The sequence below is a fragment of the Methylobacterium oryzae genome (assembly GCF_036441375.1).
In the GTDB taxonomy this organism is placed as follows: Bacteria; Pseudomonadota; Alphaproteobacteria; order Rhizobiales; family Beijerinckiaceae; genus Methylobacterium; species Methylobacterium oryzae_A.
In genome coordinates, this window is record NZ_MLCA01000009.1 from 1 (window position 1) to 57,340 (window position 57,340).

The window sequence follows — 57,340 nt, forward strand, 5'->3', positions numbered from 1 at the left end:
AACGCGGCGCGCCGCCCGCCCCTGACACCGCGCCGCTCCCGGAGCCGGACGCGGGGGTCGCCGAGGCCGCTGCCATCGCGCCGGAGGCCGGACCCGAGGCACGGCCGCCGATACCGGAGCCGGCGGACGATGCGGTGGTGGAGCTACCGTCCCTCGAAGCGCTGACCCCGGAGACCGATCTCGTTCCCTTCCTGCGGGCCGGCGTTCCGGCCGCCCTGCGCAACGCGGCCCTGCGCCGGATGTGGTCGCTCGACCCCGCCATCCGCGACTTCGTCAGCGAGGCGCGGGAATACGCTTACGACTGGAATACCCCGGGCGGCGTCCCCGGTCTCGGTCCGCTCCTGCCCAGCGACGACGTCCAGGCGATGCTCGGGCGGCTCCTGGGCGGGTCCGCCCAGGCGACGCCCGAGGGGGTTGAGACCCGCGATCGCGATGCCGAAGGTTCGCCGGGGCCCGGTCAGACGCCGGATCATCCCGATGCGGCGGATCCCTCCTCTCCCGAGCCCGACCCGCTGGAACACTTGCCGGCCCTGCCCACCCCCGAGGCCACGGTGTCGTTCCAGCAACCCGCTCCGGCCTCACCCGATCCGACACCCGCGCGCGATGCTGTGCGGGCCGTCGACGGAGCGGGGGCGGGTCCGGGACCAGGGCCGGGACCGCGCCTGCGGCGTCACGGCGGCGCGATGCCCCATACGAGTTAGGAGTTTTGGATTGCGGGCGATAAGAGCCTTTCTTATTGTCATTCCAGAGAGCGGGATCGGTCCGATCTCGAGCGAGTAGAAAACTTCGTGGCGTCGGCGTTCGGACCTGTGGAATCGGAGGCGCTGGGCGGCGCCCGCGTGGACGACGTCGACGGGCTTCGCGCGCGGCACTACGACCTCTTGGCCGTCCTGCTCGGACGTCCGCCCGGCCAGGACCTGCTCGGCACGCTCGCCGGCCTCGCGGGCGGCGAGGGGATCCTCGGCCAATCCGTCGCGGATCTGAGCCGCGCGGCGGCGGAGGCGACGGCCGCGGAGGTCGAACGCGAGTTCTTCGCGCTGTTCATCGGCGTGGGCAGGGGCGAGCTCCTTCCTTACGCCTCCTACTACCTGACCGGCTTCCTCAACGAGCGCCCGCTCGCGCTGGTCCGGGAGGATCTCGCGGCCCTCGGTCTGTCGCGGGCCGAGGCCATGAGCGAGCCGGAGGACCACTTGGCCTTCCTGCTGGATGTGATGGCGGGGCTCGCCGGCGGGCGGTTCGCGGCCGGGCCGGACGCGCAGGCGCGCTTCTTCGGGCGGCACCTCGTCCCCTGGGTAGACCGCTTCTTCGGGGATCTCGAGCGGGCGAGGAACGCGCGCTTCTACCGCGCGGTCGGCAGCCTGGGGCGCGTCTTCATGGAGGTGGAGGCGGAAGCCTTCACGATGGATGCGTGACGGGGATGCGGTGCCCGGTGGTCGGAGCGTGACCGGAAGACGTGACGTGAGTTTGCTATCCAGCGGGTGTCGCTGAGGGAGTTGGATGATGCGGCAGGATCCGAAGACGCTCGGTCGTCGCCAGTTCTTTCGGGCGCTCGGCGGAAGCACCGTGGCGGCCGCCGCCGCGGTCGCGTCGCCGATGGCTGCGACGGAGGCCCAGGCCTACGATCCGGGCCAGGACGAGACGCGCAGCCGGTACCGCCTGAGCGATCACGTGAAGGCGTTCTACCGGACCAACGGCTACGAGACGCTCCTGAAGAATCCCGATCCTGCGCCGGGAACGAAGTGAGGCTGCCATGCTGACGAAGCGGAAGAGCGGCGAGGCCAGCCGCAGCAAGCATCAGGCGGTCGCTGCCGGTCTCGCGGCCGGCGTGCTCGACCGGCGTGCGTTCCTGCGCAAATCCGGGCTCACGGCCGGAGCGCTCGCCGCCGCGGGCTCGATCCAGCTCGGCGCCGTCCGCAAGGCCGAGGCCGCCGGCTCGTCGGCGGTCGGACCGGGGACCGTCATCAAGAAGAACATCTGCACGCATTGCTCGGTCGGCTGCACGGTGACCGCCGAGGTCGTGAACGGCGTGTGGGTCGGCCAGGAGCCGTCCTGGGCGAGTCCCATCAACCGCGGCACCCACTGCGCCAAGGGTGCCGCCATTCGCGAGCTGGTCTCGTCGGACCGCCGCCTGAAATACCCGATGAAGCTCGTCGGCGGCCAGTGGCAGCGGATCTCCTGGGATCAGGCGATCGACGAGATCGGCGACAAGCTGCTGCAGATCCGCGAGAAGTGGGGTTCCGATTCCGTCTACTGGCTCGGCTCGGCCAAGTACACGAACGAGGCCGCGTACCTGTTGCGGAAATTCGGGGCCTTCTGGGGCACCAACAACGTCGACCACCAGGCGCGCATCTGCCACTCGACCACAGTGGCGGGCGTGGCGAATACCTGGGGCTACGGCGCCCAGACCAACTCGTACAACGACATCCGCAACGCCAAGACCATGATCATCATGGGCGGCAATCCCGCCGAGGCGCACCCGATCTCGATGCAGCACGTGCTGTCCGGGAAGGAGATCAACCGCGCCAACCTGATCGTCATCGACCCCCGTTTCACCCGCACGGCGGCGCACGCCACCGACTATGTGCGCATCCGCTCGGGGACCGACATCCCGGTGGCCTGGGGCATGCTCTGGCACATCTTCCAGAACGGCTGGGAGGACAAGGACTTCATCCGCCAGCGCGTCTACGCGATGGACGACGTCCGCAAGGAGGTCGCCAAGTGGACGCCTGAGGAAGTGGAGCGCGTGTCCGGCGTGCCGGGCGAGCAGCTCCGCCGCGTGGCGGAGAAGTTCGCCAAGGAGAAGCCCGCCACCATGATCTGGTGCATGGGCAACACGCAGCACACGGTCGGCACCGCCAACGTGCGCGCGCTCTGCATCCTGTGCTTGGCGACGGGCAATGTCGGCAAGCCGGGCACGGGCGCCAACATCTTCCGCGGGCACACGAACGTGCAGGGCGCGACCGACCTCGGCCTCGATGTGACGACCCTGCCGCTCTACTACGGCCTAGTCGAAGGCGGCTGGCGGCACTGGTCCCGCGTTTGGGAGGTGGACTACGCGTGGCTGCAGTCGCGCTTCGATGAGGTCCCCGCGGCCGCCGGCCGCAAGGCGCGGTCCCGCAAGGAGAACATGGAGACCCCGGGCATCACCTCGACCCGCTGGTTCGACTCCGTGAACCTCCCGCCCGATCAGATCGATCAGCGGAGCCCCACGCGGGCGATGATGATCTCGGGCCATGGCGGCAACACCGTCACGCGCCTGCCCGAAGCCCTCGAGGGCCTGAACAAGCTCGACCTGATGGTCGTCGCAGACCCGCATCCGACCACCTTCGCGGCGCTCGATACCCGGCAGGACAACACCTACCTGCTGCCGATCTGCACCTCGCTGGAGATGGACGGGTGCCGCACGGCCTCGAACCGGTCCCTGCAATGGGGCGAGCAGATCGTGAAGCCCGCCTTCGAGTCCAAGAACGACTACGAGTTCCTCTACCTGCTCTCGAAGAAGCTCGGCTTCGCCGACCCGATGTTCAAGAACATCAAGGTCGAGAACAACGTGCCGGTGGCCGAGGACATCCTGCGGGAGATCAACCGCGGCGGCTGGTCGACGGGCTACTCCGGACAGTCGCCCGAGCGCCTGAAGGCGCATATGCGCAACCAGCAGAAGTTCGACCTCGTCACCCTGCGGGCGCCGAAGGACGATCCGGAGGTTGGCGGGGACTATTACGGCCTGCCCTGGCCCTGCTGGGGTAAGCCCGAGATCCGCCATCCCGGCTCGGCCATCCTCTACAACACGGCTTTGCACGTGAAGGAGGGTGGCGGCACGTTCCGCGCGCGCTTCGGCACCGAACGCAACGGCGAGACGTTGCTGGCCGAGGATTCCTACTCGAAGGGCTCCGACCTCACCGACGGCTATCCGGAATTCACCCTCGGCGTGTTCAAGAAGCTCGGGTGGGACAAGGATCTCACGGCGGACGAGCTGGCGACGATCCTGAAGATCGGCGGCGACAAGCCCGACACGGTGAGCTGGGCGACCGACCTCTCGGGCGGCATCCAGCGCGTCTGTCTCGAGCACGGCGTCTCGCCGTTCGGCAACGGCAAGGCGCGCGCGAACGCCTGGAACCTGCCCGACCCGGTGCCGGTCCACCGCGAGCCGATCTACTCACCGCGCCCCGATCTGGTCGCCAAGTACCCGACCCGGCCCGATGAGCGGCAATTCCGCATGCCCAATATCGGCTTCTCGGTGCAGAAGGCGGCGGTCGACCGCAACGTCGCCCGGGATTTCCCGATCATCCTGACCTCGGGCCGCCTCGTCGAGTACGAGGGCGGCGGTGAGGAAACCCGCTCCAACCCGTGGCTCGCCGAGCTGCAGCAGGACATGTTCGTCGAGATCAACACCGGTGACGCGGCCGAGCGCGGCATCAAGGACGGTCAGTGGGTCTGGGTCACGGGCGCGGAGAACAACTCCAAGACGAAGGTGAAGGCCCTCGTGACCGACCGCGTCGGGAAAGGAGTCGCGTTCATGCCGTTCCACTTCTCCGGCTGGTACCAAGGCAAGGACATGCGCGACTACTACCCGAAGGGCACCGACCCGGTCGTGCTCGGCGAGAGCGTCAACACCGTCACGACCTACGGCTTCGACCCCGTCACCGGTATGCAGGAGACGAAAGCCACCCTGTGTCAGATCCGAGCGGCCTGAGAGGAGCGACCTGATCATGGCGCGCATGAAGTTTCTCTGCGACGCGGATCGTTGCATCGAGTGCAACGCCTGCGTCACCGCCTGCAAGAACGAGCACGAAGTGCCGTGGGGCATCAACCGGCGGCGGGTGGTGACGCTCAACGACGGCAAGCCCGGCGAGCGCTCGGTCTCGATGGCCTGCATGCACTGCACCGACGCGCCCTGCGCGGCCGTCTGCCCGGTGAACTGCTTCTACACCACTGCCGACGCGGTGGTGCTGCACTCCAAGGACATCTGCATCGGCTGCGGCTACTGCTTCTACGCCTGCCCGTTCGGCGCGCCGCAGTACCCGCGCGTCGGGAACTTCGGGTCCCGCGGCAAGATGGACAAGTGCACCTACTGCTCGGGTGGCCCCGAGCCCGATCTCTCGACCGCCGAGTACGAGAAGTACGGTTCGAACCGGCTCGCGGAGGGCAAGCTGCCCCTCTGCGCCGAGATGTGCTCGACCAAGGCTCTGCTCGCGGGCGACGGCGAGATGATCGCCGAGATCTACAAGCAGCGTGTGATCAAGCGCGGGTACGGCTCGGGGGCCTGGGGCTGGAAGACGGCCTACCGCGAGACCATCGCGATCTGATGTGGGGCTGCTCCTCGGCTGAGGGGCGCGCAGGAACAGGGACCGCGGCAGCGTCCGCGGACCGCTCGACCGATCTGAAAGGAACGCCGATGCGGCGGGCATGGACGCTTCTCAGCACTCTCGTCCTGGCAACGGCGCTCTGGACGGCGCCGGGTGTCTACGGGACCGCGCAGGCGCAGAACCCGATCCAGGCCGATGGCCGGAACCCGACGGGCGCGAATCCCACGGCGGATTCGATCAATGAGGAGCTTCTGTTCCGGCAGGCCCCCAAGATCAGCGGGCGCATCAGCATCCCGGACAGCAAGGCCGCCAACCTGATCCAGCCGCAAGGCCGCGCGTACCAGATGTTCCGCGAGGGATGGCTGCCCTGGATCGGGGCGCTCGTGATCCTCGGCATGCTCGCAGCCCTGGCGCTCTTCTTCCTGTGGCGCGGCCGCATCATCACGGATCACAGTCAGGAATCCGGCAAGAAGATCCTCCGGTTCAACGCGTTCGAGCGGTTCACGCACTGGATGACGGCCGTGTGCTTCATCATCCTGTCCCTGTCCGGCCTGAACTACATCTTCGGCAAGCGGCTTCTGATGCCGCTGGTCGGGCCGGATGCCTTCGGTGCGCTGGCCCAGTACGCGAAGTACAGCCACGTCTATCTCGCCTGGCCCTTCATGCTGGGCGTCGCCTTCATGGTCGCCGTCTGGATCCGCGACAACATCCCGAACCGGATCGACTGGGAATGGATCAAGGCCGGGGGCGGCTTCATCGGCAGCAAGCACCCGCATGCGGGCCGCTTCAACGCGGGCCAGAAGGGCGTGTTCTGGATGGTGGCCGGCTTCGGCGCCGCCATGGGCGCCACCGGCCTGATGATGCTCTTCCCGTTCGCGCTCTTCGACGTCAACGGGATGCAGATCATGCAGGTGATCCATTCCCTCATCGGTCTCGTCTTCATCGCCGGTATCCTGGCCCATATCTACATCGGCACGCTCGGGATGAAGGGCGCCTACGACGCGATGGGCAGCGGCCAGGTCGATCTGGCCTGGGCACGCGCGCACCACGACCTCTGGGTCGAGCAGGAGCAGGCCCGCACCGCCAGCGGCCCGCAGCTCGGATCCCGCCCGGCGCCGGCCGAGTGACGGGCCGGGCTCCTATCAGGAATCGCTGACATGAAAGCTTTCATCGCCGCCGTCCTCGCCGCCGTTCTCCTGGGCGTCGCGGCCATGCTGGCGCTCACGAGCAATCAGAAGTTCGCCTACCAGGCATTCGCCACCTCCGGTGCGCGGGTCTCCGAGCCGGGCACCAATCTTGTTGGCCCGCGTTGGAACGGCGACCCCGCCCCCGATGAGTTCGCCGGCGAGCCGCACGGGAAAGCCGAGGGCGCCGCCTCGCAGCCGAAGCGCTCCTGAGGCTCGGCATTCGAGCGCCAGCTGCGACGCGACCAAGTCTTCTGGAGGAGCGCATCCGATGAAGCGGCGACTGACCACCTTCGTCCAGGCGATCGGCTTGGCGGGAGCCCTGCTGGCGGCGGGCAGCGCCCGCGCGCAGGAGAGCGGCGCAGCCGCCCCGACCGGGCGTCCGGCCAATCTCTGCCAGGAGCTCCTGGCCTTCGTGAAGCAGCCGGCGCCGGCGAAGGAGGCCGCAGCGACGCCTCCGCAACAGGCGACCGCCGTCTCGAATCCCTCGGGGGCAAGCCAGGGGACGGCCTCCTCCGCGGGCGGCGACGTCCAGCAGAAGTCCGGGCTGAGCGGTCCTACCCCGGGAGGCTCGCCCAATCAGGCGGGCACCGATGCTCAGCGCGGGCCGGCGAGCAAGGCTGCACAGGATGCGCCGACCGCCGCCAAGCCGGCATCGGCACCTCACCCGGACGCCGCCACCGTCGCGAAGATCGAAGCCGCCGCCGCAGCCGACGACCAGCTCGAATGCCGTTCGGCCGCGCGCCTGATGCGGGTGCACGGTGTTGCCCTCCCGCCCCCGTTGCTCGCGCTCGCTGCGCTCGACCCGAAGTTCTACGGCCGATAGCTCTCGGTCTTCAGCCCCTGATGTTGCGTTGAGGGAGCGGCTGACAGAACCCGTGCGCAGCGCGTGCCTTCGGCCAGATGCGGTGCACGCGCCCCGGCCGTTCCGTGGTCGGGCCGATCGCGCGGGTGCTGCCGGGCGAGCCGTGCCGCGCTGGTGAAGTTCGCCCGGAGTCTCCCGCCGGCGCGACTGGAGAATCACGCCGTTCACCGCTGGGCCGACGATCACGCGGCGGCGCGCGCAGGCGCGTCGAGAACCCGTTCCGTCTCAGCCTCGGGTTGCTCCTCCTGCCCCTCGGTCATTGACTGGACCCGGCCACTGCGATTTCGCCTGGTCCAGATCCGTGAGGTCAGGGACGCCTCGGCGCCGCCTACCGGCAGGGAAGTCCGTGCACGCTCCTCGGGGGCTACGTCGTGAGGCTTTTGCACCAGCGGCGCCGGGTCCAGCGGCGCGCCGAGGGCGTAGCGGAAGGCCACCGGCACGAGGTCGGCGGCCGCCCCTCCTGTCGCGGGCCGCGCGCCCGCGATGTGCGTCAGTGGAGGTGAAACTCACTGCCGATCGCCCGCAATTCTGCGGGCTTGATCAGGCGGCTATGGGCCACCTTCACCGAATGGAGCGGTCCATCGAGGGCATCCCGCCAGAACGCCAGGAATCGCCTCAGCTCCGGGAATACGGGGAATAGATCGTGCTGTTGCCAGATGAAGGTCTGCAGCAGATGGGGATGGTCGGGCAGGTGATACAGGATCTCGGCTGTCGTCAGGCTGTAGCCGTCCAGCTGACGGCGGAAGGCGGTCGAAACGCTCATGGCGGCACCTCCTGCACGCATCGTGAGAGTGACTCACGGCGAAGCAAGAAGGTTGCCGGCTGGGTTGTTAATAATCGGCAAATCGCCTGTGTCTTCAATCGGTTAGCACTCATCGATAACGACGGCTGCCAAATCCGCGCGGGGCTGCTAGCACTCTCACGCAGCGAGTGCTAAATTTCGGCCGCGGTTCTGGCGCGTGGCCTCGAGACGGCGCCGCCTCGCCGCGGTCAGGCCGCCCATGAGGGGGTCTGGCGAACTTCTCAACCTGTCGCGTTCAGACTGGAGCCAGCTCATGAAGTTCCGTCCGCTGCACGACCGCGTGGTCGTCCGTCGCATCGAGGGCGAAGAGAAGACCAAGGGCGGCATCATCATCCCGGACACCGCCAAGGAGAAGCCGCAGGAGGGCGAGGTCGTCGCCGTCGGTCCCGGCGCCCGCGACGAGTCCGGCCGCGTCAACGCGCTCGACGTGAAGGCCGGCGACCGCGTCCTGTTCGGCAAGTGGTCCGGCACCGAGGTCAAGATCGACGGTCAGGACCTCCTGATCATGAAGGAATCCGACATCATGGGCGTCGTCGCCGCCTGATCGGCTCCCAGGCGGCGAGCCCGGCCCGGTCCGCGGGCGTCAGCCGGGGCAGCGCCATGGGCAGCGCGCGGGTGGCGAACGGCAGGCGCAGGCGGCCGGAGGCGGACAGCATCGCCTTCGTCCGCAGCTCGGACTGCCCGGATCCGGGGAGGAACCAGGCCGGCGCGGTCGCGTCGACCTGCTCGTCCTCGGGCGACGCCACGTACCGCGCCGTCCGCAACGCGCGGGCGGCGGCCGCCTCCCCGGCGCCGACGGCGACGGCGACGTCGAACCGATCCCGCACGCCGCGGTCGCGGGAAGCCACGAGCGGCAGGGCGACGACGAGGTCGTCGGCCGCGTCGAATGCCGATCGCCGCGCCCGACCTTCGGCGAGGGCGTCGAGACGGGCGGGCAGCGCCACAACCGACACGGCCGCCGGCGCGGCGATCGGCGGCGACGCGGCCACGACGTCGCCCGGCAACGCCAGGGTCGTCGTCCCGTCCAGGGCGGTCAGGCCGAGGCAGGTCAGGCGCGCGCACAGCACCCCCGCCTCGTCGTCGGAGAAGAAAGCGATCCTGGCCATCTGGGCGTCATCCTCGGTCTCGGCGTCCGCTCATCGGGACGATCGAAATATACCCCCACGGGTATTCTGGATCACCGGGTCGAGCTTGGCCACGGCGCAATAGGAATCACGAGGTCGATCCGCAGACGCTATGATTTTAGGGATCGCGTTCCGGCGACCGTTCACCACGTCTTTCCGCGCCGAAGCGGTTTCGAATGTCCGACGCGTGACCGCTGCCGGCGTCGGCTGCCGGCGACCCGGGACATTGATTCGTTTCGAGAAGCGACGCCCGCAAGGATCGGATGACTTTCTCGAAGACTTGCTTCTGCTCGCGCCGCTTCGCATTCGAACGCTCGACGCGCGGCCTTGTCCCGACGTCACGCCGGGGATACTTGCTTACGCTTGGATTGGGCCAGCGCGGCGTTCATCGTGCGCCAGCCTATGCTTCGACGATACCGCAGCAATAAATCGCGTGGATCTCAGTCTATCCACAGGGCAGCCCCAATTTAGAGTGTATCGATTTGGCGTTCGACAGCAATGCGGAAGCCGCATCGTCATCCTGTACGGTCGTTGGCGCCGGTCCGTGCCCTCGACGGCGGAGCACCGGTCGGATCGCGGCATCCTCCGGGGCACCGCGGCGGGTTGGCGCCTCGCCGAGCCTGTCGAGCGCCGCGCATCGGGTAACCAGCAGTTCCGAGGGCGGGCATGGCCGGCCATCGGCCGTCGACGGAACCATGTCGCCGCCCTCGGCGCGCGCAGGAGGTCCGGCATGCCTCGCGGGAGGGCTACCGGGGGCGCGCGCGCCGGGAACCATGAGCGTGTCACCATCGCCGCGGCCAAGCTGGTGGCGGCGGCAAGGCCGGCCGCGGCGCGGGTTGACGCCGCGCCGATCACGAATCCCCGGCCGCCTGGCCAACGAGCAGGATGGCGAGGCGGTCGTCGAGCTGCGATCCGGTCGCCAGGATCGCCGGATCGAGGACACCGGGCCCGTTGATCGCGCCGACGACCACGTCCCCAACCCGGCGGCCCGACCGGGCCAGGCCCTCGTGCGCCGCACTGGCCATGCGGATGCCGTCGCGAAGGTGTTCCGCCGGAAATCGGCCTGTCCCCGAGGAACCCGATTCCGGCGATGGGGGCCACGCACGCGCCCGGTCGGGCGCGTGCGGAGCATCGCCGAGGCGAAGTCGCCGCGGACGGCGACGAGGCAGGGCGCCCTCCCCCCGCACTGGCGGGTTCGGGGTCCGGCGCGTCGGCTGCCTACTGCAGGCCGGCATCCGGCTCGCCGGCCGTCGAGCGCAGGACGTACCAGCGCGACAGCGTCCGGGCGTACGTCCTGCGGTCCGTGAGGTAGACCTCGCTGGTCCGCACGCGGTGTCCCTCGGCGATCCCGGGATGGCCGCTGACGCGACCCTTCAGGATCGGCGCCGCGACGGCGTCGCACGACCAGCCATCGAGGACGGGGGCGTCGGCGAGATCGGACGCCTCCGGCTTGAGCCCCGCCTCCACGGCCTCGACGTCGTCGGCGAGGTCGCGGAGCCGCTCCGGAAAGGAGCGGACGTCGGCGGCGACGGCGATCCTTCCGGCCTCGTCCGGGGCCGCCGCCTCGAGGGGGGCGAAGCGTCCGGCCACGGCGCCGTGCCGCATTGCGGCCATGAGGAGCAGCGCCGTGCGAAGGGTACGCCCGCGCGGCGATCCGTGGTTCAACGCGGTCGCCTCGCCCCGGCCCAACGGGGGCAAGGCGTAAGGCATCACGGCCGCACGTGGGTCCAGCTCCATGATCGCGGCAGCGAACCGCGCCGCAGCCGGTCCCCCACCGGCGCGGCGGCACCCGAGGTACCAGGTCGGGAAAGTCTCGCCTCCGTCGGCGGACCAACCCGCCGCCTCGCGCTCGTCCGCCGCATGGGGACCGACGACCAGGACCGCCGCGTCGAGGTGGGCGCGTAGGGCCCCGTCCCGCAGCCAAGCCGACGGCAGGTCCGCGACGGCGGTGCCGCCGCCGTCGCGGCACGCGTCCGCGACCCGCCAGATCCGGTCCGCGGCCTCGGCCGCCGAGACACGGACGACGTGCAGCCCGGCGCCGGCCTGGGGACCTGGGGCGTCGTCCGGCAGCACAAGCGTGGCGCGGCCATCGACGACGAGGGCCGCGTGCGCGGCCAGGAGGGACGCGTGCGAGGCGTCCGTGCGCCCGGAGGCACCGGTGAAGGCGATCAGCATGTTCGGGCTCCGCACGCGCGCGGCCGGCCCTCGACGCGGGCTCCGGTCACGCATGGCTGCAGGGGGGCGCGGTCCGTCCGCGGGACGATGCTTCGACGGCCGTCCGGCGACGTCGGGATCCGCGATATGAGAGACAGCCGCGGCGCGCCTGTCGGCCGCCGAGGAATCCGTAATCTTAAGGCAAAACTCGCGAAAGGTCGACCCTATCCAGAACGGCGGATGCTGTTGATTGCGGGGATTTCGGACGGCTCATCTTCGGATGGCCGTCCGAGTACGCGGCCGCTCCGAGCCTTGTCCTTGGTTCCACCGCCCCTGCTCGCGGAAGGCGGTTCGCCGGCACGGGCGCGGAACGCCGTCCCGCACGCGGGGCCTGGCGGCGGCGGGACCACCGACGGGAAGCACGTCCGACGGGCCATGGGAATGCCCGGGGGACGGCGGGCGGCATCATCCCTCGACACGATCCAGCCCCGCCGCCCGACTCCGGGAAGTCGATCCGACGCAATCGGTGCCGAACGCTGAACCGGTCGACCGGGACGCCAGGAAGGGCGTGGCGATCGAAGCCCGGCTTCCGCCGCGGCCGGCGTGGCCCCGTCGATGTCGCCCGCGCCTCGGCCGGCGCGTCGTACCGGGGCCGATCCACAGCGACGCACCGACCGAACCCGCCGGGTAAGGGTCGGAACGTATCCCGGCCGACTGCCGGCATGCTAGGCTCCGCCCCATGGATTCGCTTTCGATCGACCAGGATCCGAGCAGGATGGCGGGCGACATCGTCGCCCCGCCGTCCCGCAAGGCGGACGGGGCATACTTCACGCCCGAGGCGGTCGCCGCGACGTTGGTCGCCTGGGCGGTGCGCGGACGCGAGGACCGGCTGCTCGACCCGTCGTGCGGCGACGGGATCTTCGTCGCGGCACACGCCCGCAGCGTCGGCGTCGAGCGCGACGCCGCGAGCGCTTGCCTCGCCCGGGAGCGGGCGCCGTCGGGGGAGATCCACGTCGGCGACTTCTTCGCGTGGGCGGAGCGCACGGCCGAGCGGTTCGACTGCGCGGCGGGCAACCCTCCGTTCATCCGTTACCAACGCTTCGCCGGAGAGACCCGCGCGCGCGCTCTCAGGGTCTGCCGGGAACTCGGCGCCGATTTCTCGGGCCTGACATCCTCGTGGGCCCCGTTCCTCGTCGCGACGGCCTCGCTGCTCCGGCCGGGCGGCCGCATGGCGTTCGTGGTGCCGGCGGAGATCGGCCACGCCCCGTACGCGGTCCCGTTCCTGGAGTTCGCGCTCGCCCGCTTCTCGACCGTCCACCTCGTCGCGATCCGGGAGAAGCTGTTTCCCGGGCTATCGGAGGATTGCTGGCTCCTGTTCGCGGACGGCTTCGGCGGCGCGACCGACGAGATCCGGCTGAGCGCGGTCGACCGGTTCGTACCGTCCCGGGACCCGCCCGACGCGTTCGAGAGGGTGGACGTGCGCGAGTGGCGGACCGCTTGGAGCAGGCGCCTCCGGCCGTACCTGATGCCGCGCGCCGCCCGACACGCCTACAGGCAGGTCGCGGATTCGGATGCGGCGCGTCGCCTCGGCGAGGTCGCGGCGGTCGGCATCGGCTACGTCACCGGGGCGAACGACTTCTTCCACCTGCGGCCATCGCAGGCCGCCCGGCTCGGCATCCCGGCAACGTTCCTCCACCCGGCGGTCCGCAACGGGCGATCCCTGGCCGGCCCGGTCCTCACCGACGCCGACGTGGCGCGGTGGCGGGCGGCGGACGAGCCGTACCTCCTGCTGCGCCTGCCCAGGGTCGGCGCCCTGCCGCGATCGGTCGCCGCCTATCTCGACGGCGAGGCCGGGCGGCTCGCCCGGACGGCCTACAAATGCCGCGTTCGGTCCCCCTGGCACGTGGTCCCGGACGTGGCCGTGCCCGACTACCTGCTGTCGTACATGTCCGGCGAGAGGCCGAGCCTCGCACGCAACGACGCCCGGTGCGTCGCCACCAACTCCGTCCACTGCGTGCGCCTGCGCGACCCGGGGGCCCGCGAGCGCCTGGAGGCATGGGGCAGCCCTTTCATCGACCTGAGCTGCGAGCTGCAGGGCCATCCCCTGGGAGGGGGCATGCTCAAGCTGGAGCCGCGCGAGGCCGCGCAGGTCGTGCTGCCGGCGCACGGACAGGTGCACGACCTCGACCGCGCGGCCGTCCGCGAGGGTTTGTCGGCCATGCGCGCGTGGCGTCATCGTGCCGGCTGAGCGCGGCGCGGCCGCCCCGTCCGTATGCCGCTGGATGGACGAACGCGACGCGTTCCGCGCCTTCGCGACGTCGGAGGACGCGACCCAGAGCCAGCGCCACATCAAGCCGATCCATTGGTACGTCGCATGCCGGCTGGTGGTCGAGGGCGGCTTCCTGCCCGAGGACATCACCCCGCGGCCGCCCCTCGCCGTCGACCCGCGCAGCGGTCGCCTCCGATACGAGCCCGACGCGGCGACGGGCGGCGAGCGGACGATCCTCGGCGGCCTCAAGACGAAGGACATCGACGTCACGGTCCTGAAGCCGGGGCTCGGCCCCGTCCTGGCCGTGTCGTGCAAGGGCGCGATCAAGGCGTTCAGGAACCTGACCAACCGCCTGGAGGAGGCGGTCGGCGACTGCACCAACATCCACATCACGTACCCGGCCCTGGTTGCGGGCTACCTGTTCGCGTTCCGGGCCAACCGGCAGGCCGCCGCGGTCGCGGAGGAGGGCGCGGTCGCCGGGGCCTCCCCGAGGCGGCAGCTGGCCGCCAACGACATCGCGGTCGGTCGCGGCGGCGCCCCGGTCGAGGCCGTCCTCCGGTTCCACCACGCGTTGAGCGAGCTCTCCGGACGCAGGAGCATCCGCGATGATGTGAGCCGCTACGAGAGCGTCGCGCTGACCCTGGTCGAGCCGGAGGGGCACGAAGCCGGCGGGGTCCTGGAGGGGTTCCCGCCGCCCGACAGCCGGATCCTGCTGCGGGACTTCTTCTCGACGCTCTACCTCCGCTACGACGAGCGGTTCGTCTACGGCGCGCCGGACCTGAAGTCCGTGACCCGACGACGGTTCTGGACGGAGGATTCCCCGGCCTGGACGGCCGGCCCGGGAGGCCTGCCGGACCGTCCGGCCGGCTACGACCCGCGGATCGCCGAGCCGATGGACGACGAGGCCCCGTCGCCGCCGTAGGTCGATCGCCGCGGGCTTCCCGCCAATCCCCGCGACCGCATGTCCGAGCCTTCGGCGACGGGACCGTCCCCACGGACGCGCGGCATCGCCCAGAGGATGCCGAGGAACGACGGAATCGGGGTTCTGCCGGGTTTGGTGGACTGGTTACGGCCATTCGTCATTTGGGGTCGAAGATCCCCACGCGATGTTGGCGGAGAGCCAACCCTGTTCGACATTCCACGCGCGAAACACCTTGGCCACGAGCCGAGTGAATCACCCTCTGGATTCGGACAGGCCCCTAGCTGTTCATGACGATCTCCCAGGCTGCGGCGCCGGGAGATCGTTCAGGGCTCACGGATCCGTCGGGTTCCACGCCATCGAAGCCGTCGGCCGTCATGAGGAGCAGGCCATGGCACTCTCCGTCCAAGGTAAAGACTTCCCAGGCCCTGAGCGCATCGCCTTCGCCGTGCCGTCGGGCCAGGTAGGTCGGATGGTTCGACCAATCGGCCAAGGGGTCGAGCAAGACGGTGACTGCCGACCCGGCGCGCGTATCCTCGTCGTAGCTCCCGGGTGCGACGGCCCGCAGATGGCCGCGGCCCGCCTGCGCGGCGAGGTCGACGTCCGTGAACCATTCGACGGGCCGCTCGACGACCCGCACGGCGGAGTGCGAGGGAAACAAGGCCAACCCGCCGGCGTCGCGCTGCATGGCCCTGCGGCGCCCCGCGAACGTGACCCGTGCCGTGACCCTCCCCGGACCGGGTCCTGGCTCCGCAGCCGCGATGCCGTCGAGCTCGAACGCGCGGAGGATGCATGCGAAGCGCGCCATGGACCGCCTGTCATCCCCATGTTCGACGACGACGGTGCCGGCCCCCGCCTTCACGGCGCGCTCGACGCGCCGAAAGGCTTCAACGCGGTCACCATGCAGGGGTGCGTGCGGATCGTACGGTTGAATGTCCGGCATTTGGAAAAGTCCTGGAATTTCGGACGCTATCGGCGGGCCCGGGCCAGGCCGGGCGAATTTGAACCGATTCCCAGATCGGCGTCATCCCGTCCGCGCCAATTGAAGCGATGGCGCATCGAGCGGAGGCCGACGATATGGGTTTGCATTCGATGTGAACCCCGGCAATGGCCGCGCCCGGTCGGCCATCGCATACTGGATTGACGTGCGCGAACCGGTCCGGGTCCGGCGATCGATCGCACCAGGGCCTGCCGGTCCGCCCACCTCAGCCCACGGCCGGACGTCCGGCATCAAGGCGCGAACGCGGAGGCGATCCCCGTGTCGGGCGGTGCCCCCGGGCGGCGTCACCGCATACAAGTGGATGCCCCCGGGCATCGGCATCGTCGAACGCGACTGCACGCAGCGGCGAGCTTGCGGGGGCATGCCGGACTACCGCAGTGTCACCGCATGCAACGCAACCCATCGGCGCCCTGCGAGCAAGATTCCATTCGCGCGACGTGGCGGGTCTGGGAGCGCGCTCGAAGGCTTCTGCACGACGGGCCAGCCCACGTCGTGCCCCGTCGGCACCGCTTGCCGCCAAGGCCCGGCGCCGACCGCTCCTCAATCCGCGTGCCAACCTGATCCCCGCACGTGGGGAAGGCGTGCCCGTGCCCCTCCGCGGGTCGGATGGCCCGGCATCCGACCCGGGCCTCGCGGGGTTGCGCCTCGGCTTCAGTTCCACGAGCGCATCAGACACGAAGGCGACGCGCGCTCGGCAGGAGCCCGGCAGCGGGCATGTCGGCGCGAGCGAGTCTTCCCAGATGCGGGACGACCAGCTCCACCCCGGCCGCCGCGAATTCCCGCATCAACGCATCCAGGACGATGACATCGCCGGACAGGCTCTCGATCCGATCGACGACCACGACCTCGACATCGCCGGCGCGGACCATGGCTCGCAGCTCCGCGATCGTACGCCGATGGTCCAGCGCATCGACGAGGACGCGACACATGCCGGGGATGACGCCGATCGCCGACACCGCGGCAAGGGCGGTGCCCACCCGCGCGCCGATGTCCGGGCCGGACCGGTCGCTTCGGTGCCGGACGTAGACGACCACCCGCGTGAATGGCAACCGTCTCGGAAGCATGCCGCAATCCGGCGTCCGGGCATCGGGAGAAGCGCTGCCGACGGTGTCACCCCCGCGCCCGATGCCCTGGCCTGACCGGCCGGCCATGTCGTCCGACGGCAGGTGCGTCGTCCGTTCTCCCGCGCGCGACGTCGCGTCGGCCCTTGGCCGCCCTGGCCCGGACGGCAGGTACCGCGCCACGGCCGCCCGTGCGATGGCCGGCCCTTTTTGGTGCCCGGGCATGTCGCCGACATCGGTCCCCACCGCGCCCGGCTTGCGCTCGGCGGAAGCGACGCGATCGTCGGGACGATCGCCCTCCGCGCCGGCACGGCGGACGCCCCGCCTCTCGCGCGGGGGCACGTCGCCCGGGTCTCCGCCCTTCCCCGGAGCACCCTTCGACCTACCCCCGCCCCTGCCCGAACCCGCGCTCGTCATCCCTGGCCTCCGGAACGTACGTCTCCAACGACGGCCTTATATTGCGTGTTCCGACTGCGTAACAAGGGGGGCGAGCGAACTGAGGCGACATGCACGTGCAGCTTGACCGTCGATCAGGAAGGTTTGGGCAGCAGCGCGACCACCGTGCCCAACACATCGCCCGAGCTATCGGCGGTGGAGCGGAAAAGCCGGACGCCCCCTCCGGGCGCCGCCCGCGCCATGAGTCCGAGACCCTTGGTACGGCCCGTGTCGACCAGCACGCGGTCCCCGGCCCGAAGGTACTCGCCATGGACGGGGCCAACGACCTCGGCCACGATGAGCGGGCGCACGGATCCCTCGGTGAGCGAGCCGAGAAGCGCCGCCAGATCGACCGGTGAGACGGGCGTCGCCGGGTGGGGCGGGATCACGCTCGAGGGACGCCTTGCCGCGCGGTACTGCGAGACCAGTTCCGCGACGCGGTCGGCGTCGGCCCGCTCCCCCCGGGTCGGACCTGCGCGTCCGGCGGCCGAGCCCGTGAAGCGGCCGGTCATCAGCCAGTCCACGTCCGCACCATAGGCGGCGCCATACATCCGCGCCGCCGCCACGCCGACACGGGTACGGCCGATCTCGTGGGACTGCAGCGTGCTGATCGACAGGCGGAGACGGCGCGCGGCGCCCTGCAGCGTACGGAAGCCGGCGTCCAGCCGGGCCTGCGCCAGGCGACCTCCCGCTCCGGCGACGGCCACCGCCGCGACGTCGGGCGAGGCGAACTCCAGCGGCACCTCGGCGACGGCGACGGCGTCGAGGCGAACGGCCCGGCATGCGGCGTCGGTGCCCGCGTCGTTCGGCTCACGGCCGAGCAGCCACTCCGCGGGGACCGAGAACGCCTCGCCGTAACGGGCGGCCCGCTCCGGGGTGAGCGGTCGGCGTCCTCCCTCGACGGCGACGTAGGTGCCGACGGGCCAGCCGTGGGCCTCCGCGGCCAGATGGCCGGTGCGAAAGCCGGCAGCGAGCCTGGCCTTCGTCAGGCGGTCGGTCGCCCGGCCCTCTCGATGAGGTGGGTTGAAGTCGCGCACGGCTGCGCTTCTAGCACCGGTCCCGACCTCGTCCAGGGGGGCGTCCCGACAAGGATCGCTTCCCTTTACTTTACGTTTCGTCGGTCGGCGCCCGGGCCCGTTCCGCGGCGTCGGAAGTTCGACGGCTTGCGATGTCGGGCCAGGACGAGCCTTTCCGTCCTTGCCGGGGCTCGTGTCGGTCATGCGTGCCTCTCGGCGGGTTGTCCTGCGAGAATGGGGGCCTGCCGTCCAACCGGGATGTGCCCGGACCTCGCGCTGGTCCTCGTGCGGAAGCCGGACGGCGGTGCTCCGATACCCGGCGACGCGCCGCCGCCCCCCGCGATCGCCCCGCCGCGGTTGACTGAGCATTGATGCGCGTGGCGGCGGACCGAGCTGCGCGCGGACGGTCCAGGCCACGTCGCGTTCCCGGGATGCGTGGAGTGCTTGGGTGGCTTACGTCGCGATCGGGACCGGCCGGAAGAGGCCGGCTGCGAGCGGGCGGGGACGCGGCGTGGCCTCGTAGGGCGAACCCGATCAAGCGAGGCTCGACCATGCGCGGGAGGGTCGCCGTCGTCGTCCCGCCGGGTCCCTTGGCTCTCAAAACCCTTGGCCGCGTAATGCCTTAACGGCATTCCTGCACGGACCAAGGGTGGGATACGTGTAACATCTCCAAAGCCGGAACGCCTATTGAGGCGTTCCAGGGTCGCATATGTTACACTTCCAAGAAATTAGGACGCTGACGCGTTAGCTGAGACCGACGATGGACCGAGCCAATCGGTTCCGCCATGGCGATCCAAGCTACAGTCCTTTGCCGCATCGTCAACAGAACTCGGCCCGCAGTGAAGGAATGCTTGTGCAGGACGGCACTCGCCATCACGCCCGCTGCCCGCATCGTGCCGTGACGGTCCCACCAAGCCCAGATCCCCATTCCCGCCCACGGAATGCCCCTCGCCCGAACCGACGCGGGTTGTAAGTATTGACCGGGCATTTCATCCCCGTCCGACCGCCGACCCGCTGAACAAGGCTAACCCACGGGCCCACGGCTTGCGGCTTGCGGCTCGCGGCTCGCGGCTCGCGGAAAGCATTCCATTCCAGGGACGCATGCGCGATCCGTGCGAAAGCATTCCACGGATCGAAGCGGGCGTCGAGCATCGACTAAGCATTCCCGTGATCGCCCCCCTCGATCGGGAAGCCTTCCGTGGATCCGCGGGGCGATCGCCATCGTCGGGTCCAACCGACAAACCGTGCCCAGGACGACCTTGCAATTTCCAGGGCCGAACTGCTCCGAGCAGCCTGGGGAGATCACCCATTGGACTGACCGTTCTCTGGCTGACGCGGTCGGGATCTCACCGCGCTCTGCTTAGCGCACCGGGGATGCGCACCGCCTACAGCCGCACCGGACGCGCAGCTTCAAGAGCTCCGCCGACCCCGCCTTCGCGGCGCAGGTGGGGGATATCGCGGGTCTGTACGTGGACCCGCCGCGCCATGCGGTCGTGCTGTTTCCCGACGAGAAGACCCATATCCGGGCACTGGAGCGCACGCGCCCGAGCCGGCGCGTCAAGCCAGGCGGTCCCGGGACCCAGACGCACGACTCCGTCCGGCATGGAACGACGACGCTGTTTGCCGCCGTCAACGTTCTGGAGGGGACCGCGCTCGACCGATGCATGCGGCGGCGTCGCCACGGCGAGTCCCTGCGCTTACTCAATCCCGTCGAGGCCGCGGTGCCGGCCGGCAACGCGATCCACGTGATCCTGGACGACTATGCCACTCACGAGCACCCGAAAGTCCGCGCTTGGCTGGCCAGGCATCCGCGCTGGACCGTCCACCCCATCCTGACGTCGGTCTGATGGATGAACACAGTCGAAGGCTTCTCCCGGTCCTCGCACGACTGCGACTGCGGCGTGGAAACTTCAGCGAGATCGTGGATCTCCAGGTCGCGATCAACCGCTATATCGCCGCGCGCACTATCAGGCCAAAGCCCTTCGTCTGGACCAAACAGGCAGCCACCCTCGATGCCGTCAACGGCAAAGCCGCACCATTCGTCTGGGCCGGTGAACTGGCGGCACCTTGGAGGCGCCCAGCCGAAGGCGGAACCGTGGCGTCCGTCACGCCCGGTTCGGTGCGATGGACGCGTCGTCGGCAAGAACCACCGACGAGTGCCTGCCCAGGGTCCAAGCGCTGCATGGATCGCCCGGGAGCGCCACGGCGCGCCGAGGCCCGTCCGCGCCGACGGCGTGGCGCTTCGATCGACGGCCGGGCCGCGCTGGATCGCCATCGAGCAGCCAGAGCAGAACGATCGGCACGGCGACGAAGGAGGGGCGCATGTCGATCGATCCGGACGCCTTCGCGGCCTGGTATGCGGGGCTTGGTATATCTAGAGCTGCCGCGGTTCGATCCCGTCAGGCTGCTGTCATGCTGTCTTACTGTCTTGTTGGTGGCGGGATCCATCGAAGGCCGCCGCCCTCCCCTGGGAGCGGATCTTAACCGCAAGCTGGCATGACAGCTTGCTGTCCCAAGGATCGAGCCGCTGTCGTGTCCCCATCAAAGCGTGCCTCCGAGATCGACAAGGATCCATCCCCTGCGAAGCGAAAGGTCATGCTGTACGTGCCGCCCGAGCTTCACCGGGCGATGAGACAGGTCGCCCTCGACGACGGCCGATCTGCCAGCGACGTCTATGTAGAGGCCGCGCAAGCCTTGGTGGCCGGCCGAGGCCTGAAGGTTGAGGCTCCCGAAATCCGTGCCGTCGCGGCGCCACAGGGATCGGGCTTGGCCGAACTCGCAGAGGCGATCGAACGGCAGGGACGCCGGATCGAGGAGATCCTCGGCCGGATCGCGCCTTCGTCCGGTGGGGCTCGGCCCGACGACGGTCCTTCGCCGGCCGGTACGACGGCGGCAGCGGCGGTGGCGGCCCTCGTCGGGATTTTGACCGAGGCCGGCCCCGCCGGGTTGACAGCGACGCAGTACAGGGAGGCGGTACAGGCCGCCGGAGTTCGGTCGGGGACCGCGGAGGTCGCCAAGGCGGTTCTCCGAGCCGCCGGGGTCGTCCGGTGCGAAGGACGTCGCTGGTACATCTGCCATTCGTGACAGGCCGCCGCGGCATGCCCTCCGCAGGATGCCGCAATCCCCGAACCATCGCGCGAGAAAAGTCGCCGCCCGTGTCCGTGGGGCGGGGCGCCCGAATCGGTTAGGGTGGTCTCATGGCGACGATCATCCTTCTAGACGAGACTCGATGCCGGCGCATGATCGCGAAGCCGCGCGAGGGTCAACCCTGCACCGGCTGTGGATATTGTTGTGCCGAGAGCGCCTGCGGCCTCGCACGCGAGTACGTCGCCGGCGTAGGGGCCAAGCATGATGGGCCCTGCCCGGCGCTCGAGTTCGAGGACGGACGGTTCTGGTGCGGGCTGGTGCGTCACGCGGGCCGGTACATGGACTTTCCCGAGGACTGGGCGGACACGATGCTTGGCGGCCTGTTCGCGCAGGTGCTGGGGGCCGGACAGGGGTGCGACGCGAGCGATCCCTGATCCGGCAACGCCGACTCTCCCGCCGACCGAGCGATCGGTGCCGCGGGGGGATTAGCGGCTCCGTGCGATCGGTGCTTCACTGCCAGCAATCCCGCCGCCCCGGCGGCGCGCGCCCCCGCGGAGCGTCGGGCCAGGGGCGGGCTGGAGAGCTCGGTCGGCATGGACCGGAGCACGCGGACGGCCGGGGCACCGCCTGAGCGGAGGCCCGGAGCCCCAGGATGGAATGCCTGGTCGAGATCGATGGCGTGCCGCACCGGGGCGCGGCGACGCCGATGTAATCGGTCGATCCCCGGCGTGGAGCCAAGCCGTCATCGCGACGAGGACATCGCCCCTCAGACGAGGTTCCCTCGATGCCTTTCCAGGGCTTCGGCCTTCGACCCATCGGACCTCGTCCAGGCGGCCCTCATCCTGTGATAGAAGAACGGCCGGGTATCGAACGACGAGGGCAGGCCGCGATAGGTCCACCGATCTTCGTCGGGGTGGCTCCCGCCGTTTCCGACGATCAACAGGCACGGGACGCGGTCGAACAGGATGACCCTCGCCCCGAAATGGGGCCCAAGGCGCTTTACCCAGAGTATCTCCTCGATCGGCGACGGCACCCATCGCGGGAATCTCGCCCGGATGAATTCCTCGACCAGCGCCAGATCGTCCGCGTCGACGGGACGGCGGCGCATATACGGTTTGACCTGCCTGCGCATTGAACTGACCTTGATTTGGTTTGAAACGACGATCATCGTGTGCCTGTGTCGACGCCTGGCTCCGTCACAGAGCTTCGACCGCAGCCGGTCGCGTTTCCCCGCCGGGCTCTCACGAGCGCGCCGGGGATGGCGAGGTGTCGGCCGCCCGTGGCCGCCGAGTGCCGGACTCGTCCGATCCCCGTTGGACTCATTTGCGGGGACCCGACCCGGGCATTGCGAGGACCACGTCGACGACGTCCCCCGGGATGCGTGCCGGAGCCGGGGTTCGCCCCGCGATGGCTCGGCCCCGGTCGATCCCGGCAGCAGTGAGTTCGGCGCCGAACACCCGGCCCTCGACCCTGACGACATTCGCCAGGCCGGCCTTTTCCAAGGCCAGGAGACCGCGCACGATCCGCCGCCTCAGCGCACGACCGCCGTCGTTCGTCGCGGCGATGCCGTAGGTGTCGCGTGCGACGGCCTTTCCCAGCATCTCGAGCCCGTAATCCAAATCGCTCGAACCCATGACTTCCTCCTCGCAACGCCTTTCCATGGCGTGACGGGACCATCAGGAGCCATCGTCCGAGGGAGTGAAAGGACGCATATGGTCCGTGGTTAACACCGGCGCGGATGCCACGGGGTTGCCCACGTCTTTCGAACGGTGTCGAGATGGCGATGTCCCGTCGGTGATCACGTCGCGGGAGGGGCGTCCCTGTCCCACCGTCGGCCCGGACGTGGATCGGAGCGTCGGGCCGACCGCCCGATCCGGTCGAACGCGATGAGGTTCAGGCCAGGTCGGTGACGATGTCGCCGTCCCGATGCTCCTCGAACGCTCGGATCTGCGCATCGACGATCGCGCCGCATGGCGATGCGCAAACGTAGGACCATGCGGCCCCTTCGGCGGCCTCGTGGAGCGGGTGGCGTCCATCGGTGGGGCGTACGGTTGCGCCCCGCCGGGCAGGGGTAAGTCGCGGGCGCGGCGGGCCCGGCCTTTCGAGGACCGGATCTTCTTCGCGGGCGAGGCGACGCACCCCTTCGACCTCACGACCGCCCACTGAGCTCACGACGGCGGGCAGAGGGCCGCAGACGAGGCCGTGAGGGCGCTCCGGAGTAGGCGCCGCCTCGGACCGCGAGACACGCTCGCGGCAGCGGACGCGCGGGCCGCCGGATGGCGACTTCAGCCATGGTGACACGGCTTCGCGGCCGAGGACGGCCAGCATCGGTCGCGGCTGCCGCCTCCTCGCATGGTGAGGGTGGCGCCCGGGTGACGGTTCGCACCGATCCCCCGACGCGCGAGCGAGCGTCCGGTCTCCAAATGGACCGCATCCCACAGTGGATAGGGGGCGATACCGAACCGTCCGGCAGGCCTTGGATGAGCGGGCCTCGGTGTCGCACGCCAGATGTCTCTCGACCCGAACCCGCGACCCACGTCCGTCCCTATACACCCCCCCCCCGCCGCGACGCGAGAATGAACGTTCATTGACATGAGAATGAGCGCTCATTATCAGGCTGTGTAGGAATGATGGTGTCGAGCATGGCCTACGCATCCGCTGCCCACGTCGAAGCCCCCGCCGTTACGGCGGCGTTGCGCACCCTCGTGCGTCCGGCAAACCTGATCCTCGGCGCCATGGTGCTGCTGGGATGGGCGTGCCTGCTGTCCTGGACCGGCACCGGTCCGGGTGGCTGGCAGGCCCGGGCCTGCGCCGGCCTCGACCGCGCGCCTCGCGCCTGCACTGACCTCGTCCCGGCCAAAGACCAGTCCAGGGTCGCCCCGCGCGGGCCGGGCTTCGCGTCGTGAGCGCCGGGACGGCAATCGTCGTCGAGGCCACCGACGCCCAGACCGCGCGGCGCGAGCGCATCCTCGACGCGGCCGAGGCGTGCTTCGTCCGGGACGGCTTCCACCGCACCACGATGGCGGACCTCGCCCGCGAGGCCGCGATGAGCCAGGGCAACTTCTACCGCTACTTCGCCTCCAAGGAGGACATCGTCCTGGCGATGGCCGAGCGCGACCGCGCCCGCGGCGCCGCCCTCGTCGCCGAGATGGAGCGCGAGGGTGACCGCCTCGCGTCCCTGAACGGGATCCTCGAACGGTTCTTCACCGGCATCACCCGCGAGACCGCCGTCCTGCGCCTCGACCTTTGGGCGGAGACCACGCGCAACCCCGCCATCGCCGCGTTGGTCGACCGCAGCGAGGCCGAGGCCCGGGAGTGGCTGTGCGGGATGTTCGCGGTGCTCGCGATCTCGCCCGATTGCGACCCCGCTTCCATGTTCGAGGCGGTGAACCCGCTGATGAAGGGCATCGTCGTCGGTCGCGCCATCCTGCCGGGCTACGACCCGGCCCCCGCCGTCGCCCACCTCCAAGCGCTGATCGAAGCGGGCCTGAAGGGTGCGCTACCGCGGGTCACCACTGCCATTCCGGAGACCGGTCGATGACCCGCGCCGCCTTCCTCACCGCGCCCGTGCTGATGGCGATCGGCCTGTCGGCCGCCTCCGCCCGCGACGAGGCCCTCGCCAAGGCCAAGCCCGTCCTCGCACCCACCGTCAGCGTGGTCGAGGCGACCCGGCGCGAGACCGTGGAGACCGTGACGGTGACCGGAACCCTGGTGCCCCGCGACGAGATCCTGGTGACGCCCGAGATCGACGGCTACCGGGTGACCGAGGTGCTGGTCGAGGAAGGCGCGCGGGTCGCCAGGGGGCAGGTGCTGGCGCGCCTCGCCCGCGACCTGATCGACCGCCAGATCGCGCAGCAGGACGCGTTGGTGGCCAAGTCCGAGGCCGCCGTGCCCCAGTCCCAAAGCAACATCGAACAGGCCGAGGCCGCCGAGACCGAGGCCCGGCTCGGGCTCGAGCGGGCGCGCTCGCTCATGACGACCGGCAACACCACGGCGGTGGTGATGGAGACCCGGACCTCAGCCCTGCGCCAGGCCGAGGGCCGGCTCGCCTTCGCCCGCAACGGGCTGGCCATGGCCAAGGCCGACCTCGCCCAGGCCCGCGCCGTGCGTGACGAGCTGTCCCTTCGGCTCGCCCGCACCGAGATCCGCGCGCCGGAGGACGGCATCGTCAGCCGCCGGACGGCACGGGTCGGCCTCGCCGCCTCGGCCTCGTCCGAGCCGCTGTTCCGCCTGATCGCCCGCGGCGAGATCGAGTTGGAGGGCGAGGTCGTCGAGACCAAGCTGCCGCAGCTGCGCGAGGGCGCCCCGGCCTGGATCGAGCTCGGCGACGGCGGCCGCGTCGCGGGCCGCGTGCGGGCCGTCTACCCCGAGGTCGACAAGGCCACCCGCCTCGGCAAGGTTCGCGTGCGCCTCGACCCCGACCCGCGCCTGCGCATCGGGACCTTCGCCCGGGGTGGGGTCGAACTCGCCCGCAGCCGCGGCGTGAGCGTCCCGCAGGCCTCGGTGCTGTACGGCGGCGGACGCCGCAGCGTGCTCGTGGTCGCGGGCGACCGGGTCGAGGACCGCACCGTGCGCACCGGCATCGCCGACGAGGACGCCATCGAGGTCCGCGCGGGCCTGAACGAGGGCGAGCGGGTCGTGGCCCGGGCCGGCTCGTTCCTGCGCGACGGCGACCGGGTCAGGCCGGTGCTCGAAGCCGCGGCCCCCACGCCCGCGGTCGCCGCGTTGCCCGCCCCGCAGGACACCGCCGATGCCGGCGTGCCGTAAGCCGGCGCGTCCCCACCCCCATCCCGACGTCATGAGAGCCAGGGCCGCCCGATGCGCCTGAACGTCTCCGCCTGGGCGATCCGCAACCCCATCGCGCCGCTCGTCCTGTTCCTGGTGCTGGTCGTGCTCGGCCTCGTCAGCTTCCGCGGGCTCGCGGTGACGAAAATGCCCAACGTCGACGTTCCGATCGTCTCGGTGGCCATCACGCAGTCCGGGGCGGCGCCGTCCGAGCTGCAGACCCAGGTCACCAAGTGGGTCGAGGACTCGATCGCCGGCGTGCGCGGCGTCAAGCACATCACCTCGGCCATCACCGAGGGCTCCTCGGTGACCACGGTCGAGTTCCGGCTGGAGGTGAACACCGACCGCGCCGTCAACGACGTGAAGGACGCGGTCTCGAAGATCCGCATCAACCTGCCGCGCACCATCGACGAGCCGGTGATCAGCCGCGTCGAGGTCGCCGGCCTGCCGATCCTCGTCTACGGCGTGAAGGCGCCCGCGATGACGCCCGCCGAACTCTCCTGGCTGGTCGAGGACAAGGTCGCCCGCGCGCTCCAAGGCGTGAAGGGCGTGGGCGGCGTCGAGCGGGTCGGCGGCGTCGCGCGCGAGGTCCGGGCCGTGCTCCAGCCGGACAGGCTGCTGGCGCTGGGCATCACCGCCGCGGACGTGAACCGGCAGTTGCGCCTCACCTCCGCCGACATGGCGGGCGGGCGCGGCGAGGTCGGCGGGCGCGAGCAGTCGATCCGAACCCTCGCCGCCTCCCGCACCCTGCGCGACCTCAAGGCGACCTCCATCGTCCTGCCGGGCGGGCGCAAGGTCCGCCTCGACGACCTCGCCAGGGTGGAGGACGGCATCGAGGAACCCCGCACCTTCGCCCGCTTCAACGGCGAGCCGGTGGTCGCCTTCGCAGTCTCGCGCGGGGCGGGCGCCAGCGACGCCGAGGTCGCGGCCGGGGTGAAGAGGAAGATCGCCGAGTTCGAGGCGAGCTACCCCGACCTGCAGTTCGAGCTGATCGACTCCTCGGTCTCCTCGACCATCGGCTCCTACGATTCGGCCATGCACACCCTGATCGAGGGGGCGCTCCTCGCGGTCATCGTGGTGTTCCTATTCCTGCGCGATTGGCGCGCCACGCTCATCGCGGCGGTGGCGCTGCCGCTCTCGGTCTTCCCGACCTTCTGGGCGATGGACGCGCTGGGCTTCACGCTAAACGGCATCAGCCTGCTCGCGATCACCCTGGTGACCGGCATCCTCGTCGACGACGCCATCGTCGAGATGGAGAACGTCGTCCGGCACATGCGGCTGGGCAAGTCACCCTATCAGGCAGCCATCGAGGGCGCCGACGAGATCGGGCTCGCGGTCATCGCCATCACGGCGACCCTGATCGCGGTGTTCGCCCCGGTCTCGTTCATGCCGGGCATCGCCGGCCGCTACTTCATCCAGTTCGGCCTGACCATCGCGGTCTCGGTGTTCATGTCGCTGCTCGTGGCGCGCCTGATCACGCCGATGCTCGCCGCCTACTTCCTGCGCGATCACGGTCACCACGGCGAGCGCGAGGGACCGATCATGCGAGCCTACTCGCGCCTCGTCGGCTGGTCGGTGCGCCATCGGGTCGTCACGCTGTTAGCCGGCCTCGCGCTGTTCGCCGCCTCCATCGTGTCGACCGGCCTGCTGCCCTCGGGCTTCATCCCGAAGCAGGACAACGCCCGTACCCTGTTCATGGTCGAGCTGGCGCCGGGGGCGAAGCTCGCCGACACGGTGGCGGTGTCCGACCGTGTGGTCTCGCGTATCCGGGCGCTGCCCGAGGTGACCTCGGTCTTCGTCGATGGCGGCCGGCAGGTCGGCGGCAAGAAGGAGACCCGGCTCGCGACGCTGACGGTCAACCTCACGCCCAAGAACGCCCGCGCCAACCGGCAGTGGACGGTGGAGGCCGAGATAGCGGCGCTGCTCGCCGAGGAGCCCGACATCCGGTCCTGGAGCCTGCGGGACAGCGGCCAGCGCGACCTCGCCCTGGTGGTGAGCGGTCCCGACGCCGACGTCGTCACGGACGTCGCCGCCCGGCTGCAGCGCGACATGGCGGCCATCCCGCACCTCGTGGCGGTGATGTCGACGGCGCCGCTGAACCGCACCGAGGTCCGCATCCGGCCTAAGCCCGGCGTGGCGGCCGACCTCGGCGTCTCGACCGACGCCATCGCAGAAACCGTCCGCGTCGGGACCATCGGCGACATCGGCCTGAACCTCGCCAAGTTCAACGCCGCCGACCGCCAGGTGCCGATTCGTGTGCAGCTGCCTGAGAGCGCCCGCGGCGCGGTCTCGCGGCTGGAGAACCTGAAGGTACCGGCCAAGAACGGGGCCGCCGTGCCGCTGGGCGTGGTGGCCGACATCGAGCTCGACCAGGGCCCGGGCGCCATCGACCGCTACGACCGTGCCGTGCGCGTCGCCGTCGAGGCCAACATGGAGGGCTCGGAAGCCCTCGGCTCCCTCATCGCCGAGGCTTTGCAGACCCCCACCGCACGGAACCTGCCGCCGGGGGTGACCATCCGGCAGACGGGCGACGCCGAGATCATGCAGGAGGTGTTCTCGGGCTTCCTGATGGCAATGGGCGCCGGCATCATGATGGTCTACGCGGTGCTCGTCCTGCTGTTCGGCTCGTTCCTGCAGCCGCTGACCATCCTGTTCTCGCTGCCGCTCTCCATCGGCGGTGCCATCCTCGGCCTGCTCCTGTTCCAGATGCCGATCTCGATGCCGGTCGTCATCGGCATCCTGATGCTGATGGGTCTGGTGACGAAGAACGCGATCATGCTGGTCGACTTCGCGGTCGAGGAGATGGGTCGCGGCGTCGACCGGGTCACGGCCATCGTCGACGCCGGCCGCAAGCGGGCGCGCCCCATCGTGATGACGACCATCGCCATGGCCGCCGGCATGGTTCCGTCCGCGATGGCGTTCGGGGTCGGCGGCGAGTTCCGGGCGCCGATGGCGGTGGCGGTCATCGCCGGCCTCATCGTCTCGACCCTGCTCTCACTTGTCTTCGTACCGGCCGTGTTCCTGCTGATGGACAGCCTGAGCAGCCTCCTCGGGCGTCTGCTCGGCCGCTTCGTGGGCCCCCGGGACGACGCGACCGGGCACGCGGCGACCGCGCCGTAGGTCCCATCTTTCAATGATGTTTTTTAGGAATCCGATGACCGCTCCCATCCACCGCCTGGCCACGTTCGCCTTGGTGGCCGCCATCGCAGGTGCCACGTGCGGCAGGCCGAATGCGGCCCGCGCGGCCGAGCCGTTCGGCACCTGGCTCACGGAGGACGGTCGCGCCCGGGTCCGGACCGAGCGGTGCGGCTCCGACGCGACCCGCCTATGCGGGTACGTCGTCTGGGGCCGAGAGCCGAATGGCGAGGACGGCAAGCCGAAGATCGACCGCCACAACCCGGACCCGGCCAGGCAGGCCCGGCCCCAGCTCGGCCACCAACTGCTGCTCGGCCTGAAGCCGAACGCCGAGGGCCGGTTCGAGGGCAAGATCTACAACGCCGACAACGGCAAAACCTACGACGTGACGGTGTGGAGCGAGCAGCCCTCGGCCCTGACCGTGAAGGGCTGCATGCTGGTGTTCTGCGCCTCGCAGTCGTGGAAGCGCGTGGCCGATCTCGTCCCCGGCCAGCTCCAAGGGCCGACGGATGGCCAGGGCGGGCCGCGCTCGGAGCCGGAATGGGCATCGGGCGGCGGCCGCGCAGGCGCCACGCCCGCCGGCAAGCCGTCGGCCTATGGCGTGCCCGCTCATGCGCGGTGAGCGTCCCGTGATGACGCTCGCGTCCGCTTCCCGGACCCGGACGCATCCGGCCTGACGCCGAGGCTGCCGCGGGCGACCTACGGCTTGCCCTTCGGGGCGACGAACGGGTTGGTCTCGGTCGCCGACCCGTTCTTCGCGTAGCACGCCTCCAGCCGGTCCAGGCCCGCGGCGCTCTTATCCAGCGCGACCTTGATGGTCGCACCCTAGCCCTTAACGTCCAGGCCGTCGGCGAGCCTGAGCGACTTCAGGAACCGCTCGTCCTTGACCGGCAGGGACACGGCGTTGCCGGTGGCGGCGACCTCCGCCTGCAGCACGGACGAGCCCGCGGCCAGCTCCACCGGGTAGCTCCTGTCCCGCCCGAGCTTCCACTTCGGCGAGCTCATCGTTAGGTCCAGCCCGTCGCCGTCGCGGGTGAACCGGACGTCGACCCCGTCGTCGGTCGTCCGGGTCATCGTGCACCGCTCGAACTTGTTGCCCTTCGAGACCGCCTCGACCTTCCACGGACCGATGGCCACGGTCCCGTCCTGCGTCTGGGCGAAGGCTGGGGCGGCGAGCACGGTGGTGGCCGTCAGGACGAGGATGGCTGTGGTGGGTCGCATGCGGTTTTCCCGGGTGGTGAACCGGGTTCAGGTCGCGAGCGGGCCCCGGGGTTCCCCGCGCCGCGTCCGGCATCGGCCGTGGCCTGCGTCGCCCATCGGAGCGGGCCGGACGGCTACCCTTCGGCGTCGACCGCCATCCCCTTGTCCGCAAGTTGCCGCCGCGTCTCCACGGCCTTGCCGAAGGCGAGGCCCATGCCGGCCAGCACCCCGGGCGCCCTGGTGAACTGGACGTTGGCGTAGTCGACGATCTCGATGCGGTTGCCCCACGGGTCGAGGAAATCCACGAACGCACCCTCGACGAGCCGCGCGCCGGCGGCCTCGTCGAGAGCCTTGGCCCGGGAGCGGTCATCGACAACCAATCCGAAATGCCCCTCGGGCCGGAAATCGACCGGGCGCGTGGCCGCCGCGGCGGTCTCGGCCAGGGCGAGGAACTGGTCGCCCATGTCGAGGAAGGCCATGTCCGGCGCCCGGCCGCGCTGGGTGAACGCGAAGATCGCCCCGTAGAAAGCGAGCGCCGCGTCGAGGTCGCCGACCTCCAGGGCGACGTGGTTCACGCCGACCAGCCGCGGCTTGCCCACGTCAGCCACGGCCGCCCGATCCCTCGGTCCCGTCCGGTTCCGAGCCGGCGTCGCCGCCGCCGGACCCTGGTGCGGCGGGATCGGGCGCGGGCGGAAGGTCGAGCGGAGGAAGCCGGCCGGGGCTGGGAGGCGTCGGCAGGCCGATGTCCTCGGTGGCCGGCGGCACGCCCTCGGGCAACTCGCGTTCGTCCGGCATCGCATCCTCCTGCAGCACCGCTTCGAAAGTCGGGCGGACGCGGTCGACCGTCAACGCCCCATCACCCGCGGGATCGAGTTCCGCAGCCTCGAGTAGCCTCGCGTCGAGGCGGGCCACGGGATCGCGTTCCGCAGCCTCGAGTAGCCTCGCGTCGAGGCGGGCCACGCCGCATCGTCCCACGGCCGTCGCACCCGGAGGCACCCGTCCGGCAGGGCGTCGGCGGACGGGCCGACGGGCGCCCAGGCCGTCATCACCGGCAGGCCACCCGCCCAACCCTCCGAGGCAGGCTCCGCCGGGCAGCCGAAGTGTGCCGCCGCCCTGGCGAGCGCGTCCCCCATGGCCTCGTCGTCCGCGACCTTTACCGCGTCTGAGGCCCCGTCCGCATGGGTCGTCACGCCACTCACCCGGACCACCCGTGCCGCGCCGAGCGGCAAGCTCTCCGGGTGCAGGTCGTCGAGGTGAAGCAGCAGCGCGACCTCGCCATCCGGGATCGCATCCGCGTCCGGCAGCGGCACCTCGCGCGGGGGCATCTCCTCGTCGAGCGACCGGGCGCCCTCGTCGAAGCCCGCGGGGGCGTGGCGTCCGTCCGTGTGCCGTCGGATGTTGTCCGCCCGCGCGAGGTAGTGCTTGCCGCGGGTGTGCAGGCTGGCGACCCAGCGCCAGGACAGCGTGTTGCTCGCCGGGTCGCCGTCGAGAAGGTGGCGCATGAAGAAGTCCGCGCCGAGCTTCCAGGGCAACCGTAGGGTGAAGATCCAGATCGAGGCGAACCACATCCGGACGCGGTTGTGCAATCGAAGAGCCACGTGGCGGAGTGGAAGGGCGAGAACTTCGACCGCCTGCTCAGCGCCCATGTCGGCTATGCCCGCGCGGCCATCGCCATCGATGAGCGGCGCAAGGACTTCGATCGCGTGAGGTGGGGCCCCACCGAGGCCTGCCCGCCGCGGGCGCCGGGCGTGCCGGACCAGTTCCGGCAGTTCTGGTTCGCCGGCAACCACTCGGACATCGGCGGCGGCTACGAGGAGACCGAGTCCCGCCGGTCCGACATCGCGCTCCGGTGGATGCTGGGGCAGGCCGTCGGCGTCCCGGACGGCCACGAGGTGGACGGGATGCCGGCCGTCGCCGATCCGCGCCACCCGGTCGAGGTGATGCGGATCCCGCGCCTGCGCCTGCACCCGTCCGCCGCCGGAGTGCAGCACTGCGAGGTGTCCGGCATGCGGGACGCCATCGCGGCGCGCGTCTCGGCCTCCTGGGTGCCGGGCTAGGTACGGCGCTGGGCGCCAGGCCGGACCTGGGAGGCCAAGGACCGGGACATCAAGCCCGACGCGACTGTGCACCCGAGCGTGGAGGAGCGCTTCCGCTTAGCCGCGGTGGTACAGTGCGATGGGTCTGCCCCCTATCGGCCGGCGGCACTGGCCCATCATGTGCGGTTCAAGCAATTTTATTGAGTTCCATGGCGGCCGCAGAACAGCAGGAGAGACCTGATGTCCAAGATCAAGGGTAGGAACGATGGCCCTGGAGGCCGCAACGAGCATTACGACGTCGGATCGCGCAAGAACGTCCCACGACGCAACGTGGTCGCGGAGATCAAGCGCGGCGAGCATCCCGACAGCCACGTCGTGAAGATCAACGGAAGGGAATACGCCCGCGACAATCCCGACGACTCCACTCACGACAACGTCAACAGGGACAGATAGTCTGCCTGGTTTCGGGACCCTCACCGAGGGTGGTCCGATGGCAATTCCGGCCGCCGGTCGCCCCGAAGGCCATGCCGCCGTCCGATCGAGGCCGCGACAGACGGCGCGATGGCATCGGCGGGGCATCGGCGGATCCGGCCGGCGGCCTCGTGCCACGCCCTGGACCGCTGCGGCGCTTGGTCGACGAGCCGCATCGGACCTGCCGGTTGCGCTGCATCGAGGCGAGTGGGTAAGGACCATGAAATCCGTCCTGGCCGGCACCTCCCGCGTGCACGGACGCGCCCCCCTTGGCACCGAGGCGCGATCCATCGGGGGGGGCGAACGGAATTTCCGGAACTGGGTTCGATGGATCGGTTGAGGGCCTTCGGAAGGTGGATCGCCGCCACGCGCTTCATGAGATGGGCGCGACGGTACGATTGGCGCGTTTGGACGATCGTCCTCGCGCTCGCCATCTCGGTCGTCGTCACGGCGGCGATCTACTGGCGCTACGGCATTCCGTCCCCGGACACGCACTGGGGATCCGTTTTCGCGTCCTGGGTGGGCGGCGTGGCCCTGTTCCTCGTGGTCGGGGTCGCGAGCGCCATAACGTCGGCCGCGAGACCCGAGATGGAGTCGTTCGACACGCGGGCCCGCATCCTGTTCAGGAAGCAGAGCGGACGTCACATCGATTACATCGTCGGGAGGGTCCACCAGGTCCTGGAGCACTATGCCGACACCACGCACCGGCGGGTCGTCGTGAGCGAGTATCACGAGGGCGAACGCAAGTTCCTCGTATCGGTGGAAACCGCCGTATCGGTGCGGAGCTACATCGACGACGTTCCATCGTCGTACGCATCCAGCATCCGGATCAAGGAGGTGACGGCGGCACCTCCCGGAAGGGCGAACCGGCTGGTGTACCTACGGGCGGACGATCGCTCGCTCGGTGCGGGAACCGAGATAGTGGACCTCGTCGACAAGCCGTTCGAGACGACCATCCAGGCCGGATGCCCTTGCATCGTCAAGAACAAATGGGAGCGTGGGTCTCCGCCGATACGGAGTCGAGCAGGTTCAGGCCGGCCCGGTATTCGCAGGCGGTGTTTCTCGAAATCGAGAACAACCTTCACGATGGCCGCGAGATCGTCGTCAGATTCTACGATGGTCACAACGTCATTAATGAATTGAAAATACCCTCGGGGGAAGTCAGGAAAGCCATCGAAGTCAAGGACGTGCCTCCTGCTCAACAGGTCTACGATTTCCGCATCTCACTCGCTTGACACCATCGAAGCCGCTCCCTAACTTTCCTCTCTAACAGAAGGATCCTGCCATGAAGCGTCCTGACGAAATCGGCATCTGAGCCGTACCGGCCTTCGTGATCATGCACCGTCCCGCTGGGGCGAGCACCATCATGGGCGCGAAGCTATGCAAGGCACGGGTGACCGTGCCTTTTTTTTTGGCCCTTGAGGCTGTCGCGTTCGGCCTCCGGTCGAGCCGGGACGTCGGTCGCACATTAGACGGTTTGGCTCCGGGCATACCGAACCACGCCTGCCAAGTCGTGCTGCGTCCGTCGTCCAAGGCTGACGCTCCCGTGACGAAGCCGGGCGGAGCGGCCTCCCGGTCCCTCCACGGCACCCCGCGCCTCTCATCGGATCGCCGCTTTCCCACGATCCCGATACAGCCGAAGCGGATGTGGTGGCGGGCCCTGTCGACGCGCCGCACACGACCGTCGAAGCCGGGGCGCAGGCCCGTCGGAGGTTCGCCCCCAGGCGGCGCAGGACCGAGCCTCGTCGCCGGGGAGGCGGGGCACCGTGGACGTTTGCTCGAGCTCGACGACGGTCGAGACCACAGGCCCCCGCGCCGCTTCGGCAACGTGCGCCGGCCACACGAGCGGAGCCGTACCCGGCGACGCGCCCTTTCGGCGCATGGGGCGGACACCCGCGGATCCGGGGGGCGCTCGTACCCGACTGCGCCAAACTGGCGGGCCGAGCCGGCAGGGACGGCCAGCGCGTGCATTGGTCCTGGCCGTGCGTCCGCCGCGCATCCGCCGACGGGGCTGAGACCGGGCTTCCTCGTCCGCCTTCAGGAACGCGGTGGGCCGCCTGCCTCATGGACGGGGGCCGATCAACGACGGCCGAGCGGCACGAGCACCTCGCGCAGTCGATCGGGGCGTCCTCGGCGCGGTAAGCGCGCCGGTCGCGGTCCGGCTCTTCGTGTCGGTCCGCCGCCGGGCGCCGGCGAGGCCCTACCCCGTTCCACTCGGCACTCACCCGGCATCGTACGGAGGCATGGACGACCGTGCTTCGACGATGGGGACTGGCCGAGCCTGCCAGCGCGACGCCGGGCGGCGGTACGGTCAGGCCTTGGCGGCTGTCCCACCCGGGATTCGGCGCGGTCCGAGCGGCTTCGCCCGGTCGAGATTGCGCCGTGACGTGGCTGATCGGACAATGCGTCTCGGCGGATTCGCAATCGGGGTCCGTGCCGAGCTTCGCAAGACGGATTGCCGTCCCCATGACCGACATCGACCTCTTCGAGCATCGGCTCGCGACCACGGCCGCGGGTGTCCACCTCTTCATGCTGGCCCATGAGGTCCGGATGGACCCTGGGAACCGGGTCTGGGCGGGGCCTTCGGGGAACGCGAACCACAGGACCGCGCGCGACGAGATGTGGGAGCTGAAGGTCGACCTCCAGCGACTCGAGAGCGGATGGGCCCCGGACGACGACGAACTCGCCGGCACGCCCCGCCTGGAGCTTTGGGGAATCACGTTCCGCGGGGGCGAGCTGCTCTGGCGCCTGATGGGCGCCCCCTACGAGGCCGCGCGCGACCTGCCCGGCGTCGCGGACGGCGAAACCATGTGCACGATGCAGATCCTGGCCATCGACGACGGCTTCACCTGGGCGCGGGACCGCCGGGGCTTCTACCGCTTGGGCGAGCCCCGCGGGTGAACGTCCGCGGCTGACCACGGTCGCCGAACCCTGCCGCACCCCGGAACCGGCGAGACATGCGATCAGGCGTGGAACGATCGCTCGGCCGGATGGCCGGCGGCCTCGCCTGCCTGATCCCGGCCAACACGGCCGTCGACCGGCCGGTCACGCCCGCGGCCTCCATCGCCCGCGGCCTCCATCGTCAAACCGCTCGCGAGATAGTGCGACGGACTCCGTTGTTCCGCCGAGCACCGCCGTCGTCACCCCGCAGGGCAAGCCAACTCCGTGCGCCCGCATCTCGGCAGGGTGCGGCCCCGCCCTCAGCCATGGGGACGGAAGTGAGGTCGCCCGGCATGACGTGGCCGGCGAGGTTGCGGAGGGACGCCGCCCGGAGGCTCGTCGCCTAAGCCACCACGGTTCGGAGCGAAACGAACAGCGCCGTCAACTCGGCCGGGAAGCCCGGGAAGACGAAGCGACCCGTCGAGCCGTTCGGATGCTTCGCGAACAACGCGGCCGCCATCCAGCCGCGCCTGTGCGCTTCGACGCCCGGGGGGCCACGGAAGCTCTTGGCGCCCTCACGGATCGACGCCCACCGCGCCGAGGACAGCGTACGCCCCGACGTCACGTCGCCGGTCCCCCGCCGATGTCCGGAACCAGCGCAGCTTACCCTTCGACGCGTGCGGGTTGGAAGAACGTCACGGCATCGCCATGGACGAAGATCGCGTCCGCGTCGTCGGTGGGCAATCCCGCCGGTCCGAGTCCGCCGCGCACCGTGCCATGCGCGGTGTTGAAAGCCATCTGCTCGCCGATGACGTACCCGTATCGTAGGTATCCCGCCCCGTGGAGGCCATCGGTCCCCCGAGGGTATTTGGCGAACAGCTCCTTGTTGTAGGGCGGTCTCAAAAGGTTCACGAAAGCCTTCTCGGCATCGGCGACGATGCGCTTGCCGTCATAGTTCCCGCTGAAATCCTCCCGGTCGAAATCGTGATCGGGGTCGAACGTCTGGAAGATGAGCGGATCGGCCCTGAACATGATCAGGAACGTCTCGTCGGAGGGGCGCGCGCCGGGATGGCGCTGCGGTTCGCTCGCCAGGATGTTCATTCGGGCGACGTGGCCGCGCTTCAGGAGCCTGTCGAAACTGTCGCCGGCCCTGGCGATCCCCACGTACAACAGATCGTAGGTCGCAAGCTCCCGGGAATTCTCCAAGCCGTAGATGCCGGGTCGGCCACGCGCGGCGTCCCAAAGCAGCTTTTCCGTCGTGAACCACTCGACGATCTCCGACCCGGCCGCATCGGCTGGACCGTCCCAGACCTTGAAGCCGCTGCCAGCCTGGTCGACCTGGATGTGGATCTCCGTGCCTACCATGGCCGCCACACCGGGCAACTCCTCGATATGGATGCGCACCGGCGTCGGATCGCCACCGCCGATCACGAACCCGAAGCTCAGCACGTTGGCCCGGGGATCGACCTCCGGGCCGACCAGTCGCGCCTGCGCGCGGCCAACGATCATGTAGAAGTCGCTCGTCCGAAGGATCTCCTCGACGTCGGGGATGCGTTGCAGCCCGGCGGCGTCTGCATTGGAGATCGGCGGGTAGACCGTACGGAGCGTGGTGAGCTTGGTCTTGGTCGAGGCCATGGCCCGACCATACCAGGGCACCCCGTGCGACGCCATTTGCCTGGCGCCGCCCCCTGCCGGACGCATCAGGCGGCCGCCCCGTCACGGGCATGCATCGCAAGGCTTGGCGGCATGTGGCTCGTCGGCACTTCGGGACGGCCGGCCGTCGCTCGGCGGAGGAATGGCGTCGCGGGTGGCTGGCCATCTGCGGGCTGTCGGGCCGGCCGGAGCGCGTCGGCAGGAGGCAGGGCGGCGTTCCGCGGGCGGCGGTGACGAGGTCACGCCTCGTACCGATCTGGGCGCGATTCGTCGGGCCTCGACCGCTCGCCAAACCCCTTTGCGCCGGATCGGCAGCTCATCACCGATTTCCACAGACGCCGGGCCGGGCCGCAGGTCGACGGCGCCGCGACCCGCCTGTAACATTCGTTCCTAGCCAAGACCTTCCGACGACGTCACACCACGCGCTCGCTGCGCCTTCGGCCCGCGTCCCCGCATGCGTGGCGCAGCCCGCCGTCGTCCATTTGCCGGCCCGTAGTCCCCCGGGACGTGTCCCCCGGCCACATCGGCCCGACGAACGCCATTCGAGAGGATCGACATGAGCCATCGCCCGCAAGGCGCGATGCCGCACGCCCGTGCGGCATCGGACGAGGTCGCCGTCCTGCATCCCGCCGTGGACGAGTTTTTGGACGCGTTGGCGCGGTGGCGCTTTGCGCGGGCCCTGGCCGAGGATGCCCGCCGCGTCGACGACGCCTCCGCCCGGGGGCATCGGCCGGTGCGGGCCCGGACCGCCGGGGACGACGGTCCAGGCTTTCGAACCAGCGACTTCCCGGATGCAATACAGTCGTAAACTTTGCCATGGCGGCGATGACGAAGTTGTTCCAAGGATCGCGTGCGCCGTTCACGCGGACTTGGCTCCGGATCAACTGCCCGGGGCGATCAGGCGCATCCGTAACGGAGACCCCATCCATGCCAAGAACGACCCCCACGCCCGTCGACAGCCCCGTGGACGGGCCGGCGCCCGAGGCACTGCGCACGACCCTGCTTTCGACCGTGCCGGCCGCCATGCGGACCAAGGTGGGCGCCGAATCGTACGTCGCCTTGGTCGACGGGCGCCTGTGCCTCTACTACACGCGCTTCTCGACGGCGCGGCAGACCGACCTCAGCACGGAGCGCCAGATCGAGGACTGCGAGCGGTACCGGGAGGCGGCCGGCCTCACGCTCGCCGAGGACGGGATCTACTCGGACGAGGCCCGGTCGGGCCTCTACATGATCGGGCGGGAGTCCCTCGCCGGGATGCTGGCCCGCGTCGAGAAGGGGGACATCAAGGTCGTCGTCATCGCGGACCCGTCCCGCCTGGCCCGCGACGCGGTCGACCTCGCCTGGCTGCACCGCGAGCTGCACCGGCTCGGGGTCGAGCTGCACGCGGCGAAGGACGGCAAGCTCGACGCCACGAAGATCGCCGTCTACGGCATCGTCAGCCAGTCGACGGTCGACCAGATCCTGCACAACACCAGCCACGCACGCCGTGCGATGGTCCGGATGCTGCTCGTCCCATGGGGCGCCAAGAACTTCGGATTCGAGCGCGACGGCCACGTCCGCGGCATGGTCAAGGTCTGCGAGGCCGAGAGGGCGATCGTCCTGGAGATCTTCCGCCTCGCCAAGCAGGGCGTGCCCTATGCCGAGATCGCGCGCATCCTGAACGCCGAGGGGAAGATCGGCCGCCGCAAGAATCCCTGGACCGGGCAGATGATCGCCCTGGTGCTCCGCAACGTGCTGTATCGCGGCATCATCGCCTACAGCCGCCGCAAGCACGTCAGGGACCACTCCACGCTCAAGTACAAGTGGACGTTCCGCCCGGTGAACGAATGGGTGGTGGGGTTTGCGGAGCACCTGGCCATCGTGGACGACGAGCTCTGGGCGGCGAGCCGGCCGCCGGAGCGTCCGCCCTCGGTCGAGGCGCGTGCGCCGGCCCGCAAGGGCGGTTTCCTCCTGTCGAACCTCGTCAACTGCCCGGAGTGCGGCAAGCACATGAAGGCCATGGGCGACGGTGGCTCCGGATCGGGCAACCGGTTCATCTGCTCGGACTACGAAAACAACAAGGAATGCCAGAACGGCCGCTCGTGGAAGATGCCCTGGATCGAGGCGGCCACCCTGCGTGTCCTGGCCGACACGCTCGACGACCGCTCGCTCCACGAGCCCTACCTACGGAAGCTGGCCGCGGAGGCCGGGCGGGCCGCGGCCGAGGTCGCCGCACGGCGACCGGAGCTGCAGCGGACCGTCGACCGGCTCTTCCAGGAGCTGAGGGACAGCTACGACCCGGGCAACGTCGAGAATCTCCCGAAGGCCATCGTGCTGCAGATCCGGTCGGATCTGTCCGCCCGATACGAGGAGTCGTCGCAGGCCCTGTCGAACCTCGCCTCCCCCCACGCCGCCATCGACGTGGCGGCGCGCGTGGCCGAGCTCGGCGACCTGTCGGACAGCTTGCGGGAGATCTCGTCGGGCGAGGCGATCGACCTCGGCACGCCCGAGGGGCTCCGGCTGAAGGGGGCCATCCGGGGACTGCTTCGGGGCGTCGTCCCGACGCCCGACCCGAACTCCCGGGGCGTCCGGGTCGAGGTCACCCTCGCCGAGATGGGTTTCTACGATGCGTCGCCTGCGGCCAAGGAAGGGCCGTCCCGGGTCGTGAGCGGCACCCACGTGCCGCCGTCCCTGGCGGAGATGCGTCTCGCGACGGCACGGAAGAAGGCCGCGCGCCTGCTGGATTCCGGCGTATGCACCCTCGCGGACGAGACCTGGGAGGCGATACGTCCGCTCGTGCCGGCGGCGGCGGTCCGGGCGCTCGGTCCCGGGGCCGGCGACGGACGTCGCCTCGTCGAGGCGACGCTGCTCCGGCTGCGGCTCGGACGTCCCTGGGCGGCGATCCCGTCGACCTACGGCAGCCCCACCGCCCTGGAGGCGGGCATCGGCAAGCTGGTTGACTCGGACGCGTGGGACGGGATCCTCTCGATCCTCGGAACGCGGGAACCCAGCCTGCTCGACGGCCTCGAACTGGTCCGCGCCGGCCATGTCTCCAAGCCGACCGGCGCCCGACGGAGGCTGTCGACCGGCTCCCTGACGCGCGCGGGGCGCGGCGCCATCGTCAGGCTCGTCTCGCGCCCCCAGGGAGCGACGCTCGAAGAGATCGCCGCCGAGACCGGCCAGGGCAAGCAAGCGATCCGGACCGCCTTGACGCGCCTCCGTAAGCTCGGGCTCCACGCCAACAGGGCCTGGCGTCCCGACGGTAGCGGCGCATGGCACGCCATGCCGATCGAGGCCGGGGCCGTCCCGCGGCCGGGATCGCCGATGGGCACCTCGACGATCCTCCGCCCCGACGGCGGACGAAGCGCCCCCCCGGCAGCTCCCGACAGGCGGCCGGCAGGCGTGGCGGCGCCCCGTGGCCGTCGGGCGGCACGACCGACGAAGGCCCCGGCCGCCAGGCTACCGGCGGCGGCGCGGAGATCCGCATAGGGCCAGGCGGCTCGTGCGCCCGGGAAGGCATGCGCGGGCACCGCCCGTCCGCGTACGCCCTCCCGGGGGGGCGATCCGCGAACGGGCCGAGCCGGGGCGACGGCCGCGACATCACGGGACGACGAAGGAGGACGATCATGGCCCAAGACACCGATGCCGCGCGGACCGCATCGCCCGGGTGCCGGAGAGAGAACACCGGCGCGGCGGCGACGGGGACTGCCGCCGCTCCCCGCGGCCCGGTCAGGCGGGATCGGACGGCCACGCGGCGCCGGCCCCGTGCGGCGATCTACGTCCGCCGGGGGGACCGCGCGGATCCGGAGGCGGGCGCCCGCCAAGTCCGGGCCTGCCGCTCCGCCCTGGCGGACCACGGCCTGGGGTCGCTCATCGTCGACGTGTTCGAGGACTGCGCCCGGGCCCACGCCGCCGCCGCGCGTCCGGGCCTCGACGCCCTGCTGCGCGCCGTTCGCTCCGGCCGCTATCGCGCCAGGCCGTGTCAAAACGCCGAGAATCGGCTTTGTGCTGGGGTGCCGCCCCAATTTTGCGAGAATAGGCGCTCCACCGTTTGGATCGACCCTTTGTGGTCGCGCATCCGTTTGAGTTGAAGGCGCTGCTGGACGGCTTTTCAGCCCCTCGGTGAACGATCAAAGGCCTTCACTCAGGCGGGGATCGCTGCCAAGAGCTTCCGGCTTCCCATGATGTTGAGAACCCGCGTCAGATTGTAGGCCAGGACCTGGAGTGCCATCTCGGTCGAGACGCGCGGCAAGGTCTTGGTCAAGAAGTGCGTCGCCCCCATCCGTGCCTTCAGCGTGCCGAAGGGGTGCTCGACCGTCTCGCGCCGGACCCGCATGGCCAGCGGATCGCCGTCCAACCGGCGCTGCACGGCCTCCAGCACGTCCTCGTGCTCCCACCGGGTCACCCGGCGCTCCTTGCCTGTCGTGCACGCTCCCTTCATCGCGCAGGCCGAGCAGACATTCGTCCAGTACCGATGCAGGGTCAGGCCATTCTCCACCGAGGTGTACCGATGGGACAGCGTCTGACCCGCCGGACACAAGTAGGTGTTGTCCTGACGACGGTAGAGGAAATCATCCTTGCCGAAGCGCCCGACGGCCTTTGCGCCCGAGGTCATCGGTCGGGGCAGCGTCACGGCGATGCCGGCGCGTTCGCAGGCCAGGATCTGTTCACTGGAATAGTAACCCCGGTCAGCCACCGCATCGAGCGTGTCCGCTTCCAGAGCTTCTTTGGCCCGCGCGGCCATGCCGCTGAGCTGCGCCCGGTCCGAGCCGGCATTGGTGACCGCGTGCGCGACGATCAGGTGATGCTCGGTCTCGACCGCCACCTGGACGTTGTAACCCACCACGCCCGATCCACGACCGCTGGTGGCCATGGACCGCGCGTCGGGATCGGTCAGCGAGACCTGCCGGTCGGGCGCGGCCTTCATCTGCTCTTCCAACCCCGCCAGCCGCTCCATCTCCTGTCCGAGGCGGGCGATCTTTTCCTTCAGCCGCTCCACCTTGGTTGCCAGTTCCGGCGTGGGGTCCTGACGATCGGCTGTGTCGAGCTGCGAGAGGTAGCGTGACACGCTCTCCTCGATCTGCTGGCGACGCCGGTCGAGCTTGCCTTGCGTGAAGTTGCGGTCGCGATTGTTGACCGCCTTGAACTTCGAGCCGTCGATCGCGACGCACGTCCCCGTCAGTAGGCCCATCGTGCGGCACAGGGCGACAAAGCGGGCACAGACTCGCCCGATGGCGGGGCCGTTCTGCCGACGGAACTCGGCAATGGTCTTATGATCGGGCGACAGCTGGCCGGTCAGCCACATGACCTCGACGTTGCGGCCCGCCTCGCGCTCCAGGCGTCGGCTCGACGGGACCCGGTTGAGATAGCCGTAGACGTACAGCTTCAGCAGGGCGGCCGGATGGTAGCCCGGTCGACCCGTGCGTGCCGCATCGACACCCGCAAAGCCGAGCGCGCCGAGTTCCAGGGCCTCCACAAAGGCATCGACGACGCGGACAGGATTGTCCTCGGCGATCCAGTCCTCAAGACAAGGCGGAAACAGCGTCGTCTGATCGCGCTCGGCACCGACAACGAACCGTCCCATGCCATCCTCCGGTCGTGCAGAGGAAAGCTACCACCTTCGGGGTTTTGACACAGCCAGGCGCGATGGCCGTCACGGACGCCTCGCGGCTGTCGCGGGATGTCCGCCAGCTCGATTCCCTGCTCGGTGAGTTGGGGCGGACGCGCTTGACGGTCGTGATGGCGGACCTGGGTCGCTCCGTCAGCGCGCGCGACCTTCTCGCCGGGATCCGGCCGGGTCGCCGGCAACGGTCGCGCTCCATCGCTCCGACGACCTAGGTAAATGCTTGAACGTCATCTGGAATGCGATCCGCCGATGGAGCGGACGCCGCCTGGCCTCTGGTTGCAACGATCGAAGGAGGCTCGCGCAGCTTCTCTTTCGTCCCGCGCGAAGGACTTGTCTATAGGGCGTGTAGCCACGCGGGGTCTTGAGCCGATAGGGCGGCTGTAGGCGTCTACGGACAGCCTGAGGTAGGCCCGGAGGGTTTGGTGTGGAAAAATCGAACCCGTCTCTTCAGCGTGAAAGGCTGATGTCCAGTTGTGTCCTTGCGTCAGCCTACCACCGGCTGCCGCCTGACCACGGCACTGCTGGGAGCAATTCGGCACACATCATGGCGGGAGCCGCTCGTGCGGCCTTCACTTCCATCGCCGGAGGCGCTCAGGCCTCCATTCGAACGGGTCCCCGACCCACCCTGTTTCGTTCCGCCGCCTGAACCAGCGCATCAAGGCGGCGACCTCCGCCGCTGAGAAATCCCGAACGTGGTTCCGCAGGACGGTCGTGAACGCTTCGAGGCTGGCGGGCAACGTCGGTGCCTGCTCTCCCCAGTATGTGAATTCCTCGGACAGCAAGACACGGTCGGACATGCCGGTGTCGTTCTTCAGGAACTCCTCGTTCACGACGCCGCCGATCTTGCTGTGCCGGGAATCCGCCTGGATCCAGGGGCGGCTAGGTGAGTCGCGGTGATAGATGTTGTCACCGAACCTCTGCATGAAGCTGCCGTTGACGACGGGCTTTTTCAGCGCGAACCGCGGATCGCGCCAGTAGGCGTCGTAACTCGTGATCTCCGTCACGCGCATGAAGAAGACCGCCCGCCCGCGGTAGCGATACCCTGACGCCCCCATGCCGAGCACCCAGTCACCGACCTGGGCGTTCTTGCGGATGCTTGGCTTGCAAGTGGCGAGGGTCAACACGCCGTAGAACGGGTTCGGCGCGAAGCCGTGGTCCTGCGCGACGGTGTAGCACCAGACGGTCATGGCAACCTCAGCACTTCTTCTTCCGCGGAAGCGTCTGTGCCGGCCTCGGCCTTCCGTTGGGCTCCTCCCACACCGGCTCCTTGCCGAAGACGGCCCTGCGGATCTTCTCGGCCTTGTTCTCCACGGCGCCGCTGCCGACACGGTCGAGAGCCGGCGGGACGGACAATCCCTCGCAACCCGCCAGCCAGACGCCGACGACCCGTTTCCCCGCTCGGACCGCCCCCTGGACCAGATCCGCGACCCTGGGGTCTGCGATGGTTTCCGGGCAGAGCGGGATGACGACGACGTCAGCGGCGGCTACGCACGCCTCGAAGTCGCCCAACCCCCGGCGGTCGGCGCAGACGAGCGCACCGCCCAGGCCCTCGATCAGGTCCCGCAGCGCGGCAACCTCGGCCTCGCGGGCCGGAACCGGGCAGACGAAGACCCTGTCGCCTTCCACATCGATTGGCATTGCTGATCCTTGCCGTGCGCGTACTGCTACCTAAGGTAGGTATGGCTTGGCCGGAGACTCTTCAATGCTGGTGACCTCCCGGAACATAAGTTTTGCGACCGTTGAGAGCATCGGCGCGCTCATGGACACGGGAAAGGAGGTCACGGTCGGAAAAGACAGGACCAAGGAACTGATCCATCAGGTCACGGTCCTGGAACGGCCGCTCGAACGGTTCCTCTTCGTGCCCGAGCGCCGCAACGACGTCTTCGCCCAGATCGCCGAGGCCCTCTGGGTCGCTGCCGGGCGCAACGACATCGAATGGCTTTCCCGCTACCTGCACCGCGCCGCCGAGTTCTCGCAGGACGGGGGACGGACATGGCAGGGTGCGTACGGCCCCCGCCTACGCCGGTGGTCGCACGCCGGCATCGATCAGGTTGCCCACGTCAAGCGCATCCTGAGCGAGGACCCTGCGAGCCGCAGGGCCGTCATGAGCCTGTTCGACCCCGAGACGGACCTGACGGGGACCGCCGACATCCCATGCAACAATTGGTTGAGCTGGATCGTCCGCGACGGTCGCCTCCACCTGGCCGTGGCGGTTCGGAGCAATGATGTGATGTGGGGCTTCTCGGGGGCGAACGCTTTCGAGTGGAGCGTCCTGCATGAGATGCTGGCGCACTGGCTCGGCGTTGCGGTCGGCAGCCAGACTTGGATCGCCTCCTCGTTCCACGTCTACGAGCGGCATTGGAGCCGTGCCGCGCGCATCACCGAGAGCTTCCATCGCCTCACGCCCTACGATTTCGGTGTCACCCGCGCCGAGTTCCGAACCTCGTGGGATGATCTCGACCGGACCCTATCGTCGTGGTTCGAGGCTGAGGCGGCGATGGCCGCCGATCCCGATGCGCCGATACCGCAGGGCGTGGCTGTGACGGATCCATTCCTGAAGGCGTGCCTGCACGCTCTTAGGATCCGGTGTGGATCCGCGTCTTGGGGGGAGGACAGGCTTCGTAAGGAACTGGCGGGACTTCCGCATACGGATGTCGCGGCCGCGGTTTGGGAGCACTTCTCGCGAGATGAGCCGGGTCGGCTGGCCGCCCTGAAACCGGGCGGCCTCGCCGAATTCTTCGCCGCCGGCGCCACGCCGGGCGCCCCGGACCAACGCTTCAGGCAAGGCATCAAACGGTTGCATGCGCGGAAGGACCGCCTCTACGGGGCAGCCTGGAAACGGCGCGGCGAACTCGTCAGCGTGCTTCCGAACGTGGCGAGGAAGGTGGACCGACTGGAGGTGTTCCTGAAGGACGGCATCCGGGCCGGCGACGAAGCCGTCTTAGATACCGCCATCGACCTATACGTCTATGCGACGAAGTACAGGCTCCTCCTGGAAGAGCGCGAGGAGCCTTCCGGACTGCTACCGCCCGATGCGGCGAGCCCGTTCAGCGACCACGACGAGAACTTCGAGGGCCTGGTCGACGGCGACGGCTTCGAGGATGGCGCTGTCGATCCAGGTCCCGGGATACGAAACGGGGTGGACCTCTTCGAGAGGCTTTGGCGCTCGGCGACCGATGGTGCGAGCTTGGTCGTAATACGAGACCTCTCAGACCAGCTACGCGACGCGGCACGCCGCATCGTGGCGGACGCGGCATACGGAAAGCCGGCTGCCGTGAGTGCGTTCTCGGCCACGGAAGCACGCTACCGGGAAGAGGGTGAGCGGTCTTGACCCCCGCGGATCTCACCAAAGTGTTGGACGAGCTGGCGGAAGCGCTGGCGTTGCGGCCGGGCGCGAGGGTCGGCGTGGTCGGGCGTTCGGCCGCGACGTCGAAGGTCATCGGCTTCCTATCGTCGCTTGGCGCCTATAGCCGGATGACCGGGCTATATGCCCCGGATGGCGATGACGCTGCCGGTCCAGCCGAGTCGGGCTACGTCCCCTTCGAACGCCTCGCGGCGGATCGCCCGGACATGGTCGTGGTGGCCGACGACGCCGGGAAGGAGGCGCTCCTCATGGCGATGGTGCCGCATCTCGATCCCGGCACCCGCATATTCCTCGGCGGGTATGGCCACCTGGGGTTTCGCGACGCCGTGTTCGCGCGGATCGTCCGCGACGCGCTGGTCCCCTCGCTCGCGAACGGCTATCCGAACTGTCAGATCCATCTCTACCAATGCCTGCGCTCGGCCGCCCGGCTCGGCCTGAAGGGCGTCGTCGCCGAATTCGGGATGTTCCGCGGGGGGACCACGATGCTGCTGTCCCGCTTCGTCGAGGCCTTGGGCATGGACTGGAAGGTGATCGGCTTCGATACGTTCAATGGGTTCCCCCCTTCTCGCAGCATCCTCGACCTCTACCGGCACCCCGACTGCGTGTTCTTGGACGAATCGGCGGCGCGCAGATACCTTGAGGGCCGCAACGTCGAGATCGTGGCTGGCGACGTCGTGGAAACCGTGGGGCGGCTGGCGACGGAAGAAGTGGTGCTGGCCTTCGTCGACACGGACAACCACGCGTCGGCTTCGGCGATCCTCGACGTGATCGCGGACCGGGTGGCGGTCGGGGGGGCGATCGTGTTCGACCACTGGGCCGGACGCGATCGGTTCCTCTACACGGTAGGCGAACGCATCGCCGCGTCCCGCCTCGTCGACGATCGCCGATATTTTAACCTGCACGACACCGGGGTCTTCCCAAGGGTGGTGTGACGGAGGCCAGTCTCATGCACACGCACGCCCGGTTAGCCCCCCCGGTCCCACGTCGGGGGGTGTATGAGATCTACTGGACGTTCGCGTCCCGTCGCCACGGGGCCTTCGAGCGGCGCGTCGCGGGCGAGCCGGGCCCATGGACGTCCGACCCGATCCTGAATACGTACAAGTTCTGCAACGTCTTCCGGGCTGCGGATCGTGTCTCGCAGTACATGATCCGCGGCGTCGCCTACGCGCACGATGCTGGCTCGTACGCGGACCGCGTGTTCCAGATCGTGGCCTTCCGGACCTTCAGCAACATAGCGACCTGGGAGGGCGTCCGGACCATTCTCGGTGGCGCGCCTCGCCTGGATGACCTCACGTCAGGCCGGTTCGAGCAGACACTGGATCGGGTCAAGGCGTCGAACGGAGGCCTCTACACCGGCGCCTTCATCCTGTGCGCCAACAAGGCGTATGGCTTCGACGAGAAGCACCGCAACCACGTTGCCCTGTTCAAGCACATGTTCGGCGGCGGCCGCCTCCACGATGCCGTGCGGGGGGCGAACTCGCTCGAAGGCGTCGTGCGCGCCCTCGAAGGTTTTCCCTTGATGGGGCCGTTCATGGCCTACCAGACGGCCGTGGACCTGAATTACTCGGACCTCCTGGGCTTCTCCGAGGACGACTATACCCAGGCCGGCCCCGGGGCCCTGCGTGGATTGCGCAAGGCGTTCCATTCGCTCGGTGACTATACGCCGTCCGACGCGATCCAATGGATGGTCGAGCGACAGGAAGCGGAGTTCAAGCGCCTGGGCTTGGAGTTCAGGGGGCTGTTTGGCCGAAGGCTGCATGCCATCGATTGCCAGGGGCTGTTCTGCGAGCTGGATAAATACTGCCGCGAGGCAGTTCCGGAACTTGCGAGCAACCGCTCGCGCATCAAGGCGCGATTCTCGGCGTCATCCCTGGGCATCGACCTGTTTTTCCCGCCGAAATGGCACCTCGACTTGCCGCCGGCGTCGACGTTGCCGGCCGTTGCGCGCGAGCCAGCCGCCCCGCAGATGACCCTTGGGCTCGATGATGTCCATGCCGATCAGCTTGCTCAGACGGACCGCCCGTCCGCTAGGCGCGGGCCACGACGTGAACGTTCCCGGGGAAGGGGGGACGACGGCTCCGGGTCGGCGATGCTGCTCTGAAGCTTAGCCCGGGAAGCCGGATATGGATCGAGCCTCGACCGCGGGACCGCCCAGTCGGTTCTGGCGTTCTTCCTTGCTCGTGGTGTCAGCGGTCGCCTTTCGGACACCTATGCAGGTCATGGACGGGCATCCCCGTTCACGGACTTGCGACCGAGCGGCGTTTCTCGGTTGGCCGGACGTCCAATCCGCCTCGCAGGACCCAACTTAGACGCGGTGGCGACAACTTCTTTACCTCAATCATGTTCGTTCCCAGCACGCCTTGGTTGCGCTGACGGATCTAAGGTCCGTATCTGCCCAAGAGGGGAAACATGACTGAGAACATGGAAACAGCAAATCCGAGCGAGAAAGTTTCCGTCGTCGAGCGCATACTAAGCGCCTTTGTTGCGGCTGTTTCCGCCGAGGAAGGCTTCGAGGAGATTTCGCATCGGCTGCAATTGAAGCTCATTGAGGAGAAAGATCACACTGACGATGCTCTCGAAATGGCCCTGTTTGGGGCTTCTCATTCATGATCAAGGTTGAAGAGCTTCATATCTTCGAATTCCGTGGCATCAAAAAGCTGAATTTGAATTTGAACCGAAGGAACTTTGCTGTCTGCGGCGCGAATGGGACTGGCAAGAGCGGCGTCGTCGACGCCTTGGAGTTCGTGCTGGCCGGGACGATCTCGCGCCTGACCGGGAAGGGCCGCGGTGACATCTCGGTGAAGGTGCACGGGGCCCACGTCGATTGCCAAAGCGATCTGGAGAAGGCGGCCGTCGAGGCCGTCGTATGGATCCCGTCGCTGAACAGGACCGTAAGGGCGCGCCGCACCGTGAAGGCCCCGTCGGTACTGAAACTGACGCCCGACAGCCCCGAGGCGCGGAAGGTATTCCGAAAGCTGGAAGCGCATCCGGAGTTCGCGTTGAGCCGCCGGGAGATTATCCGCTTCGTGCTGGCTGAGCCCGGCCAACGTGCCAAGGATGTCCAGGCGCTTCTCAAACTCGATGAGCTCGAAGCGCTGCGGTTACGTCTTCAACGGATCGCCAATGCGGCGGCGTCGACATCCAAGAAGGCTCTGACCGACCGCAACGCGGCAGGCGCCGTTCTGGCTCGGGCGATGGACATTGCCGAGGTGGCGGACCCGTTGGTCCTTGAAGCCGCTAACATGCGCCGCGCGGTCCTGGGACTGGCACCGCTACCGGAACTGGGCTCGGCGGCATCCCTCCGCGAGGGAATGGCGTCCGTGAATGGCAAGCAGGCTTCGCGCGTCATCAAGGCTGTCGCCAAGGTCGACGTTGCAGCGGCAACGGCGTCCCTTAACTCGCGAGTCGGCGACGATTTCGCGGCGCTGTTGGAGGAGGCGAAGGCGGCGACGTGCGCGCTCCAGGTGGATGAGGCGATGCTCAACGCCGTTGTCCGTGACGACTTCCTCAAGACCGCCCTGGAACTCTACGACGGGGAGGTCTGCCCCGCCTGCGATACCCCGAAATCGCTGGAGGAATTCGGTTCCACCATAGGCCGGAAGCGCGCGAAACTCGAAGAGGTCAGGTCGCTGCGCGAAAGGGCGGAACGGGCAATCGCGCCGTTGAGCGCCGCTATCGAGGTTGACCTTGCCCTAGCCCGGACCGTCTATCCGGATGCCAAGCTTCTGCTTGACGAAGCGGAACTGAAGGTCCTCGCTGACCACGGGTTGGCGCTGAAAGCCGCTGCGGCCCAGCTCCGCGCCTTCCTCCCCCTGAGCCTGACGCTCGGCGTCCTCGAGGAACTGGCGTCGCAAACGGCGGCCATCGAATCCTTCGGGCGGCTCGAAACGCTCATAGACGGGTTGCCCGAGCCGTCCGACCAGGATGCCGCGCAGGAGTACCTGATCGCCGCCCAGCACAGACTGGAAGCCTTTAGGAAGGCGAGCGCCACGGCCGAGGTGGCCGAGGATCGGGCCTTCAAGGCCCGGAGGGTGTTCGACCTGTTCAAGCTGACGTCGGACACCGCGCTGGAGGGGGTGTACGCGGAGGTCCAGCGCGATTTCGCGGATCTCTACAGGCGCATCAACTCGGATGACGAAGGAGCCTTCGAGGCAAAGCTGGATCCGACCCTGGGCCGGCTGGGCTTCGGGGTGGATTTTTACGGCCGCGGCTTCTTCCCCCCTGGGGCGTATCATAGCGAGGGGCACCAGGACAGCATGGGGCTGTGCCTCTACCTCGCGCTGATGCGGCACCTTCTCGGAAGCGGTTTCACCTTCACAGTCCTGGACGACGTGCTGATGTCAGTCGACGCCGGCCACCGGCGGGAGGTGTCCAAGCTCCTTCGCGCCGAGTTCCCAGACACGCAGTTCGTCCTGACGACGCACGACAAGGCGTGGCTCAAGTTCATGGGGACGACCAAGCTCGTCGAACCGAAGGACACGGTGCACTTTCGGAAATGGACTGTCGCCGATGGCCCGACCGTCTGGGCGAAGGGGGATGTCTGGGACGAGATCCGAAGCCTCGCCAGCGGCGACGACGTGTCGGGTGCCGCAGCGCTCCTCAGGCGGTCCCTGGAGCACATGGCGTCCGAGTTCTGCCAGGCGTTGCGGGTCAAGGTCGAGTTCAGCGTCGACGGGCACCACGACCTGGGCGACCTACTCGACCCGGCGATCAACCAGTTGAGGTCCCTCTACAAGGAGGCACGGGTCGCCGCGGATAGCTGGAAGGCCTCGGATCGGATCGAAGCCATCCGACGTCTGGAAAAGGCACTCGAGGAGACGGCGAGCCTGGCGAAGGTCGAGCAGTGGCAGATCAATAGGACGGTCCACTATAACGAATGGGCGAATTTGCACCGGGACGAGTTCCTCGCCGTCGTCAATGCCTTCCATGCGCTATGCGTCCTGTTTGAATGCGACGCGTGCGGCGTTCCCATCGAGGTTAGTCCTCCACGCGGCAGCCGGGAGTACATCCAGTGCCTGTGTGGCGAGGTGAAGTTCTCCTTCATGAAGAAGCCCAAGGAGAGGCCTGCCACGTCATCTCCAGCGGTCTCACGAGCGCTGTCCTGATCCTGCAGGCTGCCCAACCAGCGCGCCGCCGTCCGTCCGTTCAGGGTAGCCTTCAAGAGGCGCGCAGTGAGCCTCGTTCCGTCCACGGATCTTCGCCCTGTCGACTGAGAGGATCGCCGGACGACGGCTCCGTGAGTGACGCAGCCTCGAGGGCATGCTTTGCAAACGCTTCCCTGGATGGTGGATCCCAGCGCCGACAGTGCATGACCAGGAGCCAACGGACGACGATGAGCGGGAGGCCGACGAGGAGGCACAGGGGCAGGCCGAACAGCCCGGCCAGGATCAGGGCCACCTTCGTCGGCGCGAACGGGGACTCCTTCCTGTGGGTGGGATCGCGGATGAGCACCCAGCGGATCGGCGCGACGGGCAGGCCGCCGTGCCGCCACACCGCGGTGTCCGAGGCGATCTCGATCGTGCGCTCGCCCGCCCCGTACCAGCCTGGCACCACGACCGCGTGCCAGCGCGTGTCCTCGGCCGCGAGGGTCGCGGCGAGCGTCGGCCGCCGCGCGCCTTTGGTCCGCAGGCGCCCGATCGTGCCGGGCGGGCGCGGCGGGGCGGGATCGTAGAGTGCTGTGTCGAGCCGCAGGCGGGTGATCGCGGTGATGCGGGCGCGGCGCATCGCGTCGAGGAACAGCAGGGCCGAGAAGCCGCTGTCGCCACCACCACGCGGTCGCGCCCCGGCAGCCACCGGCGGGCCTGGAGGGCCAGTTGGCCACCGATGTCGAGCAACGGCTTGTGCCGGCGGCCCCGTTCGCGACAGGCGCGCTCTGACGGGACCAGCGCGTTTAGGAACGGCAGCGCCCAGACGCGCCCCGCCCGGGGATCGGGGCGAGCAACGTCAGGCTCATCCAGCGCAGCCCACTCGCTTTGGCAAGATGGCTGTCGGAGGAGCGAACCGGATCACGGTAGATCCCCTTGGTCGCGATGCGCTTGCCGCGGCGGCGCTCGATCATGTCCAGTCCCAGGACCACGGGGCCGCGTTGCGCGAACGCATCGACGAGGAGCCCGAGCAGGATACGGCCGCCGGAGCGCGGGCACCACGCCGCCCGGTTGAGGATGCGGTGGACGTTCACGAACCGCCGCTCCTGCGCACGGCCCAGAATGCGCAGGACGCTCGCCACCGTGCGGGGGCCCGGCGCCAGGATCGCGCCGATCAGCAACAGCTGAGCATGGCGCCACGAGCGGTGGACGAACAGCGGCGCGAACGCCAGGATGATCCCGGCGAAGCGGGCAGGCAGGGGCAGCATGGTGGTGTCTCTTGGCGGGGACGCCACCAACCTACCCGCCACGCCCGCTTCGTCACCTCACACCCTAAACGACCCGTCCGATTGGCCAAAGTCGAGCTAGCCCTTACCGCACCTGACACGCTGGCCAGCGCGACCACCGACCGCGGGCCCCGATTGGAGCGGGAACGCGCCGTCCCGACGGGAGCCGAAACCTCGTTGGGACAGCGCCCCGATCGCCAAGCTGCCAACCTCGGTCCGGGCCGACACCCGGCGCCCTGCCCCGCCTACCCGCCGAGCAGCATAGTCCCCTGCTCGGCGGCGGACCCGTCGCACGCTTCGCGCCGGCTTCATCCCATCCGCGGATTCACCGGGCCTTCCCTCGCCCGACGAGGGGGGCCGATGATCGTCGCCTGTGTGCAGACTCACTTGCCCATCGTCGAAAGCCTCGGTTGCAAGGGATACGCCTTATCCGGGGCTTGCCGCTCCGCCCCGGCAAGCGGCCGGTAGGACCGCACGACAGGGACGGCCGGCCCGGAAGCTCGGCCTTCATGCAGACCGGTATCCGCGGCGAGGTCCGGTCCCGTGGCGCCTGTCTGGTGCTGCGGGATCGTCACGAGCCGGCAACGCTCGACCGGTTGGGGATGGATGACGACCGCATCCGCCAGCCCGACAGGATCGTCGTCGGCGATGGATATCCAGGTCCTACCGCTAGTACGCGTGCGGCGGGGCATCAGGGCGTTCCGTATCGGCCGCATTCCCGGGTGTTTCCGCGTCGTCCGGCATCGACACGCGCCCTATGGCGGGCATGGGAATGCGCTGGCCGTCGCGGTACCATTCCTCCACCAAGGTTTGGCCTGAACTCATGACCTTGTATGCCGATTGCCCATCGACTGAGTGAAGTTTGCCGAAGCGCTGGGTGGTGATCACGCCGCGTCCCTCGCCAACCATCCGGTACTTCCTCAGGATACAGCCCTTCTCGGCGAGCCGCCCCTCGAAGCATGAGAACTCGGACGGCGTCAGGATCGCGATCCTGTCCCGGGCCCACAGGGCCAAGGCGGTGAAGGTCCAGTTCGCGGCCTCTCCCTCGAACAAGTCCGCCGGACCGATGACCCATCGCCCGTCGTCGCCGCACCCTGCGCCGACGGCCTCCCAGGCGGCCGCCTCGGAAGCGAAGCGCTTGCCCCGCTTCCGCAGATAGCGCCTACCGATCTCGACGATGGTCGCATGGGTGACGAAGCACGCCGCGAACATCGCCTTCGGCCCTAGGCTTTCCGAGGGATCGAAGTGATTGACGAGGATGTCCGAGGTCGATCCGATGGCTCCGGAAAGCCAACCCACGATGCCGTTGACGGCGAGGACGCCTGCCGCACCCGAAAGGAGGCTTCCCAACCCGACGGTGAACGTGCGCGATGAGGTAGCGTTGGCCGCATCACCGATTTCGAGATTTACGAACGCGCGTTCCGGATCGCTGGGAGGACCGAAGCGGAAGGCCGCCGGCGAACTTGCGGGGCGGACATCCCCGCTCTTGCCGGCAACCGTAAGCTTGAAAAGGTCCATGTCCCGAATCCCTGTGAAATCGCTTGTGACCGGGATGGTACGTGGCCGGCAAGAAAGTCGGAACGGCCCTCCGTCATGCGGGGTCCATGGCGCGATGAACATCATGCGCCGCGGCGGCCGCCCATGAAGGCGGCCCGCGCCCGTCTCCGCTGCGACCGCGCCGAGACGGCGACGACTCGGCAGGCGAGCTCCCGCCGGGATCCGGACCGACGGGTCGCCCGAGCGACCGGCGACGCCAAGCCCCGGAGGACCCGGGGAGTGCGGCTTGCTTCGGCGATGGAAGGCCGAACCGATCGAGGCCGGCACCGACCTGGCGCATGGTCGGGATGCACGGCCGGGCACATCGGGGGGCCAATCGGCCAGTCTCATGTACGACCCGGCACGCATGGCTACCGGCAATGACGCCTTGTCCGGTGTATGGTCAGGGGATGAAGCGGTGCGGGTCGGGCCTGAACCGGTCCGGGTCGTTGGCGGGGCCTGAAAGGTGGCTTGGAACGGGGCCATCCGGCGCGGCGTCTCGACATGCGTGGCGAGGTTGTGGGTTGCGACGAACGCCGGGATATGCGCCTTCCAGCTCGCCGGACGGTCGTGCTCGATGAGCATGGCGATTGCCTTGCCGATCGTCCGGCTTATCCGCTCGGCACGGCCCTCGGTCCAGGGATGGCGAGGCTCGGTCCGACGATGCTCGATGCCGCGCCCGATACAGATACGATCGATGATGTGGAGCCCGGGAAACCGTCGGCACGGCCCTGCTCGTCAGCGCGGCGGCGAACGAGATGCCGTCGTCGGTCACGACCGCGTGGACGTGATAGGGAAGGTCGCCGCGACGTTCCTGTCTCCGCCGCCGTCCTTGTCCCGATCCTCGCCCCCTGCCCAGGGGCAAGGGGATCGACCGGACGAGGCCCGCGGTACCTGCCAGCCTCGACGACGGATCAACTTCGTCTGGGCCATGAAGGCCGGCCCCGCCGCTGCTGCCCACGTCGAGCGTCATTAGCCTCAGCGCGAGTGGATGGGGTACTCACAAGCCCTAGCATCACGATATGTCCTGGGTGAGGCATGCCGATGTGGGCACGGTCTGTTCGCCGTGTGCGTCGCGCGAGCAGCCCTACGCCGATCGGCGCGACCTTGGACAGGTCGGGTCTTATGCCTGACGTGGTTTCTGGTAAGCTCGGTGTTCAGGCTTCAGCGTGAGGGGTGCGCTTGCTAGCGCCTACCGCTCCGGGGACAGGATAACTAGGAATTATGGGTCGGCGCATCCTACGCAACCGCCGTCACGCGGGTTTAAGGGTCTTTCCGGAGGATTTCGACCAAGTTGCCGCACGGTTCAGACACATCATTGATAGCTCCATTCATATCGCTTTGCCGGGCGCCGTGTCCGATACCGTTGTTCCCTCCGAGAGCGACTACGCCCCTCTCGTCCTAACCGCGAGGAGCATGCTCGGCTNGGCCGGTGTCCACCAGCGGGCGAGCGGCACCTCGCCCCGCGCGGACCGGGCGCGGAAATCCGGCAGCGGCCGGGCCTCAGGACGGGCCGAGCGGGAATCCGCGTGGCGTTCCGCGAGGGCGCGGGCCCGCGCCAGCAGCGGCGTGCCGGTCTCCGGCGTGACCATCCGGACGAACTGCGCGAAGCCGATCGCGGCGCGGAGCACGCCCGCCTCGCCGGCCGCGCCCCAGCGGCGCCCGGCCGGACCGTGCCGCTCGAGCCCGTGCAGGAGGGCGCGGAAGCGGCGCAGCGTCTCGCGCGGCACGCCGACCCGCTCGTTCACGGTCAGCCCGGTCACCTCCTGGTGCCGGCCGCGGCGCATCACCCGGGTCTTGTCCGGATGGACGGTGAAGCCCTCCCCGGCGACGATGGCGTGGACGTGTTTGAGCAGCGCGCCGACCTTCCCGGCGGCGGCGCCGGAGGCCGAGAAGGTCAGGTCGTCGGCGTAGCGCGTGTAGGTGAAGCCGAGGCTGCCGGCGAGGCCGGAGAGCCGGGCGTCGAGCCGGGTGCAGACGAGGTTGGTGAGCGCGGGACTCGTCGGCGCGCCCTGCGGCAGCCGGCGGGGCCCCCGGGCGGCGTACAGGCGGGCGCCGTCGATCTCGACCGCGTCCACGTCCGGCTCGGTGCAGAGCAGCGCCAGCACGGTCGCCACCGGCTCGGCGTAGCCCAGGCCCCGGAACTTCCCCTTGATCCGCCGGTAATCGAGGCTCGGGAAGAAGTCCTTGAGGTCGAGATTGACCACGACGTCCCGCCCGACATGGGCGGCGGCGTTGGTGACGATCGAGCGGCCGGGCACGAAGCCGTGGGCCGCCGCGTGCACGGGGGCGTGGGCGAGGAGCGCGTCGAGGATCCAGTACTGCGCCCGCTTCAGGCGCGGCATCGGCGCCGAGATGCGGCGCAGCCCGCCCGCCTTCTTGGGGATGGTGAAGCGCCGGTAGTGGCTCACCGTGCTGAGCGCCCGGTCGTAGGCGAGGAAGCGCAGCTCGCCGAGACCGATCCCCATGGCCTCGGCCAGCGCCTTCGGGCTCGCCAGGGGCGGGAGACCGGGGGCGGGCCCCCGTGCGGGCGCGTCCGCGTTCGCGAGGCCGGCCGAGACGCCGTCGCCGAGATGGAGGATCTCCGCCTCCCGGCGCGCGTGCCACGCCTGCGCCCGGGCGTGGCGGTCGCGAGCGTTACGCAGCCGCGTCTCGCGCCGCCGCTCCAGCGCCGCCTTCTTGCGGCGGCGATGCATCTCCTTGAGGGCGGCCTCCGGGTCGCGCCACGCCGCCTCCCGCCGGTGCAGGTCGGCGAGGGCGCGGGCGATCTCGCCGCGGCGGTGGATCAGGTCGTCCGGCGGGTTGGGTTGCGCTTCCCCGTCCGGCCAGAAGCCGAGCCGGATCATCTCCTCGAGGATGACCTCGTCCTTCGAGCTCTCGCGGATCCGGTCGTAGAGCTGCTGGCGGGTCAGGCTGCCGGGCTGCTGGCTCATCGGCGACCTCCGGCGCAGGCAGGAGGCGTGACGGGGGACGTCGGCCGGGATGCCTTCGTCAAGTCTCGGGACTGGCCCGGTCCACTCGACGCCGGCACGACCACCGGTGCGCGTTTGGGTTCAGCGAACCCAAACCGCGAACGCGCACCG

General features: G+C 69.3%; 50 protein-coding genes and 1 pseudogene. 30 read left to right on the forward strand and 21 right to left on the reverse strand.

The window, feature by feature from the left end; translation table 11 throughout:
- The 8 genes from MOTC310_RS17690 to MOTC310_RS17725 all read left to right on the forward strand — a co-directional run.
- Positions 1-701 (forward strand): DUF3306 domain-containing protein (locus MOTC310_RS17690; protein ID WP_331302740.1); only part of this gene is annotated, 701 nt, incomplete at its 5' end.
- A gap of 87 nt (positions 702-788) precedes the next feature.
- Positions 789-1,412: a TorD/DmsD family molecular chaperone gene (locus tag MOTC310_RS17695; RefSeq protein ID WP_331302741.1), complete on the forward strand. Its 624-nt coding sequence runs from the start codon at positions 789-791 to the stop codon at positions 1,410-1,412.
- Between the two features lie 88 nt (positions 1,413-1,500).
- Positions 1,501-1,743: a formate dehydrogenase gene (locus tag MOTC310_RS17700; protein WP_024829467.1), complete on the forward strand. Its 243-nt coding sequence runs from the start codon at positions 1,501-1,503 to the stop codon at positions 1,741-1,743.
- 7 nt (positions 1,744-1,750) lie between these two features.
- Positions 1,751-4,693, forward strand: a complete 2,943-nt coding sequence (locus MOTC310_RS17705; RefSeq protein ID WP_331302742.1) for a formate dehydrogenase subunit alpha — start codon at positions 1,751-1,753, stop codon at positions 4,691-4,693.
- A 16-nt stretch (positions 4,694-4,709) separates the two neighbouring features.
- Positions 4,710-5,306: a formate dehydrogenase FDH3 subunit beta gene (gene fdh3B / locus MOTC310_RS17710; RefSeq protein WP_012320149.1), complete on the forward strand. Its 597-nt coding sequence runs from the start codon at positions 4,710-4,712 to the stop codon at positions 5,304-5,306.
- Positions 5,307-5,395: 89 nt separating this feature from the next.
- On the forward strand, positions 5,396-6,433 hold the full coding sequence (locus MOTC310_RS17715; RefSeq protein WP_331302743.1) for a formate dehydrogenase subunit gamma: 1,038 nt from the start codon (positions 5,396-5,398) through the stop codon (positions 6,431-6,433).
- Positions 6,434-6,463: 30 nt separating this feature from the next.
- The gene (locus tag MOTC310_RS17720) at positions 6,464-6,703 is read left to right on the forward strand and encodes a hypothetical protein (RefSeq protein ID WP_012320151.1); all 240 of its coding nucleotides are present in this window, start codon (positions 6,464-6,466) and stop codon (positions 6,701-6,703) included.
- 58 nt (positions 6,704-6,761) lie between these two features.
- Positions 6,762-7,316: a hypothetical protein gene (locus tag MOTC310_RS17725; protein ID WP_331289570.1), complete on the forward strand. Its 555-nt coding sequence runs from the start codon at positions 6,762-6,764 to the stop codon at positions 7,314-7,316.
- A 529-nt stretch (positions 7,317-7,845) separates the two neighbouring features.
- Here the strand turns inward: MOTC310_RS17725 and MOTC310_RS17730 are convergent.
- A complete protein-coding gene (locus tag MOTC310_RS17730) occupies positions 7,846-8,118 on the reverse strand; it encodes an usg protein (RefSeq protein ID WP_331289571.1) in 273 nt (90 codons plus the stop codon).
- 292 nt (positions 8,119-8,410) lie between these two features.
- On the opposite strand from MOTC310_RS17730, the gene groES reads away from it, so the two are divergent.
- Positions 8,411-8,701 (forward strand): co-chaperone GroES, encoded by a 291-nt coding sequence (groES, locus tag MOTC310_RS17735; RefSeq protein ID WP_091779337.1) that lies wholly within the window; start codon positions 8,411-8,413, stop codon positions 8,699-8,701.
- On the opposite strand, the gene MOTC310_RS17740 is transcribed toward groES, so the two are convergent.
- The 3 genes from MOTC310_RS17740 to MOTC310_RS17750 form a co-directional block, all read right to left on the reverse strand.
- Positions 8,679-9,263, reverse strand: coding sequence for a hypothetical protein (locus MOTC310_RS17740; RefSeq protein WP_331302744.1), 585 nt, complete (start codon positions 9,261-9,263; stop codon positions 8,679-8,681). The two genes, groES and MOTC310_RS17740, sit on opposite strands and share 23 nt — an antisense overlap.
- A gap of 869 nt (positions 9,264-10,132) precedes the next feature.
- Complete coding sequence (locus tag MOTC310_RS17745; protein ID WP_331302745.1) at positions 10,133-10,306, reverse strand: hypothetical protein; 174 nt, start codon at positions 10,304-10,306, stop codon at positions 10,133-10,135.
- 193 nt (positions 10,307-10,499) lie between these two features.
- Positions 10,500-11,456, reverse strand: coding sequence for a hypothetical protein (locus MOTC310_RS17750; RefSeq protein ID WP_331302746.1), 957 nt, complete (start codon positions 11,454-11,456; stop codon positions 10,500-10,502).
- Positions 11,457-12,174: 718 nt separating this feature from the next.
- Between MOTC310_RS17750 and MOTC310_RS17755 the strand changes: the two genes are divergently transcribed.
- Positions 12,175-13,683 (forward strand): DNA methyltransferase family protein, encoded by a 1,509-nt coding sequence (locus MOTC310_RS17755; protein ID WP_331302747.1) that lies wholly within the window; start codon positions 12,175-12,177, stop codon positions 13,681-13,683.
- A 34-nt stretch (positions 13,684-13,717) separates the two neighbouring features.
- The gene (locus tag MOTC310_RS17760; RefSeq protein WP_331302748.1) at positions 13,718-14,626 is read left to right on the forward strand and encodes a hypothetical protein; all 909 of its coding nucleotides are present in this window, start codon (positions 13,718-13,720) and stop codon (positions 14,624-14,626) included.
- A gap of 277 nt (positions 14,627-14,903) precedes the next feature.
- On the opposite strand, the gene MOTC310_RS17765 is transcribed toward MOTC310_RS17760, so the two are convergent.
- The 3 genes from MOTC310_RS17765 to MOTC310_RS17775 form a co-directional block, all read right to left on the reverse strand.
- Positions 14,904-15,566 (reverse strand): hypothetical protein, encoded by a 663-nt coding sequence (locus tag MOTC310_RS17765; protein ID WP_331302749.1) that lies wholly within the window; start codon positions 15,564-15,566, stop codon positions 14,904-14,906.
- A gap of 725 nt (positions 15,567-16,291) precedes the next feature.
- A complete protein-coding gene (locus MOTC310_RS17770; RefSeq protein WP_331302750.1) occupies positions 16,292-17,026 on the reverse strand; it encodes a recombinase family protein in 735 nt (244 codons plus the stop codon).
- 188 nt (positions 17,027-17,214) lie between these two features.
- On the reverse strand, positions 17,215-18,156 hold the full coding sequence (locus tag MOTC310_RS17775) for a helix-turn-helix transcriptional regulator (RefSeq protein WP_331302751.1): 942 nt from the start codon (positions 18,154-18,156) through the stop codon (positions 17,215-17,217).
- Between the two features lie 1,259 nt (positions 18,157-19,415).
- Here MOTC310_RS17775 and MOTC310_RS17780 point away from each other — a divergent pair.
- The 3 genes and pseudogenes from MOTC310_RS17780 to MOTC310_RS17790 form a co-directional block, all read left to right on the forward strand.
- Positions 19,416-20,179: pseudogene (locus MOTC310_RS17780) on the forward strand (transposase); the annotation flags it as partial.
- A gap of 551 nt (positions 20,180-20,730) precedes the next feature.
- Positions 20,731-21,219 (forward strand): hypothetical protein, encoded by a 489-nt coding sequence (locus MOTC310_RS17785; RefSeq protein ID WP_331302752.1) that lies wholly within the window; start codon positions 20,731-20,733, stop codon positions 21,217-21,219.
- 113 nt (positions 21,220-21,332) lie between these two features.
- Entirely contained in the window at positions 21,333-21,656 is a 324-nt protein-coding gene (locus tag MOTC310_RS17790; protein ID WP_331302753.1) for a hypothetical protein, read from the forward strand.
- Between the two features lie 332 nt (positions 21,657-21,988).
- Here the strand turns inward: MOTC310_RS17790 and MOTC310_RS17795 are convergent, their stop codons facing one another.
- Together MOTC310_RS17795 and MOTC310_RS17800 are read right to left on the reverse strand one after the other, a co-directional pair.
- Entirely contained in the window at positions 21,989-22,390 is a 402-nt protein-coding gene (locus MOTC310_RS17795; protein ID WP_331302754.1) for a hypothetical protein, read from the reverse strand.
- Between the two features lie 151 nt (positions 22,391-22,541).
- The gene (locus tag MOTC310_RS17800; protein WP_331302755.1) at positions 22,542-22,856 is read right to left on the reverse strand and encodes a hypothetical protein; all 315 of its coding nucleotides are present in this window, start codon (positions 22,854-22,856) and stop codon (positions 22,542-22,544) included.
- Between the two features lie 1,008 nt (positions 22,857-23,864).
- On the opposite strand from MOTC310_RS17800, the gene MOTC310_RS17810 reads away from it, so the two are divergent.
- Genes MOTC310_RS17810 through MOTC310_RS17830 form a run of 5 tightly spaced genes read left to right on the forward strand, consistent with a single transcriptional unit; the run spans position 23,865 to position 29,764 of the window.
- Positions 23,865-24,128, forward strand: coding sequence for a hypothetical protein (locus MOTC310_RS17810; protein WP_331302756.1), 264 nt, complete (start codon positions 23,865-23,867; stop codon positions 24,126-24,128).
- Positions 24,125-24,763 (forward strand): TetR/AcrR family transcriptional regulator, encoded by a 639-nt coding sequence (locus MOTC310_RS17815; RefSeq protein WP_331302757.1) that lies wholly within the window; start codon positions 24,125-24,127, stop codon positions 24,761-24,763. The genes MOTC310_RS17810 and MOTC310_RS17815 overlap by 4 nt, the downstream gene beginning before the upstream one ends.
- Positions 24,760-25,989, forward strand: a complete 1,230-nt coding sequence (locus MOTC310_RS17820) for an efflux RND transporter periplasmic adaptor subunit (protein WP_331302758.1) — start codon at positions 24,760-24,762, stop codon at positions 25,987-25,989. The genes MOTC310_RS17815 and MOTC310_RS17820 overlap by 4 nt, the downstream gene beginning before the upstream one ends.
- A 51-nt stretch (positions 25,990-26,040) precedes the next feature.
- The gene (locus MOTC310_RS17825) at positions 26,041-29,127 is read left to right on the forward strand and encodes an efflux RND transporter permease subunit (protein ID WP_331302759.1); all 3,087 of its coding nucleotides are present in this window, start codon (positions 26,041-26,043) and stop codon (positions 29,125-29,127) included.
- Between the two features lie 34 nt (positions 29,128-29,161).
- On the forward strand, positions 29,162-29,764 hold the full coding sequence (locus MOTC310_RS17830; protein ID WP_331302760.1) for a DUF2147 domain-containing protein: 603 nt from the start codon (positions 29,162-29,164) through the stop codon (positions 29,762-29,764).
- A gap of 203 nt (positions 29,765-29,967) precedes the next feature.
- On the opposite strand, the gene MOTC310_RS17835 is transcribed toward MOTC310_RS17830, so the two are convergent.
- The 4 genes from MOTC310_RS17835 to MOTC310_RS17850 all read right to left on the reverse strand — a co-directional run bounded on the left by MOTC310_RS17835 (position 29,968) and on the right by MOTC310_RS17850 (position 31,928).
- Positions 29,968-30,363, reverse strand: a complete 396-nt coding sequence (locus MOTC310_RS17835) for a hypothetical protein (RefSeq protein ID WP_331302761.1) — start codon at positions 30,361-30,363, stop codon at positions 29,968-29,970.
- A 113-nt stretch (positions 30,364-30,476) separates the two neighbouring features.
- Positions 30,477-30,950 (reverse strand): VOC family protein, encoded by a 474-nt coding sequence (locus MOTC310_RS17840; protein ID WP_331302762.1) that lies wholly within the window; start codon positions 30,948-30,950, stop codon positions 30,477-30,479.
- Positions 30,943-31,191, reverse strand: a complete 249-nt coding sequence (locus tag MOTC310_RS17845) for a hypothetical protein (RefSeq protein ID WP_331302763.1) — start codon at positions 31,189-31,191, stop codon at positions 30,943-30,945. Before MOTC310_RS17845 ends, MOTC310_RS17840 begins: the two co-directional genes overlap by 8 nt.
- A complete protein-coding gene (locus MOTC310_RS17850) occupies positions 31,188-31,928 on the reverse strand; it encodes an FAD-binding domain-containing protein (RefSeq protein ID WP_331302764.1) in 741 nt (246 codons plus the stop codon). Before MOTC310_RS17850 ends, MOTC310_RS17845 begins: the two co-directional genes overlap by 4 nt.
- Between MOTC310_RS17850 and MOTC310_RS17855 the strand changes: the two genes are divergently transcribed.
- The 4 genes from MOTC310_RS17855 (at position 31,923) to MOTC310_RS17870 (ending at position 35,750) form a co-directional block, all read left to right on the forward strand.
- Entirely contained in the window at positions 31,923-32,399 is a 477-nt protein-coding gene (locus MOTC310_RS17855; RefSeq protein WP_331302765.1) for a DUF2235 domain-containing protein, read from the forward strand. The two genes, MOTC310_RS17850 and MOTC310_RS17855, sit on opposite strands and share 6 nt — an antisense overlap.
- A 219-nt stretch (positions 32,400-32,618) precedes the next feature.
- Positions 32,619-32,831, forward strand: a complete 213-nt coding sequence (locus tag MOTC310_RS17860; protein WP_331302766.1) for a hypothetical protein — start codon at positions 32,619-32,621, stop codon at positions 32,829-32,831.
- Between the two features lie 345 nt (positions 32,832-33,176).
- The gene (locus tag MOTC310_RS17865) at positions 33,177-33,992 is read left to right on the forward strand and encodes a hypothetical protein (RefSeq protein ID WP_331302768.1); all 816 of its coding nucleotides are present in this window, start codon (positions 33,177-33,179) and stop codon (positions 33,990-33,992) included.
- A gap of 1,323 nt (positions 33,993-35,315) precedes the next feature.
- The gene (locus MOTC310_RS17870) at positions 35,316-35,750 is read left to right on the forward strand and encodes a hypothetical protein (protein ID WP_331302769.1); all 435 of its coding nucleotides are present in this window, start codon (positions 35,316-35,318) and stop codon (positions 35,748-35,750) included.
- Between the two features lie 642 nt (positions 35,751-36,392).
- Here the strand turns inward: MOTC310_RS17870 and MOTC310_RS17875 are convergent.
- Positions 36,393-37,364, reverse strand: a complete 972-nt coding sequence (locus tag MOTC310_RS17875; RefSeq protein ID WP_331302770.1) for a hypothetical protein — start codon at positions 37,362-37,364, stop codon at positions 36,393-36,395.
- A 574-nt stretch (positions 37,365-37,938) separates the two neighbouring features.
- Between MOTC310_RS17875 and MOTC310_RS17880 the strand changes: the two genes are divergently transcribed.
- Together MOTC310_RS17880 and MOTC310_RS17885 are read left to right on the forward strand one after the other, a co-directional pair.
- The gene (locus MOTC310_RS17880; protein ID WP_331302771.1) at positions 37,939-38,190 is read left to right on the forward strand and encodes a hypothetical protein; all 252 of its coding nucleotides are present in this window, start codon (positions 37,939-37,941) and stop codon (positions 38,188-38,190) included.
- A 119-nt stretch (positions 38,191-38,309) separates the two neighbouring features.
- Positions 38,310-40,850 carry a recombinase family protein gene (locus MOTC310_RS17885; protein WP_331302772.1) on the forward strand — a complete coding sequence of 847 codons (2,541 nt, stop codon included), beginning with the start codon at positions 38,310-38,312 and terminating at the stop codon, positions 40,848-40,850.
- A 655-nt stretch (positions 40,851-41,505) separates the two neighbouring features.
- On the opposite strand, the gene MOTC310_RS17890 is transcribed toward MOTC310_RS17885, so the two are convergent.
- The 3 genes from MOTC310_RS17890 to MOTC310_RS17900 all read right to left on the reverse strand — a co-directional run bounded on the left by MOTC310_RS17890 (position 41,506) and on the right by MOTC310_RS17900 (position 44,625).
- Positions 41,506-42,945, reverse strand: a complete 1,440-nt coding sequence (locus MOTC310_RS17890; RefSeq protein WP_149314502.1) for an IS1182 family transposase — start codon at positions 42,943-42,945, stop codon at positions 41,506-41,508.
- Between the two features lie 611 nt (positions 42,946-43,556).
- Positions 43,557-44,174, reverse strand: a complete 618-nt coding sequence (locus MOTC310_RS17895; RefSeq protein ID WP_331302773.1) for an Nmad2 family putative nucleotide modification protein — start codon at positions 44,172-44,174, stop codon at positions 43,557-43,559.
- Positions 44,175-44,181: 7 nt separating this feature from the next.
- Positions 44,182-44,625 carry a hypothetical protein gene (locus tag MOTC310_RS17900; RefSeq protein ID WP_331302774.1) on the reverse strand — a complete coding sequence of 148 codons (444 nt, stop codon included), beginning with the start codon at positions 44,623-44,625 and terminating at the stop codon, positions 44,182-44,184.
- Between the two features lie 64 nt (positions 44,626-44,689).
- On the opposite strand from MOTC310_RS17900, the gene MOTC310_RS17905 reads away from it, so the two are divergent.
- The 5 genes from MOTC310_RS17905 to MOTC310_RS17925 all read left to right on the forward strand — a co-directional run bounded on the left by MOTC310_RS17905 (position 44,690) and on the right by MOTC310_RS17925 (position 51,456).
- Positions 44,690-46,318: a thymidylate synthase gene (locus tag MOTC310_RS17905; RefSeq protein WP_331302775.1), complete on the forward strand. Its 1,629-nt coding sequence runs from the start codon at positions 44,690-44,692 to the stop codon at positions 46,316-46,318.
- A 20-nt stretch (positions 46,319-46,338) separates the two neighbouring features.
- Entirely contained in the window at positions 46,339-47,283 is a 945-nt protein-coding gene (locus MOTC310_RS17910; RefSeq protein ID WP_331302776.1) for a TylF/MycF/NovP-related O-methyltransferase, read from the forward strand.
- Positions 47,284-47,342: 59 nt separating this feature from the next.
- Entirely contained in the window at positions 47,343-48,452 is a 1,110-nt protein-coding gene (locus MOTC310_RS17915) for a nucleotide kinase domain-containing protein (protein WP_331302777.1), read from the forward strand.
- Positions 48,453-48,760: 308 nt separating this feature from the next.
- Positions 48,761-48,961, forward strand: coding sequence for a hypothetical protein (locus MOTC310_RS17920; protein WP_331302778.1), 201 nt, complete (start codon positions 48,761-48,763; stop codon positions 48,959-48,961).
- Positions 48,958-51,456: an ATP-binding protein gene (locus MOTC310_RS17925; protein WP_331302779.1), complete on the forward strand. Its 2,499-nt coding sequence runs from the start codon at positions 48,958-48,960 to the stop codon at positions 51,454-51,456. Before MOTC310_RS17920 ends, MOTC310_RS17925 begins: the two co-directional genes overlap by 4 nt.
- A gap of 52 nt (positions 51,457-51,508) precedes the next feature.
- Here the strand turns inward: MOTC310_RS17925 and MOTC310_RS17930 are convergent, their stop codons facing one another.
- From MOTC310_RS17930 to MOTC310_RS17945, 4 genes are all read right to left on the reverse strand, one after another.
- The gene (locus tag MOTC310_RS17930) at positions 51,509-52,144 is read right to left on the reverse strand and encodes a hypothetical protein (RefSeq protein WP_331302780.1); all 636 of its coding nucleotides are present in this window, start codon (positions 52,142-52,144) and stop codon (positions 51,509-51,511) included.
- 97 nt (positions 52,145-52,241) lie between these two features.
- The gene (locus tag MOTC310_RS17935; RefSeq protein ID WP_331302781.1) at positions 52,242-52,703 is read right to left on the reverse strand and encodes a transposase; all 462 of its coding nucleotides are present in this window, start codon (positions 52,701-52,703) and stop codon (positions 52,242-52,244) included.
- A gap of 687 nt (positions 52,704-53,390) precedes the next feature.
- Positions 53,391-54,239 (reverse strand): hypothetical protein, encoded by an 849-nt coding sequence (locus tag MOTC310_RS17940; RefSeq protein WP_331302782.1) that lies wholly within the window; start codon positions 54,237-54,239, stop codon positions 53,391-53,393.
- Positions 54,240-55,642: 1,403 nt separating this feature from the next.
- Positions 55,643-57,190, reverse strand: a complete 1,548-nt coding sequence (locus tag MOTC310_RS17945; protein ID WP_331302783.1) for a reverse transcriptase family protein — start codon at positions 57,188-57,190, stop codon at positions 55,643-55,645.
- Positions 57,191-57,340: the final 150 nt, after the last annotated feature.

Bases quoted from the DNA above. Each gene is read 5' to 3' on its own strand.
- MOTC310_RS17800 (WP_331302755.1), bottom strand. From the start codon at position 22,856: ATGGGTTCGAGCGATTTGGATTACGGGCTCGAGATGCTGGGAAAGGCC.
- MOTC310_RS17765 (WP_331302749.1), bottom strand. From the start codon at position 15,566: ATGCCGGACATTCAACCGTACGATCCGCACGCACCCCTGCATGGTGAC.
- MOTC310_RS17730 (WP_331289571.1), bottom strand. From the start codon at position 8,118: ATGAGCGTTTCGACCGCCTTCCGCCGTCAGCTGGACGGCTACAGCCTG.
- MOTC310_RS17900 (WP_331302774.1), bottom strand. From the start codon at position 44,625: ATGCCAATCGATGTGGAAGGCGACAGGGTCTTCGTCTGCCCGGTTCCG.
- MOTC310_RS17700 (WP_024829467.1), top strand. From the start codon at position 1,501: ATGCGGCAGGATCCGAAGACGCTCGGTCGTCGCCAGTTCTTTCGGGCG.
- MOTC310_RS17750 (WP_331302746.1), bottom strand. From the start codon at position 11,456: ATGCTGATCGCCTTCACCGGTGCCTCCGGGCGCACGGACGCCTCGCAC.
- MOTC310_RS17715 (WP_331302743.1), top strand. From the start codon at position 5,396: ATGCGGCGGGCATGGACGCTTCTCAGCACTCTCGTCCTGGCAACGGCG.
- MOTC310_RS17785 (WP_331302752.1), top strand. From the start codon at position 20,731: ATGCTGTACGTGCCGCCCGAGCTTCACCGGGCGATGAGACAGGTCGCC.
- MOTC310_RS17725 (WP_331289570.1), top strand. From the start codon at position 6,762: ATGAAGCGGCGACTGACCACCTTCGTCCAGGCGATCGGCTTGGCGGGA.
- MOTC310_RS17745 (WP_331302745.1), bottom strand. From the start codon at position 10,306: ATGGCCAGTGCGGCGCACGAGGGCCTGGCCCGGTCGGGCCGCCGGGTT.
- MOTC310_RS17825 (WP_331302759.1), top strand. From the start codon at position 26,041: ATGCGCCTGAACGTCTCCGCCTGGGCGATCCGCAACCCCATCGCGCCG.
- fdh3B (WP_012320149.1), top strand. From the start codon at position 4,710: ATGGCGCGCATGAAGTTTCTCTGCGACGCGGATCGTTGCATCGAGTGC.
- MOTC310_RS17885 (WP_331302772.1), top strand. From the start codon at position 38,310: ATGCCAAGAACGACCCCCACGCCCGTCGACAGCCCCGTGGACGGGCCG.
- MOTC310_RS17720 (WP_012320151.1), top strand. From the start codon at position 6,464: ATGAAAGCTTTCATCGCCGCCGTCCTCGCCGCCGTTCTCCTGGGCGTC.
- MOTC310_RS17905 (WP_331302775.1), top strand. From the start codon at position 44,690: ATGCTGGTGACCTCCCGGAACATAAGTTTTGCGACCGTTGAGAGCATC.
- MOTC310_RS17865 (WP_331302768.1), top strand. From the start codon at position 33,177: ATGGATCGGTTGAGGGCCTTCGGAAGGTGGATCGCCGCCACGCGCTTC.
- MOTC310_RS17820 (WP_331302758.1), top strand. From the start codon at position 24,760: ATGACCCGCGCCGCCTTCCTCACCGCGCCCGTGCTGATGGCGATCGGC.
- MOTC310_RS17740 (WP_331302744.1), bottom strand. From the start codon at position 9,263: ATGGCCAGGATCGCTTTCTTCTCCGACGACGAGGCGGGGGTGCTGTGC.
- MOTC310_RS17835 (WP_331302761.1), bottom strand. From the start codon at position 30,363: ATGCGACCCACCACAGCCATCCTCGTCCTGACGGCCACCACCGTGCTC.
- MOTC310_RS17925 (WP_331302779.1), top strand. From the start codon at position 48,958: ATGATCAAGGTTGAAGAGCTTCATATCTTCGAATTCCGTGGCATCAAA.
- MOTC310_RS17860 (WP_331302766.1), top strand. From the start codon at position 32,619: ATGTCCAAGATCAAGGGTAGGAACGATGGCCCTGGAGGCCGCAACGAG.
- MOTC310_RS17760 (WP_331302748.1), top strand. From the start codon at position 13,718: ATGGACGAACGCGACGCGTTCCGCGCCTTCGCGACGTCGGAGGACGCG.
- MOTC310_RS17755 (WP_331302747.1), top strand. From the start codon at position 12,175: ATGGATTCGCTTTCGATCGACCAGGATCCGAGCAGGATGGCGGGCGAC.
- MOTC310_RS17870 (WP_331302769.1), top strand. From the start codon at position 35,316: ATGACCGACATCGACCTCTTCGAGCATCGGCTCGCGACCACGGCCGCG.
- MOTC310_RS17920 (WP_331302778.1), top strand. From the start codon at position 48,761: ATGACTGAGAACATGGAAACAGCAAATCCGAGCGAGAAAGTTTCCGTC.
- MOTC310_RS17890 (WP_149314502.1), bottom strand. From the start codon at position 42,945: ATGGGACGGTTCGTTGTCGGTGCCGAGCGCGATCAGACGACGCTGTTT.
- MOTC310_RS17940 (WP_331302782.1), bottom strand. From the start codon at position 54,239: ATGGACCTTTTCAAGCTTACGGTTGCCGGCAAGAGCGGGGATGTCCGC.
- MOTC310_RS17895 (WP_331302773.1), bottom strand. From the start codon at position 44,174: ATGACCGTCTGGTGCTACACCGTCGCGCAGGACCACGGCTTCGCGCCG.
- MOTC310_RS17935 (WP_331302781.1), bottom strand. From the start codon at position 52,703: ATGCTGCCCCTGCCTGCCCGCTTCGCCGGGATCATCCTGGCGTTCGCG.
- MOTC310_RS17795 (WP_331302754.1), bottom strand. From the start codon at position 22,390: ATGATCGTCGTTTCAAACCAAATCAAGGTCAGTTCAATGCGCAGGCAG.
- MOTC310_RS17875 (WP_331302770.1), bottom strand. From the start codon at position 37,364: ATGGCCTCGACCAAGACCAAGCTCACCACGCTCCGTACGGTCTACCCG.
- MOTC310_RS17880 (WP_331302771.1), top strand. From the start codon at position 37,939: ATGAGCCATCGCCCGCAAGGCGCGATGCCGCACGCCCGTGCGGCATCG.
- MOTC310_RS17830 (WP_331302760.1), top strand. From the start codon at position 29,162: ATGACCGCTCCCATCCACCGCCTGGCCACGTTCGCCTTGGTGGCCGCC.
- MOTC310_RS17705 (WP_331302742.1), top strand. From the start codon at position 1,751: ATGCTGACGAAGCGGAAGAGCGGCGAGGCCAGCCGCAGCAAGCATCAG.
- MOTC310_RS17790 (WP_331302753.1), top strand. From the start codon at position 21,333: ATGGCGACGATCATCCTTCTAGACGAGACTCGATGCCGGCGCATGATC.
- MOTC310_RS17810 (WP_331302756.1), top strand. From the start codon at position 23,865: ATGGCCTACGCATCCGCTGCCCACGTCGAAGCCCCCGCCGTTACGGCG.
- groES (WP_091779337.1), top strand. From the start codon at position 8,411: ATGAAGTTCCGTCCGCTGCACGACCGCGTGGTCGTCCGTCGCATCGAG.